We start from the raw sequence: 56,936 nt of genomic DNA, 5'->3' as shown, positions 1-56,936 counted from the left end.
AACGTGGTCATGCTGTCCAACAACGGCGAGGCGCTGATGACCGCGATGCGGCGCGGCGTCGGCCTGGTCGTCGCGCCCAGCTTCATGGCGCGCAACGACCTGGAAGCCGGGCAGGTGCAGCCGCTGCTGACCGAGTGGTCACTGCCCGGGTTCTGCGTGTATGCGGTCTATCCGCACCGCCGCTACCTGCTGCCCAAGGTGCGCGTGTTCCTGGATGCGCTGGCAGCGGCCTTCGGCGACGGCAGCCGCGATCCGTGGTGGCCGGAGCCAGGCGCCGATGCACCCGTTGCCCGGCGGCGGCCGGCGCAGCATCCGCGGCCCGGCACGCGACGTGCCCGGACCGCCTGAGCCGACCTTGCCCGACGCGCCTTCAGGCCGCCTTGCGGGCCGCAGCCTTCTTCCTTTGCGCCCCCGTCTCGCGCTCGCGCGCGAACTTCATCAGGTCGCTCTCGTGCGTGCAGGCGCCCAGCACGCGAGCCAGCTGCCGGCTGGTGCTGGTGTAGGTGTGGCCCATGCGGCTGTCGAAGTAGAGCGAGTCGCCCTTGGCCAGCTTCACGGAGCGGCCGTTCTCGAAGTGCACCTCGACCGAGCCACTGAGCACGTAGACGAATTCCTCGCCTTCGTGCCGGTCGAAGTCCTGCGGCCCCTGCACCGTGCGCGCATGTACCGTGCCCAGGATGGGGCTCATCTGCTTGCCGGCCGCCTGCGTCGCCAGGAACTCGTAGCTGAAAGCCAGCCCGCGGTAGGTGACGCCCTCGCCGGCCCGCGTGACCACCGGGCCCTGCAGCTGCCCCACCTCGCCGCCGGCTTCGGAGAACAGCGTGCCGATGTCGATGCGGAGCGCCTTGGCCAGCGCCGAGAAGTTCTCGTAGCCCAGGGCGAGCTGGCCGCGCTCGGCACGCGAGATGGTGGGGATGGACACGCCCGAGCGTTCGGCCACTTCGGCCAGCGTCCAGCCGAACTTCTTGCGGGCGCTGCGCAGGCGCCGGCCGAAGGTCTCCCGGTCCAGCGTGTGGTGCTGGGCGGCAGCTGCGGGCGCTTTCCTGGCGACAGGCATGGGATCCTTCCGTGGAGGTGCCGCATTTTGCGTCCATGCAAACGAATGCGCCAGCGTTCCACTGGGAAATTGCGGCAGCGGTGCGACACGGTTTGCATATACGCAAATTCCTGATTACCATCGCCGGCCATGTCGAACCAGGCCGATTTCCTCGTCGTCGGAGCCGGCATCGCCGCCGCTTCCGTGGGCTACTTCCTGGCCCCGCACGGCCGGGTCGTCCTGCTGGAGCGCGAGGCGCAGCCCGGCTACCACTCCACCGGCCGCTCGGCCGCGCTGTTCATGGAGAGCTACGGCACGCCGCAGGTGCGCGCCCTCACCATGGCCAGCCGCGCCTTCCTCGAAAACCCTCCGGACGGGTTCACCGAGCATCCCGTGCTCGGCGCGCGCGGCGCCATGATGGTCGCCACCCACGGCGAGGAGGCGGAGCTGCAGGCGCACTGGGACGTGCTGCGCGCGCTGTCGCCCAACGGTCGCTTGCTCGACGCAGGCGGAGCTTGCGAGCTGACACCGGTGCTGCGGCGCGACAAGCTGGTCGGCGCGGTGTACGAACCCGACGCCGTCGACATGGATGTGCACGCCATCCACCAGGGCTTCCTGCGCGGGATCCGCCGCGCCGGCGGGCGCATCGTCACCGACGCCGAGGTCACCGCCCTGCAGCGCGTCGGCGGGCAGTGGCAGGTCACGGCCGGCGGCCAGCTCTGGCAGGCACCGGTGGTGCTGAACGCGGCCGGCGCCTGGGCCGACGAAGTCGGCCGCCTGGCCGGCGCCCGCGCCATCGGCCTGCAGCCGCGCCGCCGCTCCGCTTTCATCTTCGCGCCGCCGCCGGACACCCACGCGGCCGGCTGGCCGATGACGGCGGGCGTGAGCGAGGACTGGTACATCAAGCCCGACGCCGGCATGCTGCTCGGCTCCCCGGCCAACGTCGACCCGGTGCCGCCGCACGACGTGCAACCCGAGGAGCTGGATATCGCGATCGCGATCGACCGCATCCAGCAGATGACCACGCTCACCATCCGCCGCCCCACCCGCACCTGGGCCGGCCTGCGCTCCTTCGTGCCCGACGGCGACCTGGTCGGCGGCTGGGACGCGCAGGCGCCCGGCTTCTTCTGGGTGGCGGCCCAGGGCGGCTACGGCATCCAGACCTCGCCCGCCATGGGCGAAGCCTGCGCGGCTTTGGCACGGGGCCTGCCGCTGCCCGGGCGAATCGCCGGCTTCGGCCTGACGCAGGCCATGCTGTCCCCGGCCCGCCTGCACGCCACCGCCAACCCCTAGCCCGGAGCACCAGCCCATGCGCGTCTTCAGCGGCGGCCTCGCCACCGAAACCAACACCTTCGGCCCCATGCCCACCGGCATGGCCTCGTTCAAGGACCGCGGCTACTTCGCCGCCGGCCAGCACCCGGACCACATGTTCTTCTTCGCCGGCCCGCTGTGGGCGGCGCGCCTGCGCGGCAAGGAAAACGGCTGGGACCTGGTCGAGGGCATGGTGGCCGGCGCACAGCCGAGCGGCACCACCACCCGCGCCACCTACGAGGCGCTGCGCGACGAGCTGCTGGACGACCTGCGCAAGGCGCTGCCGGTCGACATGGTGCTGCTGGGCCTTCACGGCGCCATGGTGGCCGACGGCTACGATGACTGCGAAGGCGACCTGCTCCGTCGCGTGCGCGAGATCGTCGGCCCCGGCGTCGTGGTCGGCGCCGAGCTGGACCCGCACAACCACCTCAGCGCCGCCATGGTCGGGAACGCCGACGTGCTGGTCGCCTTCAAGGAGTACCCGCACACCGACGTGCTGGAGCGCGCGCTCGAGCTGGTGGACCTGTGCGCCGCCAAGGTGCGCGGCGAGATCGCGCCGGTGGCCGCGATGGTCGACTGCGACATGATCGTCACCATGCACACCTCGCGCGACCCGGCGCGGGCCTTCGTCGACCGAATCCAGTCGCTGGAGGGCCAGGACCGCGTGCTGTCGATCTCCGTCACCCACGGCTTCGCCTGGGGCGACGTGCCGGACATGGGCACCAAGGTGCTGGTCTATGCCGACGGCAACGCGGCCAAGGCGCAGCAGCTGGCGCGGCAACTCGCCGACGAGCTGATCGGCCTGCGCGAAGCGCTGACGGTGCGCTATCCCGGGATCGACGAGGCGCTGGACGAGGCGCTCGCCTTCGACGGCGCCCCGGTGGTGATCTCCGACGGCGCAGACAACCCCGGTGGCGGCGCGGCCAGCGACGCCACCTTCATCCTGCAGCGCCTGGTCGAGCGTGGCATCCGCAACGCCGCCATCGGCCCGTTCTGGGACCCGGTCGCGGCCCGCATCGCCATCGAGGCAGGCGAAGGCGCGCGCCTGGACCTGCGCATCGGCGGCAAGGTCAGCCCGATGTCGGGCCCTCCGCTGGATCTGGCCTGCACGGTCAAGGCGGTGCGCCACGAACACATGCAGACCGGCCTGTCGAACACGCCGACCGCCATGGGCGACTGCGCGCTGGTGGAGCACGAGGGCATCGAGATCCTGCTGTGCTCGATCCGCAACCAGGCCATGGGCAGCGACCTGTTCACCGGCATCGGCTGCGACCTCGCCGCGAAGAAGCTCATCGTGGTGAAGTCCTCGCAGCACTTCCACGCCTCGTACTCGAAGATCGGGCGGCACGTGATCTACGCCGCCGCACCGGGCTCGGTGACGCTGGACCTGAGCACCCTGCCCTACCGCAAGGTCCGCCGCCCCAAGTGGCCGCTGGACGCCTGAACCAACCCCTTTCCTTCCACCCACGACCGGAGACACGCTGATGCAACGACGAACCCTGGCCGCCCTTGCCGCGCTGCTGCTCGGCACCACGCTGGCCGCCACCAGCCCCGCCGCGCTGGCGCAGAACAAGACGCTGAAGGTGGTGGCGCACGCCGACGTGAAGATCCTCGACCCGAGCTTCACCACGGCCTACATCTCGCGCAACTTCGGCTACATGGTCTACGACATGCCCTTCGGCCTGGACGCCAAGGGCCAGCCCCGGCCGCAGATGGTGGACAAGTACACCACCTCCAAGGACGGCAAGACCTGGACCTTCACCCTGCGGCCCAACCTGAAGTTCTCCGACGGCTCGCCGGTGACCTCGGCCGACGTCGTGGCCTCGATGCAGCGCTGGACGGCCAAGGACAGCATGGGCCGCGCCATGACGGCGCTGTCGGCCGCCGAATGGAAGGCGACCGACGACAAGACCTTCACGCTCACGCTGAAGGAGCCCTTCGGCATGGTGCTGGAAGCCATGTCCAAGCCCTCGGGCTTCCCGCCCGTGGTGATGCCCGAGCGGCTGGCCAAGCAGCCCACCACCAAGCCGATCGCCGAGGTGCTGGGTTCCGGCCCCTTCATGTTCAAGCGCGACGAGTGGGTGCCGGGCAACAAGGTGGTGTTCGTGCGCAACCCGCACTACGTGCCCCGCAGCGATGCGCCCAACGGCCTGGCCGGCAGCAAGAAGCCGAACTTCGACCGCGTCGAGTGGCTGTACATCCCCGACGCCAACAGCGCGATCGCCGCACTGCGCAAGGGCGAGGTCGACCTCGTCGAGCAGGTGCCGCCCGACTACATCAATGCGCTGCGCGGCGACAGCAACGTCAAGCTGATGCCCTCGGGCGCCTGGCAGGGCTTTCTGGTGATGAACCAGCTGCACCCGCCCTTCGACAACCCCAAGGTGCGGCAGGCCGTGCTCAAGGCGGTCGACCAGGACAAGTTCATGGCCGCCATGGGCTACCCCAAGGACCTGCGCGTGACCAACTGCGCCACCTTCTTCATCTGCGGCGGCCGCAACGAGACCTTCGCCGGCGCCGAGCCCTGGCGCACGCCCGACGTGGCCAAGGCCAGGCAGCTGCTGGCCGAGGCGGGCTACAAGGGCGAGAAGGTGGTGCTGCTGGTGCCCAGCGACATCACCTACCTGAATGCCGAGGCGCTGATGGCCGCGCAGACCCTGCGCAGCATCGGCATGAACGTGGACATGCAGACCTCCGACTGGGCCACCATCGGTGCCCGGCGCGCCAAGCGCGACGCGCCGGACAAGGGCGGCTGGAACATGTACGTGACGGTGGCCGGCAGCTTCGACGCCGACTCGCCGGTGACCAACGCCTACCTCAGCGCCAACTGCGGCACCAGCCTGCCCGGCTGGCCCTGCGACAAGCCGCTGGACGAGCTGCGCACCGCCTGGCTGAAGGAAACCGATGCGGCCAAGCGCAAGCAGCTGCTGGACCGCTTCCACGCCCGCGCCTTCGAGGCCCTGCCGTACATCAGCGCCGGCCAGTACTCGCCGGCGATGGCGGTGCGCGCCGACATCAAGGGCGTGGACAAGCTCTGGGGCGGCCTGCCGCTGGTCTGGAACCTGGACCGGTAAGCCGCAAGCGCAATGGGCTATCTCCTGCGGCGCCTGGCCGCCACGCTGCCGGTAATGGGCGTGGTGGCCGTGGTGGTCTTCCTGCTGATCCACCTGTCGCCCGGCGATCCGGCCGCGCTGATCGCCGGCGACTTCGCCACCGAGGAGGACATCGCCCAGCTGCGCACCGCCCTCGGCCTGGACCAGCCGCTGTGGCAGCAGTTCGCCGGCTGGCTGGGCCGCATCCTCACCGGCGACCTGGGCACCTCGATCTTCACCCAGGTGCCCGTGACCACCCTGCTCGGCCAGCGTCTGGAGCCCACGCTCTCGATCGCGGTGCTGACCATGGCCGTCGCCGTGCTCGTGTCGGTGCCGCTGGGCACGCTGGCGGCGCACCGCGCCGGCACCTGGATCGACCGGCTGGTGATGGTGTTCGCCGTGCTGGCGTTCTCGGTGCCGGTGTTCCTGATCGGCTACCTGCTGATCTACGGCTTCGCCATCGAGCTCGGCTGGTTCCCGGTGCAGGGCTACACGCCGCTGGCCGACGGCGTCGGTCCCTGGCTGCGCAGCCTGGTGCTGCCCTGCCTGAACCTGGCGCTGCTGTACATGGCGCTGCTCACGCGGATGACCCGCGCCACCGTGCTGGAGGTGCTGCAGGAGGACTACATCCGCACCGCCCGCGCCAAGGGGCTGGGCGTGATGCCGGTGCTGGTGCACGCGCTGCGCAATGCGGCGATCCCGATCGCCACCACGGTGGGCGTCGGCATCGCGCTGCTGATCGGCGGCGTGGTGGTGACCGAGACCGTGTTCGCCATCCCCGGCGTCGGCCGGCTGGTGATCGATTCCGTGCAGCGCCACGACTACCCGGTGATCCAGAGCGTGCTGCTGCTGTCGGCCGGCGTGTACGTGCTGATCAACCTGCTGATCGACCTGAGCTACCGCCTGTTCGATCCACGCATCCGCTACTGACGAAGCCGCCCGCATGAGCGCCGTCCTGTCCCCCCGAGAAGAAGCCCCGGCCGAGGAAGCACCGTTCGTGCGCCCTCGCTTCCGCTGGCTGCGCAAGAACCCGACGCTGCTGCTGGGCGCGGTGCTGCTGCTGGTGGTGGCGGCGATCGCCTTCGCCGCGCCTTGGCTGGCCACCCACGACCCGCAGGCCATCGATCCGCTGGCGCGCCTGCAGCCGCGCTCGGCCGAGCACTGGTTCGGCACCGACGCGCTGGGTCGCGACGTCTACAGCCGGGCCATGTGGGGCAGCCGCATCTCGATGATCGTCGGCCTGGCAGTGGCGGTGCTCGCCTCCGCCCTGGGCGTGCTGCTGGGCCTGGTGGCCGGCTTCGTGCGCTGGGCCGACGGCCCCATCATGCGGGTGATGGACGGCCTGATGGCCATCCCCGGCATCCTGTTGGCCATCGCCCTGATGGCGGTGACCCGGGCCAGCCTCACCACCGTGATCGTGGCCATCACCGTGCCGGAGATCCCGCGCGTGGTGCGGCTGGTGCGCTCGCTGGCGCTCACGCTGCGCGAGCAGCTGTTCGTGGAGGCGGCGCATGCCGTGGGCACTCGCCTGCCGGTCATCCTGTGGCGCCACGTGCTGCCCAACATGGTGGCGCCGCTGGTTGTGCAGGCCACCTTCGTGGCGGCCTCGGCGGTGCTCATCGAGGCCTCGCTGTCCTTCCTGGGCGTGGGCGTGCCGGCCCAGACGCCGAGCTGGGGCAACATGATGGCCGAGGGGCGCAACACCGTCGCCGTGGCCTTCCACATCATCCTGTACCCCGGCCTGCTGCTGGCTATCACCGTGCTGGCGATCAACATGCTGGGCGACGGCCTGCGCGACGTGCTCGACCCCCGCCTGGCGAGGCAGCTATGACCCCGGATCCGAACGCGCCGCTGCTGCAGGTGGACGGCCTGCGCACCCACTTCGACACCCTGGCCGGCCGCGTGCGCTCGGTCGACGGTGTCTCCTTCACCGTGAACGCCGGCGAGACGCTGGGCATCGTCGGCGAGTCCGGCTGCGGCAAGAGCGTCACCGCGCTGTCCATCCTGCGCCTGGTGCCCACGCCACCCGGCCGCCACGCCGGCGCCGTGCGCTACCGCGGGGTCGACCTGCTGGCCCTGTCGGAGCCGCAGATGCGCCGCATCCGCGGCAACCGTATCTCGATGATCTTCCAGGAGCCCATGACCTCGCTGAACCCGGTCATGACCGTGGGCGCACAGATCGCCGAGAGCGTGCGCCAGCACCAGCGCGTCAGCCGCGCGGAGGCGATGGCGCGTGCGGTGGAGATGATCCGGCTGGTGCAGATCCCCGAGCCGGCGCGGCGCGCCAACGAGTACCCGCACCAGCTGTCCGGCGGCATGCGCCAGCGCGTGATGATCGCGCTGGCCCTGGCCTGCCGGCCCGAACTGCTGATCGCCGACGAGCCCACCACCGCGCTGGACGTGACCATCCAGGCCCAGATCCTGGACCTGGTCAAGCGGCTGCAGCAGGAGCTGGGCATGGGCGTCATCATGATCACGCATGACCTGGGCGTGGTCGCCGAGAGCTGCGACCGGGTGGTCGTGATGTACGCCGGCCGCAAGGTGGAGGAAGCCCCGGTGGTGGAACTGTTCGACCGCCCGCTGCACCCCTACACCCGCGCCCTGATGGCCTCGATGCCGGCGATGAACACCCGCGCCGCGCGCCTGACCGAGATCCCCGGCATGGTGCCCTCGCCGCACGAACTGGGCGCCGGCTGCGCGTTCGCGGCGCGCTGCACCTTCGCGCGCGAGCAGTGCCGCCAGGCCATGCCGGCCCTGGCTGACCAGGGCGGCGGCCACGCAGTCGCCTGCTTCGCCGTGGACGAAACCGCCGCCCACCCGGCGCTGCAGGGAGAGCCCGCATGAGCGCCGTTCCAACGACGACGGCGACGCCGCCGCTGCTGGCGGTGGAGAACCTGCGCAAGCACTACAGCGCGCCGCGGCAATGGCTGCGCAAGGCCCGGCCGCCGGTGCAGGCAGTGGACGACGTGTCCTTCACGGTCGCCAAGGGCGAGACCCTGTCGCTGGTGGGCGAGTCGGGCTGCGGCAAGACGACCACCGCCAAGTCGGTGCTGCGGCTGGTGGAGCCGACCGCCGGCTCGGTCAGGCTGGAAGGCGAGGAACTGCTGGCGCTGTCGCCGGAGCAGATGCGGCAGCGCCGGCGCGACCTGCAGATCATCTTCCAGGACCCCTACGCCTCGCTCAATCCGCGCCTGAAGGCGGGCGACATCGTGGCCGAGCCGCTGCGCAACTTCGGCGGCATGACCGCGGCCGAGCGCGCCGAGCGGGTGCAGTGGCTGTTCGCGCGGGTCGGCCTGCGGCCGGACGCCGCCAGCCGCTTCCCGCACGAATTCTCCGGCGGGCAACGCCAGCGCCTGGGCATCGCCCGCGCGCTGGCGCTCAATCCCAAGCTGATCGTCTGCGACGAGCCGGTATCGGCGCTGGACGTCTCGGTGCAGGCGCAGGTGGTCAACCTGCTGATGGACCTGCAGGCCGAGTTCGGCATCGCCTACCTGTTCGTGGCGCACGACCTGGCGGTGGTGCGCCACATCAGCCATCGCGTCGCCGTGATGTACCTGGGCCACGTGGTGGAGGTGGCCGACCGCGACACGCTGTTCGCCGCACCGCGCCACCCCTACACCGAGATCCTGCTGTCCGCCGCGCCGGTGCCGAACCCGCGCACGCCGGCCAGGCGCATCCTGCTGCAGGGCGATCCACCCAGCCCGGCCAACCCGCCGTCCGGGTGCCGCTTCCATACCCGCTGCCCGCTGGCGCAGGCGGTCTGCCGCGAGCAGCGCCCGGCGCTGACCCCGCGCGACGGCGACGGGACGCACCAAGTGGCCTGCCACCTCCGTTGAAGGAATTCTCATGAGCCAGATCTACGACCTGATCCTGCGCGGCGGCACCGTCATCGACGGCACCAAGGCGCCGCGCTTCGAGGCCGACGTGGCCGTGCAGGACGGCCGCATCGCCGCCGTCGGCGACCTGGCCGGCGCGGGCGCCGCCCGCGAGATCGACGCCCGCGGGCTGGTCGTGGCGCCCGGTTTCATCGACTCGCACACGCACGACGACCAGGCCGTGCTGTCGCAGGCCGACATGAGCTTCAAGGTCTCGCAGGGCGTGACCACGGTGGTCACCGGCAACTGCGGCATCAGCGCCGCGCCGCTGAAAGCGGACATGGAGCTGCCGATGCCGCTCAACCTGCTGGATGCCCCCGCGGCGCAGCGCTTCACCCGCTTCGCCGACTACCTGGACGCGCTGCGGCGCACGCCCTCGACCGTCAACGTCGCGCCGCTGGTGGGCCACTCGACCCTGCGCGCCGTGACCATGGGCTCGCTGGACCGCGCGGCCACGCCCGCGGAGGTGAAGGCCATGCAGGGCCTGCTCGAGGAGGCGCTGGATGCCGGCGCACTGGGCCTGTCCACCGGCACCTTCTATCCGCCGGCGGCCAAGGCGACGACCGAGGAGATCGTCGAGGTCGGGCGCCCGCTCAGCGCACGCAAGGCGCTGTACGTCACCCACATGCGAGACGAGGCCGCCAGGGTGATGGAGGCGCTGGAGGAGACCTTCCGCATCGGCCGCGAGCTCGCGATCCCGGTGGTGGTGTCGCACCACAAGGTGCAGAACCGGCCCAACTTCGGCATGTCGCGCACCACCCTGCCCTTCATCCGCGAGACCATGCAGAAGCAGGCGGTGTGCCTGGACTGCTACCCGTACACCGCCGGCTCCACCATGATCCGCACCGACCGCGGCATGCTCGACGGCCGGGTGCTGATCGCGTCCAGCGAGCCCCACCCCGAGTGCGCCGGCCGCGACCTGGCCGACATCGCGCGCGAGTGGGGCGTGGACGACAGCGAGGCCGCGCGCCGCCTGCAGCCCGGCACCGCGATCTACTTCCTGATGGACGAGGACGACGTGCAGCGCATCCTCGCGTTCGACGAGACCATGGTCGGCTCCGACGGCATCCCGCTGGGCGAGAAGCCGCACCCGCGCTTGTGGGGCACCTTCCCGCGCGTGCTGGGCCACTACAGCCGGGACGTCGCGCTGTTCCCGCTGGAGACCGCGGTGTGGAAGATGACCGGCCTGACCGCCCGCAACTTCGGGCTGGCGGGCCGCGGCCGCATCGCCGTCGGCCAGCACGCCGACCTGGCCGTGTTCGATGCCGCCACCATCCGCGACGCCGCCACCTACGACGAGCCCACCCGGCCGGCCGAAGGCATCCACTGCGTGATCGTCAACGGCGCGGTGGCCTGGGAACAAGGCCGGCACACCGGCGCACGCAGCGGCGCCGTGATCACCCGAGCTTCCCGCTAGAAAGACCCGAGAAACCCATGTCCGCCATCACCCGCTACCCCTCGCCCCTGCCCGTTCCCTTCTCCAAGGCCGTCCGTGCCGGCGGCTTCCTGTTCCTGTCGGGCGTCCTGGCCATGGATGCCAACGCCAACATCGTCGAGGGCGACGTGCAGGTGCAGACCCGCATCGTGCTGGAGCGCATCGCCGCCACCCTGGCCGAAGTCGGCGCCGGCATGGGCCAGGTGGTCAAGGCCACGATCTGGCTGGCCGACCTGGACGACTTCGCCGCCTTCAACCAGGAGTACGCCAAGCACTTCCCCGACGGCCTGCCTAGCCGTTCCTGCGTGCAGGCGACCCTGTACAAGGGCGCGCGGGTCGAGATCGAAGTGCAGGCCTGGGTCGGCTGACCCGCGTCGGGGTCCTTCGCGCCTGCAACCAGCGGTTGCACTTGCCGGCGGCGATCGTCACTAGAGTGGCCGCTGGCATATGACGACGAAGGATTCCGACATGAACCAGGACTTCCAGGGCAAGGTCGCGCTGGTCACGGGCGCCGGCTCCGGCATCGGCCGGGCCGCCGCGCTGGCGTTGGCCGCACGGGGCGCGCAGGTGGTGGTCAACGACCTGAAGGCCGAGCCGGCGCAGCAGGTCGTGGACGAGATCGCCCAGGCCGGCGGCCGAGCGATCGCGTTCGCGGGCAACGTCGGCAAGCCCGAGGACGTCGAGGCCTCCGTGGGCGTCGCCGTGAAGCACTTCGGTGCGCTGCACCTGGCCTTCAACAACGCGGGCATCGGCGGCCCGCTGGGCCTGCTGGCCGACATCGACATCCAGGCCTACCGCCAGCTCATGGACGTGAACCTGCATTCCGTGTTCTACGGGATGCGCTACGAGATCCCGGCGATGCTGAAGGCGGGCGGGGGCGCCATCGTCAACATGTCGTCCATCCTGGGCGTGGTGGGCGATGCCAGCGCCGGGCCCTACGTGGCGGCCAAGCACGGCGTGGCGGGCATGACCAAGGCGGCCGCGCTCGGCTATGCCGACAAGGGCATCCGCATCAATTCCATCCACCCGGGCTACGTCGACACGCCGTTGCTGCAGGACCTGCCCAAGGAAGCCTACGATGGGCTGGTCGGCCTGCACCCGATGGGGCGCCTGGGCCGGCCGGAGGAAGTGACGGGGCTGGTGCTGTTCCTGCTGTCCGACGAGGCGAGCTTCATCACCGGCTCGCAGCACCTGGTGGACGGCGGCTACACGGCCCGCTGATCGGGCTCCGGCGGCCACTCGCAGGCGCCGGCGTGCGTCACCGCCCCCAGGTGCGCCGGACCGACCAGCCGCGCGTATTTCTGCAGAACGCCGGCCAGGCGGGCCGGCTCGCGCGCCTGCCACGCCGCGCGGCGAGCCGCCAGTTCGGCCTGGTCCAGCGCCACCGCCAGCGTGCCGGCCTCGGCGTCGATCTCGATGCGGTCGCCGTCGCGCAATAGTGCAATCGGCCCGCCCAGTGCCGCTTCAGGACCGGCGTAACCGATGCACATCCCGCGGGTCGCACCGGAGAAGCGGCCGTCGGTCAGCAGCGCCACCTGCTCGCCCATGCCCTGCCCGTACACGGCGGCCGTCACCGACAGCATCTCGCGCATGCCGGGGCCGCCGCGCGGGCCTTCGTTGCGGATCACCAGCACCTCGCCGGCGCGGTAAGCGCGGGCGCTGACGGCCCGCATCGCGTCCTCTTCGCTCTCGAACACGCGCGCCGGGCCGGCGAAGCGCAGGGACTTCAAGCCGGCGATCTTCAGCAGCGCACCGTCGGGCGCCAGGTTGCCCTTGAGCACCACCACGCCGCCGCTTGGGTGCAGGGCCTGGTCGCAGCCGTGCACGACCTCGCCGTCGACGGCGACGCCGGCCAGCGCTTCGCGCAGCGTGCCGCCGTCCATCGTCAGGACCTCGCCGTGCACGAAGCCGCCGTCCAGCAGCGACTTGAGCACTGCCGGCACGCCACCCGCCTCGTGCAGGTCGCGCGCCAGGTAGGGGCCGCCCGGGCTCATGGCGGCGATCAGCGGCGTGCGCCGGAACACCTCGCCCACGTCCTCGAGCGTGAAGCGCAGGCCGGCCTCGTGCGCGATCGCCGGCAGGTGCAGGGCCGCATTGGTCGACCCGCCCGTGGCCGCCACCGCCGCGCAGGCGTTCTCCAGGCTCTGGCGCGTGACCAGGTCGCGCGGGCGCGGGCCGCCCTCGGCCAGCAGGCGCACCACGCGCTCGCCGGTGCGCTGCGCCAGCGCGAGCCGTTCGCTGTACACCGCCGGCAGCATGGCCGAGCCCAGTGGCGACAGGCCGAGCGCCTCGCCCACCATGGCCATGGTGTTGGCGGTGAACTGGCCGGCGCAGGATCCGACCGTCGGCAGGCAGCTGCGCTCGACCTGGACCAGCCGCGCTTCGTCCATGGCGCCGGTCTGCACCCGGCCCACGCCCTCGATCGCGTCGAGGACGGTCAGATCGCGGCCGCCCAGCCGCCCGGGCAGGGCGGCGCCGCCGTAGAGGAAGGCGCCGGGCACGTTCAGCCGCACCAGCGCCATCATCAGCGCGGGCAGCGTCTTGTCGCAGCCGCCGAAGGCGACCAGCGCGTCGTAGGCATGGGCGCGCACCACCAGCTCGACGCTGTCGGCGATCCATTCGCGCGAGACCAGGCTCATGCGCATGCCGGCGTGGTTCATCGAAGTGCCGTCCGACACCGACACGGTGGTGAACGGCACCGGCACGCCGCCGCCGGCCGCGACGCCCAGGCGCGCGCGGTCGGCCTGCGGCGCCAGGCTCATGGAACAGGGCGTGTTCTCGCCGTGGGTGCTGACGATGCCGACGAAGGGCCGCGCCAGCGTGCGGTCGTCGAGCCCGGTCGCGCGCAGGAAGGCACGGTGCGGCGTGCGGGTGAGGCCGGTGACGACGGCGCTGGATCGGGGTTTGGGCAGGCTCATGGCAGTTCGCGCAAGACAGGAGGAAAGGATGCGCCGCTAGGGGCGCTGGTAGGACTGCACCGCCAGCGACAGCGCCAGGCGGGCCGGATCGTTGCGGAAGAACAGGCCGGCTTCGCGCGAGGAATGGCCCGCGAGGTGCTCGAACTCGGTCTCCGCCTCCTCGACCAGCCGGTCGCCGTCGCGCAGCTGCGCCACCACCCGCAGCGCGGCCGCGGGCGCGCCGCCCTGGTTGTGCACCTGAAGCTGCACGTGGAAGCGTTCGCCGCGGCGCTCGACCGAGGCCACGCGCGCCACCGGGTCGACGAGCTGGTGGCCGTCCGCGAGCGCGGTCCAGACCAGGCCGGCGATGCTGGCCAGCAGGATGAGCCCGCCGATCGCGGCGGCGATCCATTCGGACAGCGGTTCGTTGTCGCCCGTGCCGGCCGGCGGGGCATGGGGATGCCGCTGGCGTTCGGCCATGCCGGGCCTCACAGGATCAGCCTCGCTGCCGCGGCGCCGATGGCGGCCGGCAAGGCCAGCACCACCGACTGCTTGAGCGAGCCTATGGCCGACAGGCCTTCCAGCCGGCCGAAGGACCACAGCAGGTAGGCCGACAGCAGCAGCGCGATCGCGTAGCCCGTCACCGTGAAGCGGCCGAACAGGCTCCACCAGCGCGCCTGCGGGTGCTTGCGCGGGCGACCGCGGAAGGCGGCGCCATAGACGAAGGCATGCATGATCGCCAGCGTGGCGGCCAGCAGCAGCAAAACCTGCCACTCGTCCAGCCGCAGCGAGATGACCAGCACCTCGCCGGTGGGAGCGACGTTGAACGCCAGGAACAGCGCGCCCACGGCCATGATGAACAGCTCGCTGGCATGGCTGCTCTTGCCGCCGCGGGTATCGCCGCCGGCATTGGCTTCACCGAGCTGGCTCTGGGCCAGCAGCGCGCCGATGCTCGCCGGCACCGCCTGCAGGCAGATCTTGCCGAGCGCCTCGCGCAAGCCATCGCCGGGGCCCAGTGCGCCCAGCATGGCCAGCAGCAGCGCCGACGCGATGAAGGCGACGCCATAGGCCACCAGCGCGTCGAGCACGTCGTCCTTCCAGCTGAAGGTCGGCTCGAAGCCGGCGTGCCAGGACAGCGCGACGAGGAAGGGAAAGAACAGCGTGGTGAGCAGCGCCAGCCGCCAGGGGCTCATCTGGAAGCCCAGCCACCACATCTCCATCGTCATCAGCAGTGGCAGGCCGAACAGCACGGCGCCGGCGAAGGCCCGCGCAAGCCCTTGCGCGAACTGGAGGTCGGGGTTGCGGTCGACCGTGGGCATCGGGCCGCGATGGTAAGGCGCTGCTCACCTGCGCGGTAGCGGGATTCCACGTGGCGCCGTGGCCGTCGTGGGCGCGGCGCGCGCATGCCCCGCAGGTCGCAGGGCATGGAGAGGGGGTGCTCAGCGGCGGCGGAAGGGCGGCCGGGGCGCGCCGCTGCGCTCGGGCAGGTGGCGGAACATGATGCGGCCCTTGGTGAGGTCGTAGGGCGACATCTCCAGCGTCACGTCGTCGCCGGCGATGATGCGGATGCGGTGCTTCTTCATCTTGCCGCCGGTGTAGGCGACGAGTTCGTGCCCGTTGTTGAGGATCACGCGGCAGCGCGAGTCCGGCAGGATTTCCTCCACGCGTCCTCGCATTTCGATCAGGTCTTCCTTGGCCATGTCATCTCCCTTGCCGCAACCGCGGCCGAAGTTGAAGAAAGGGGAAGCGGCTGTGGGCGCACGAGTGGCGCAGCCGCGCAGCGCGGGCCGGTGGGTCGGCCCGCCCTGCCGCGCAAGCCCCGTCGAAGGGGCTGCGCAAGAGGTGCAGATCAGTAGCCGCGGCCGCCGCCGTAGCCGCCGGCACGCGGGGCGCGGGGTTCCATCGGACGCGCTTCGTTCACCACCAGGCCGCGACCGCCGACGGATTGGCCGTTCATGCCCTGGATGGCGGATTGCGCCTCGGCGTCGCTGGACATCTCGACGAAACCGAAACCCTTGGAGCGGCCGGTGTCGCGCTCCATCATGACCTTGGCGCTCTGGACGGCGCCGTACTGGCCGAACGCCTGCTCGAGGTCGCTGTCGCGGAAGGTGTAGGGCAGGTTGCCCACGTAAAGTTTGTTGCCCATGAGGACTCCATGTTGAGAGGGGAAAGCGCGATGGAGCCCGGATGCAATCACAAACTCATGATCGGTTCGAAAGGCGAAGCTGACTGATCACCGCAAAAAAAGCGCCCCCTCGGAAAGGGGACGCAGGACGGATTATCCGCGATGCAGCGGGGTTGCGCCCGCGGCTGCGACGAATTCCCTGTGATTTACACGGGCGGCTTCGCGTCCATCACCTGTGACCAGCGGCCCCAGGCGGCGTCGGTGTCGGCCCGCGCGGCCATCCAGGAGGCGAATTCGGGCGTGTCCAGCGCCGTCTCGACGGCGCCCCTGGCTTCCGCGGCGGCATGGACCTCGTCGAACTTGCGCTCGGCCGCCTGCTCCAGGGATTCGGCCTTCAGCGCGGCCTTTTCCACCATCGCGATTTCTTCAGCCCAGTAGTTCATGACGGCCTCCCATGCAAACGGACGAGTATGCCCGCCATGGCATGTCCGCGTGGGATACCGGGCGTTACACCAGCGCTCAGGGCAGGTGCAGCTTCGCCGAACTCTTGACTTCCTCCATCACCGCATACGTGCGCGTCTCGCGCACGCCGGGCAGTTGCCACAGCACGGTGCCGGCGAAGCGGCGGTAGGCCTCCATGTCGGCCACGCGCGTCTTGAGCAGGTAGTCGAAGCCGCCGGCCACCATGTGGCACTCCAGCACTTCGGGATGGACCTGCACCGCGGCCTTGAACGCCTCGAATACGTTGGGCGTCGTTCGGTCCAGCAGCACCTCGACGAAGACCAGCAGGCCGGCGCCCAGCAGTTGCGGATTCAGGCGCGCCTCGTAGCCCAGGATGTAGCCGCAGCGGGTCAGCCGCTGCACCCGCGCCAGCACGGCCGTGGGCGACAGCGACACTACTTCGGCCAGCTTCTGGTTGGTCATGCGGCCATCGTCCTGCAGGGCCTGCAGGATGCGGCGGTCGATGCGGTCCAGTTCGTCGGGCGTGGCCATGCGGAGCTAGTGATTCATTCGGCCGAAAGCCATCGATACGAAAGAAAATCCTAGCGAAAAACCGCAACCATGGCGATTCCGAACAACCAAGGCCCGTTTGCGTGACCGCCCCCTTCCAGCACTTCCTGATCCCCGCGTCGGCCGCGACGCCCTTGCGCGAGGCCATCACCGCGGCCTGGCGCACGCCGGAACCGCAGGCGGTCGCCGCCCACTTGACCGAGGCACGCCTGCCTGCGCCGGACGCAGCCGCTGCCAGCCAGCTGGCCGCGCGGCTCGCCCAGGGACTGCGCGCACGCAAGGCCGGCATCGGCCGCGCCGGGCTGGTGCAGCAGTTGCTGCAGGAGTACGCGCTGTCCTCGCAGGAGGGCATCGCCCTGATGTGCCTGGCCGAGGCGCTGCTGCGCATACCCGATGCGGCCACGCGCGACGCGCTCATTCGCGACAAGATCGCCCAGGGCCAGTGGCACTCGCACCTGGGCCGCAGTCCCTCGCTGTTCGTCAACGCCGCCACCTGGGGCCTGCTGATCACGGGCCGGCTGGTGGCCACGCACAGCGAATCCGGGCTGTCCTCGGCCGTCGCCCGCCTGGTGGGCCTGGGCGGCGAGCCGCTGATCCGCAAGGGCGTGGACCTCGCCATGCGCATGATGGGCGAGCAGTTCGTCACCGGCGAGACCATCGAGGAGGCACTGCAAAACGCGCACCCGCGCGAGCAGCAGGGCTTCCGCTATTCCTTCGACATGCTGGGCGAGGCGGCCCTGACCGCCGACGACGCCACCCGCTACCGGCACGCGTACGAGCAGGCGATCCACGCCATCGGACAGGCGGCGCGGGGGCGTGGCGTGTACGAGGGCAACGGCATCTCGATCAAGCTCTCGGCCCTGCATCCGCGCTACAGCCGCGCGCAACTCGATCGGGTGATGGCGGAGCTGTATCCGGTGCTGGCCGGCCTGTGCGAGCTGGCCAAGCGCTACGACATCGGGCTGAACATCGACGCCGAGGAGGCCGACCGGCTGGAGCCTTCGCTGGACCTGCTGGAGCGGCTGGCCTTCGATCCGCAGCTGCAGGGCTGGGAAGGCCTGGGCTTCGTGGTGCAGGCCTACCAGAAGCGCGGGCCCTTCGTGATCGACCACCTCGTGGACCTGGCACGGCGCAGCGGCCGGCGCCTGATGGTGCGGCTGGTCAAGGGCGCCTACTGGGATTCGGAGATCAAGCGCGCGCAGGTCGAAGGCCAGGCCGACTACCCGGTCTACACGCGCAAGGCGCACACCGACCTCGCCTACCTGGCATGCGCCCGCCGCCTGCTGGCGGCGCCCGATGCGGTCTATCCGCAGTTCGCCACCCACAACGCACACACCCTGGCCGCCGTGTTCCGGATGGCCGACCCGGCACGCTGGACGTCGCGGCAGTACGAGTTCCAGTGCCTGCACGGCATGGGCGAGCCGCTGTACGAGCAGGTGGTGGGTTCGCCCGACGCCGGCGGCCTCGGCCGGCCCTGCCGCATCTACGCGCCGGTGGGCACGCACGAGACCCTGCTGGCCTACCTGGTGCGGCGGCTGCTGGAGAACGGCGCCAACACCTCCTTCGTGCACCGCATCGCGGACCCGGCGGTGCCGATCGCCGAGCTGGTCGAGGATCCGGTCGAGCAGGTCCAACGGCTGGCGCGCGATCACGGCACGGTGGGCCTGCCGCACCCCGCCATCCCGCTGCCACGCGACATCTACGGCGAAGGCCGGCGCAACTCCGAGGGACTGGATCTCGCCAACGAGCACGAGCTGGCGCGCCTGGCTGCGACCCTGAAGGCGTCGGCCGATGCGGATTGGCAGTCGGCGCCGATGCTGGCCATCGACGCGCCCGCGGGCGGCCAACCGCAGCCGGTGCGCAATCCGGCCGATCACGACGACGTCGTCGGCCAGGTGCGCGAAGCCACGGCCGCGGATGTCGATGGGGCCCTCGAGCACGCCACGCAGGGCGCGAACGACTGGTCCGCCGTGCTGCCAAAGGAACGCGCCCGCATCCTGCTGGCCGCCGCCGATCGTCTGCAAGCCGAACTGCCGCGACTGGTCGGCCTGCTGGTGCGCGAAGCCGGCAAGACGACGGCCAATGCCGTCGCCGAAGTGCGCGAAGCGGTCGACTTCCTGCGCTACTACGCGGCCCAGGTGCGCGACCACTTCGACAACGCCACCCATCGGCCACTGGGGCCGGTTGCCTGCATCAGCCCCTGGAACTTCCCGCTGGCCATCTTCACCGGCCAGGTGTCGGCGGCGCTGGCCGCCGGCAACGCGGTGCTGGCCAAGCCGGCTGAGCAGACGCCGCTGGTCGCGGCGGAAGCGGTGCGCGCGCTGTGGGCGGCCGGCGTGCCGCGCAGCGCGCTGCAATTGCTGCCCGGCCGCGGCGAAACGGTGGGGGCACGGCTGGTCGGCGATGCGCGCATCCAGGGCGTGCTGTTCACCGGCTCGACCGAGGTCGCGCGCATCCTGCAGCGGACGCTGGTCGGCCGCACCGGTTCGCAGGGCCAGCCGGTTCCGCTGGTCGCCGAGACCGGCGGGCAGAACGCGATGATCGTGGACTCCTCGGCGCTGCCGGAGCAGGTCGTCGCCGACATCCTCGGCTCGGCCTTCGACAGCGCCGGCCAGCGCTGCTCCGCGCTGCGCGTGCTGTGCGTGCAGGAGGACGCCGCGGACCGCGTGCTCGCGATGCTGCTGGGCGCGATGGCGCAGCTGCGCGTGGGCAACCCGGACCGGTTCGCGACCGACGTCGGGCCCGTCATCGACGAGGACGCGCGCGCGGCCATCGAGCGGCACGTCGAAGCCCTGCGTGCGCGCGGGCGCCGGGTGCACCGGTTCGAAGGCCACGATCCGCAGCCGCTGGACCGCGGCACCTTCGTGCCTCCCACGGTGATCGAGCTGGACTCGCTCGCCGAGCTGGAGCGCGAGGTGTTCGGCCCGGTGCTGCACGTGGTGCGCTACCGGCGCGAGGACCTGGAAGGGCTGGTTGCGCAGGTCAACGCCACCGGCTATGGCCTGACGCTGGGCCTGCACACCCGCATCGACGAAACCATCGCGCGCGTGCTCGCGTCGGCGCACGCCGGCAACGTCTACGTGAACCGCAACATGGTGGGCGCGGTGGTCGGCGTGCAGCCCTTCGGCGGCGAAGGGCTGTCGGGCACGGGGCCCAAGGCCGGCGGGCCGCTGTACCTGTATCGCCTGCTGGCACAGCGGCCGGCCGACGTGCTGCCCCGCGTGCTGGCGCAGCCGGGCGCATCGGCCTCGGTGGCACCGGCCACTCCGTCCCCGCTGGCTGCACTGCAGGCCTGGGCGCGCCAGCGCGGCAAGTCCGCGGTCGAGCAGGCCTGCAGAGCCTTTGCAGTCGGCTCACGCAGCGGCGCGTCGGTCACCCTGCCCGGGCCGACCGGCGAGCGCAACGTCTATTCGCTGGTGCCGCGCCGCGCCGTGCTGTGCCTGGCGGACGACGAGGACGATCGGCTGGTCCAGCTCGCGGCCGTGCTGGCGGTCGGCAGCCGGGCCGTGTGGCCGCTGGCGGCCCAGCCGTTGCTGCAGGGCCTGCCCGAAGCCGTGCAGGGGGCGGTGTCGCTGGCCCAGCGGTGGGAAGCGCCCGGGACGGGCTACGAACTGGTGCTGCTGCACGGCGGCACGGACGCGCTGGCCGAGGTGCAGCGGCGGCTGGCCGAGCGGCCCGGCCCGGTGATCGCCGTGGAACGGCTGCAGCCCGGCCGTGCCGACATCGCGCTGGAACGGCTGCTGCTCGAGCGCTCGGTCAGCATCAACACCGCGGCGGCGGGCGGCAATGCCTCGCTGATGGCCATCGGCTGAGTCAGAGGGCCTGCAATCCGGCAGGCGATGCGGGGTCTTTCCACTCGCGCTGCGGCAGCGATTAGACTTGGCCTCGTGAACGCCTTCGTCCGCACCCTGCCCCTTGCCGCGCCGGCCGTCCTGGCCGCGCGCGCGCGCGTGGGCGGACGGGCCCTGGAAACTGCAGCGGGTGCGGCCCCCATGCCGCGACTGCAAGCACTCTCCTGAGCCCGGCGATTCACCCTTCTTCCTCCCCCGCGCACCCTCGAATCACCGGGCACCCCCAGCGCCCCACCGGGGCCGCCTGACCGGCGGCCGCCCAGCCGCCCAGCCGGCGGCCGCTTTTTCTTCAACGAGGACCGACCATGACGCCTGAAGTCCAGACCGAGCGCACGATCACCGAACTCGATCACGCGCGACTGACCAAGCTGCTGGCCCAGACCCAGCGCATCGCTTCGCCCGCCACCCAGGCCATGCAGGACGTGCTGGAGAACAGCGACATCGTCGAAGCGCCGACCGTGCCCGCCACGGTGGTCACCATGTACACGCAGGTGATGCTGCGCGACACCGCCGGGGGCGAGCCGCACAAGGTCACCCTCTGCTATCCAGAGGACGCGGAGCCGGCCAACGGCTTCATCTCGGTGCTGTCGCCGCTGGGCACCAGCCTGCTGGGCCTGGAGGTCGGCGAAACCGCCCGCTGGCGCCTGCCCGGCGGCGAGGAGCGAAGCGCGGTGATCGAATCCGTGCTGTTCCAGCCGGAGGCGTCGGGGGACTACACGACCTGAGGGCCGTCGTCGGCCATCCCCGCGAAGGCGGGAATCCACCAGCGCGCGCCGAGGCGGCGCGATCAGGCCGCTTCGGCCTGCAAGCGATGCGCGACTTCCTCGAGATGCCGCGCCGTCGCGTCGCGCGCGACCGCGATCACGCCCAGCACCTGGCCGCGGGGGTCCTTCAGCAGGCTGAAGGAGAAGTCGACGTAGAGCCGGCAGCCGTTCTTGTGGTTGGAGCGCGTGGTCATCACGCGGCCTTCGGTGCGCAGGTGGCCGGCGGCGATCGCCTGCCGGAAGCCCTGGTCGTGCGCCTGCCGGAACCGCGGCGGGACCAGCAGGTCCAGCCCCGAGCCGATGGCCTCCGACGCCGCGAAGCCGAACAGCACTTCGCTGCCCCGGTTCCACAGCCGGATCGTGCCTTCGGCGTCGGCGACGATCACCGCGTCCTGCATCTGCTCCAGGATCATCTGGTGCAGGCCGCTGGCCGCGAGGGTTTGTCCAGGCCAGATGTTCATTCGATTGCCTCCGCGTCCGGTTGAAGGTCGCCCAGGCCGCGCAGCATCGCGGCCATTTGCCTGAGTTCATCGCTGTGCACGCAGGCCAGCCGGCCGATGCTGCGCTCGCCGGCGGCGGTGAGGTGGACTTCGACCTGCCGCAGGTCCTGCTGGCTCGGCTTGCGCCGGACCAGCCCCAGTTCCTCGCAGCGGGTGACCAGCGCCACCACGCCGTGGTGCTTGGATTGCAGGCGCTCGGCCAACTCGGCGATCGACGCATGCGCGCGCCCCGGATAGCCCTTGATCTGCAGCAGCAGCTGGTACTGCAGCGGCGTGATGCCGTGCCGCTGCGTCGCCTCCTCGCTGAAGCGGAGGAACTTGCGCAGCCGGTACCGGAACTCGGCCAGCGTCTCGAAATCCTGCTTGACCACCGTCGTCCTGCTCGCCTGGGAGGCGAAGTGCCCCGGCTTCAGCCCCCCGCCAGAGGGGTCATTCGAAAGCCGGAGGGCCACTATATCATGCCGTGATACATATGCCATCCCGAAAGGGTGATGCCATGAAGCTGCACGTGCTGTCCGACCTGCACCTCTCCCGTGGCGGGCTGGAACTGCCGCCGACGGATGCCGACGTGGTGGTGCTCGCGGGCGACATCGCGCGGCCGGAAGCGGCCATGGCGTGGGCCCGGCGGATCGACCGGCCGGTGCTCTACGTCGCCGGCAACCACGAGTTCTATGGCGGCACGCTGGCCGGCACCCGTGCCCAGCTGGTGGCCCAGGCCGCGGACAGCCCCATCCACGTGCTGGACGATTCCGCCGTGGAGCTCGGCGGCGTGCGCTTCCTCGGCTCCACGCTGTGGAGCGACTTCCGCTTGTTCGGCGACGGCCAGGCGCGCGACGACGCCGTGGCCCAGGCGCTGCGCTTCATGCGCGACTTCCAGCGCATCCACCTCGACGAGGACCGGCAGCAGGTCTTCACGCCGCTCGACTCCGCCGCGCTGTTCGAGCGCCACGCCGCCTGGCTCGACCATGCGCTCGCGCAGCCCTTCGACGGCCCGACCGTGGTGATCACCCACCACGCGCCGAGCGCGGCCAGCGTGGAGCCGCGCTTCGCCGACTCGGCGCTGAGCGCCTGCTTCGCCTCCAACGCCGACCACCTGCTGCGCGGCGGCCGGGCGGCCCTGTGGATCCACGGCCACATGCACCACAGCGTCGATTACCAGCTGGAGGGCACCCGCGTGATCTGCAACCCGCGCGGCTACGCCAATGCGGAAGGGGTTCCGGAAAACCCCCACTTCGATCCCGGGCTGGTTGTCGAAGTCCCCCACCACGCCCGTGGCGCCTAGTCGCCGGCCCCGGGCTTGTCACCTTTCCGGCGCTCACGCGTCCAAGTCGGGTAAGGGCCAGTGCGGCCAGATCCCGCGCCCCCACGGTGCCACCCCGGCATCCACGAAAGGAAGTTGCGATGGACATCGCCCAGACCGAGCAAAAGACCGACGACAGCGGCCTGCTGGCCGAGCTGCGCCAGGGCCAGGCCCGGGCTTTCGAGCAGCTGATGCGGCGCTACAACCGGCGCCTGTTCCGCGCCGCCCGCGGCATCGTCCGCGACGACGCCGAGGCCCAGGACGCGGTGCAGGAGGGCTACCTGCATGCCTTTCAGTCCCTCCACAGCTTCCGCGGGGATTCGTCGATCGGCACCTGGCTGACCCGCATCGTCATCAACCAAGCCCTCACGCAGCAGCGCCGGTACGGCCGGATCGTCCTGTGGAGCGAGGACGCCGACGAGGAGGGTGAGATGCCCCACCAGCAAGATCAACCCGCCCGTTCGGCGGAAGAGGAGTTTGCGCGGCGCGAGCTGCGCGAGCGCCTGCAGCAGGCCGTGGACCTGCTGCCACCGATCTACCGCAGCGTGTTCATCCTGCGCAGCGTCGAAGGCATGAGCGTGGAGGAGACCGCGCAGGCCCTGCGCGTCTCCAACGACGTCGTCAAGACCCGCCTGCTGCGCGCGCGCGCCATGCTGCGCGACACCCTGAGCCCCTCCGGCGAAGCCGAGGCCCAGCGCCTGTACGACTTCCAGGGCCGCCGCTGCGACGAAGCCGTCTCCGTCGTGCTGGCCCGCCTGCGTTCGATGGGCGTGATCCGCGACCACTGACTCCCGAATCCTTTTCTTCCACTGCAAGGAACTGCCATGAAGCTGCTGATGCCCACCGACTCTCCCTCCTTCTTCGACCGCGGACGCCGCGAATCGATCTTCGGCGCCGCCGCCGTGATGTCGGCCACCGCGGTCGCCGTGCTGGCCGGGCGCGACGCGCTGGCCAAGGACGCCAAGCCGACCGCGGCCCAGCTCGAGGCCGACACCCGCATCCTCAACACCGCGCTGGGCGCCGAGCTGGAAGCGGTCGCCGCCTACCAGGTGGGCGCCGAGAGCGGCCTGCTGACCCCGGCCACCAAGACGGTCGCGCTGCAGTTCCAGGGCCACCACAAGTCGCACGCCGACACGCTGGCCGGCGCCATCCGCAAGCTGGGTGGCAAGCCGGTGGACGCCAAGGGCAGGTACGACTTCCCGACCGACAAGCTCAAGGCCGAGGCCGACGTGCTGCGCTTCGCGGCCGGGCTGGAGCGCGGCGCCGTGTCGGCCTACCTGAACGCGGTCCCGCTGTTCAACGACCGCGGCCTGTCGCAGGCGGCGGCCAGCATCCTGGGCGACGAAGCCATGCACTGGGCCGTGTTCCGCCAGGTGCTGGGCGAAACGCCGGTGGTGCCCAGCGCGTTCATGTCGTGACCGCTGCGCGTTTCGTGCAGGGCGGGGTGGCCGCCCTGCTGGCCTGCGGCGGGCTCGCATTCGCCGCTGCCCCCGATCCGGCCGCGGTCAAGCACGGTGAAGAGGTGTACGGCCGCTGCATCGCCTGCCACGCCATCGAACAGAACCGGACCGGCCCGGCGCACTGCGGCCTCTTCGGCCGCAAGGCCGGCACCGCGCCCGGCTACACCAGCTATTCGACGGCGATGAAGAACTCGGGGATCGTGTGGAACGAGGCGACGCTGTCGAAGTTCCTGGCCGACCCGATGAACACGGTGCAGGGTACGACCATGACCTACCTGGGGGTCACCGACCCGAAGGAACGGGCCGACCTGGTCGCGTACCTGAAGCAGGCGACGCAGGCGGGGAAGACCTGCCAGCTGGCGAAGTAGGAAGCCAGCCGCGCACCGGTGACCAATAGGTGGTCATTCCCGCGGAGGCGGGAATCCAGTGCGTCCGCTTTCGCGGCCTGCTTGAAAGCCCTGGATCCCCGCCTTCGCGGGGATGACGAATGGGGGCAGGGAATGACGGATGAGGGCGCTTCGGCGCCCTCTTTTTTCAGTTGGGCACCGCGCCCCGCCCTGCCCTTGACCGCGCGATCACCGTCTTCATGATCTGCGCCGTCCCGTCCCCGATCTGGAACCCCAGCACGTCGCGCAGCCGCTGCTCCATCGGCCCGCGGTCGTAGCCGCCGTGGCCGAACGACAGCAGGCACTGGTGCACGGTGTCGTAGGCCAGCTGCGGTGCCCACCACTTGCACATGGCCGCCTCGGCGCTGTGCGGCAGGCCCTGGTCCTTCAGCCACAGCGCCTGCAGGCATAGCAGCCGCGCCGCCTCGACCTTGGTCTGCAGGTCGGCCAGTGGATGCGACACGCCCTGGAACGCCGACAGGGGCTTGCCGAACGCCTCGCGCTGCGACACGTAGGCCCAGGTCTCCTCCAGCGCCACCCGCGCCACCGCCAGCACCTGCAGCCCGATCAGCGCGCGCGAGAAGTCGAAGCCCTGCATCACCTGCACGAAACCCTTGTTCTCCTGCCCGAGGCGATGGTCCAGCGGCACCCGCACGTTGTCGAAGAACAGCGAACCGCGGCCAATGGCGCGCTGGCCATGGCAGTCGAAGCGGCTGCGCGTCAGGCCCTTGGCATCGCCCGGCACCAGCAGCGCCGTGACGCCGTGCGCGCCCGATTCGGCGCTGCCGGTGCGGCCGAACACGATGATGGCGTCGGCCTGGTCGGCGGCCGAGATCGAGGTCTTCTCGCCGTCGATCACGTACTCGTCGCCGCTGCGCTCCACCCGCAGGCGCAGGTTGGCGGCGTCGGAGCCGCCGCGCGGCTCGGTGAGCGCGATCGCGACCAGCGCCTCGCCGCGCGTGAGCCGCTGCAGCCAGGGACCGGCCACCGCCGCGTCACCGTGCTCGGCCAGGATCTGGCCGTTCAGGGACGCGAGCAGGTTCACGTACGACAGGCTCAGGTCGGCCGCGGCGATCTCTTCGTGGATCACGCCGGCCGCCAGGCAACCGGCGCCCTGCCCGCCCCAGCGCTCCGGCAGTTCCGGCGCGATGAAGCCCATGCCGCCCATCTCCCGCATCAGCGTGCGATCCAGCACGCGGGTGCGGTCGCGCTCCTGGTAGCCGGGCGCGACCCGCTCGCGCGCGTAGCGCCGCGCCTGCTCGGCCAGCGCCTGCAGCGACTCGTCGAGATAGGGATTGCGCATGGCGGGCCCGCCTACTTGTGGAACTTGCGGAACTCGGGCTTGCGCTTTTCCTGCAGCGCCTTGACGCCCTCGCGCGACTCCTCGGTGTCGTAGAAGAGCTTGAGCGCGTACATGCCCATGCCGGCGATACCGGCCTGGTGTGCCGTGTCCATGTTGAAGCTGCGCTTGGCGATGGCGATCGCCGTGGGGCTGCGCTCGCAGATCGTCTCGGCCCATTCCTGCACCGTGGCGTCGAGCTGCTCGTGCGGCACGCAGACGTTGGCCAGGCCCATCGCGACCGCTTCCTCGCCGGAGTAGCGCTTGTTGAGGTACCAGATCTCGCGCGCCTTCTTCTCGCCCACCACGCGCGCCAGGAAGGCCGTGCCGTAGCCGGGATCGACCGAGCCCATCTTGGGGCCGACCTGGCCGAAGATGGCCTTGTCGGAGCAGATGGTCAGGTCGCAGATGGTGCACAGCACGTTGCCGCCGCCGATGGCATAGCCCTGCACTCGGGCGATGACCGGCTTGGGCACGTCGCGGATGGCGGTGTGCAGCTCCTCCATCGGCAGGCCGATGGTGCCGCGGCCGTCGTAGTTGCCGTCGTGCGCCGACTGGTCGCCGCCGGTGCAGAAGGCCCGGTCGCCGGCGCCCGCCAGCACGATGCAGCCGATCTCGCGGTCGTAGCCCGCCTTGTGCAGCGCGCGGATCAGCTCGTCGCAGGTGGTGCCGCGGAACGCGTTCATCTTGTCCGGGCGGTTGATGGTGATCCACGCGACGCGGTTGCGCACTTCGTAGAGGATGTCCTGCAAGTCCATGGTGAAGCCTTTCGGGTTGGAGGGGTCAGCCGGCCATGGTCAGGCCGCCGGAAACGGACAGGACCTGGCCGGTGACGAACGCCGCGTCGTCGCTGGCGAAGAACAGGATGGCGCCCGGCAGGTCCTGGGGCTGGCCGATGCGGCCGAGGGGGATGGAGCGGCGGAACGCCTCGCGCAGCTTGTCGGGGTTGCCCGCTCCCTGCAGGTAGCCGGCGAACAGCGGGGTCTCGGTAACGCCGGGGCACACCACGTTGACGGTGATGTTGTGCCGCGCGTGCTCGCGGGCCAGCGTCTTGGACAGCGCGACCAGGCCGCCCTTGCAGGCGGCGTACACGGCCTCGCCGGAAGATCCGACGCGGGCGGCGTCGGAGGCGATGTTGACGATGCGCCCCGCGTTGCGTTCCACCATGCCGGGCAGCACCGCGTGGTGCATGTGCAGCGCGCCCACCAGGTTGATCGCGATGAGGCGCTCCCACTCCTCGGGCACGGTGGTCGTGAAGGGCTTGAACACGTCCCAGCCCGCGTTGTTGACCAGGATGTCGATCGGGCCGAAGTGGTCGCCCACGGCTTGCACGGCCGCGTCGACGCTGGCGCGATCGGTGATGTCGCAGCCGATCGCCAGCGCCTGGCCGCCCGACGCCGCGATGCGTTGCACCACGGCCTCCGCGGCTTGCGGATCGCGGTCCAGCACCGCGACGCGGGCCCCCTCCCCGGCGAAGCGCTCGCAGGTGGCGCCGCCGATGCCGCCGCCGCCGCCGGTCACGATGGCGGTCTTGCCTTGCAGTCTGCTCATGGTTTCCTTTCTTGCGGCGCCCGCGCCCTTATGACAACATACGTCGCATCTTAGGGGGCGACGGGGAATCCCGCAAGGGCCGCGCGAGGTCGGCGGCGAAAGGAATATGTCAATGGAAAACCCGAATGCCGAGACGCGGGCGGCGCTGGCCAACCGGCTCTTCTTCCGGCTCTACCAATGCGCCAACATGCTGCATAAAACCGGCAGCCGCGCCCTGGAGGCGGAAGGCATGACCACCCAGCAGTGGGCGGTGCTGGGCGCGCTGTCGCGGCAGCAGCCCGGTACCGGGATGAAGCTGGGCGAACTGGCGCGCTACCTGATGGTCAGCCGCCAGAACCTGGCCGGCGTGGTCGGCCGGCTGGAGCGCGACGGCCGCGTCGAGAGCGCCGCCGATCCCGCCGACCGCCGCTCACGCCTGATCCGCATGACACCGGCCGGACGGCAGGTGTGGCAGCGCAAGGCGCTGCCCAAGATCCACGCCTACTACGAACAGGCGCTCGACGGCTTCTCCAGCAACGACATGGTGCACGCCGTCCACTACCTGCTGAGGATGCTGGAGAACATGGAGAGGATCGACGCGGCGGACGGGGAGGAGGAGTAGGTCTTCATTCCCGCTTTCGCGGGAATGAAGCTGGCGCAGTGCGAGACGGGGCACTGGATCCCCGCCTTGGCGCGCTGCGCGCGCGTGCGGGGATGACGTTCACTGGCCGCCCTGCGGGCGGCTGTGAACGTCACTTGCCGGTCTTGGCGAACTCCGACGACTGCTCCTTCACCACCTTGTCCACCTCGTCGGTGTAGGCGTTGAACCAGTCGGACTGCGGCACCCACTTGCTGCCGTCCCACATGTCGATGCGGGTCTTGCCGCCGCCGCCGTGGTCCTTGGCCGTGACGGTCACCGGGGCGATGAAGCCGTTGGCGTCGAAGTCCTTCAGGCTCTCCAGCCCGGCCTTGATCTTGGCCGGGGTCAGCGGCCAGCCGCCCTTCTTCATCGCCGCCTTCACGCCCTCGAACATCACCGAGTACATCGCCAGCCCGGTGTTGTAGTAGATGTCGTCCAGGTGCTTGATGTCGCCCGCGCCCTTGTTGGCGCCGTAGACCTCCTTGACGATCTGCTGCATCAGCGGGTGGTCCTTGCCGCCCACCACGTTGGTGCCGCGCTTGAGGCCCTTGGCGTCTTCGAGGCCGATGTTGCGCAGGTCGACCTCGTTGAGCCAGTTGACCGTGATCAGCTTGCTCATCGGGATGCCGTTGCGCTTCATCTCCTTGGCCGCCACCACGTGCATGGCCGACAGGTTCCAGCTGATCACCCAGTCGGGGTCGAAGCGGCGGATCTGCGTCCACACCGCCGCCTGGTCACGCCCGGGCATGGGGTTGGGGAACAGCTGCAGGTCGAAGCCTTCCTTGGCCGCCAGCGTCTTGAGCACCGGGATCGGCTCCTGGCCGAACGCGTAGTCCGGGTAGATGAAGCCGATCTTCACGCCCTTGAGGTTGCCCTTGTGCTGGGTCTTGATCCAGGCGACGTCGTTGGCCATCTGGCCCCAGTAGGTCGGGCCGATCGGGAAGATCCACTTGAACACCTCGCCGTCCACCGCGTCGCCGCGGCCGACGAAGGACTGCAGCATGATGTTGCCGTCCTGCATGTGGCGCGGCAGCACCGCCCGCGACACCGGCGTGGACAGGTAGTCGAACATCATCACGCCTTCGCGCTTGAGCTTCTCGTAGCACTCGATGCCGCGCTGCGGTTCGTTGCCGTGGTCCTGCACCACGATCTCGATCTGCTTGCCCTCGATGCCGCCCTTGGCGTTGAGCAGCGTCGCGTAGTCCTTGGCGGCCTGCGCGATCTGCGGCGTGACGAAGGTGTAGGCCTTGCTCAGGTCGTAGCACAGGCCGAACTTGATCGTGTCCTGCGCCTGCGCGGCCCCGCTTCCCGCCAGCAGGGCCAGGCCTGCCAGGATGGATAGCGCTCGTTGCTTCATGGCTTGTCTCCTGCGTACGTTGGTGGATGGCCGCTGCGGATGCCCAGTACGCTCGCCTTCCGCACGGTCGGGAACTCGATGGACCGCGTCTTCAGCTCAGCCAGCGCTTGCGCCGGCTGTAGTGCTTGACCTCGTGGAAATCCTTGCCCTCGCGCCCGCCCAGGTAGAACTCCTGGATGTCGGGGTTGCGCTTCATCGCCTCGGCGCTGTCGTGCATCACGATGCGCCCGTTCTCCATCAGGTAGCCGCGCGACACCACCTCCAGCGCCGCCATCGCGTTCTGCTCGACCAGCAGCACCGACAGGCCTTCCTCGCGGTTGATCCGCTGCACGATCTGGAAGATCTCCGCCACCAGGAAGGGCGCCAGCCCCAGGCTGGGTTCGTCCAGCATCAGCAGGCGCGGGTCGGTCATCAGCGCGCGGCCGATCGCCAGCATCTGCTGCTCGCCGCCCGACAGAAAGCCGGCCTGCGCCGAGCGCCGCTCGTGCAGCCGCGGGAAGTAGCCGTACACGCGGTCGCGCCGGCGCTGGGTCTCGGCGCGGCTGCAGCCGGTGACGGCGGACGCCGCCACCAGGTTCTCGTCCGGCGTGAGATGCTCGAACACGCGCCGGCCCTCCAGCACCTGCACGATGCCGCGGCGCACGCGCTGCTGCGGCATCAGGCGCTCGATGTCCTCGCCCTGGAAGTGCAGCTCGCCGCGCGTGACCTCGCCGCGCTCGGGCTTGAGCAGCCCGCTGATCGCTTTGAGCGTGGTGCTCTTGCCGGCGCCGTTGGCGCCCAGCAGCGCCACCATGCCGCCCTGCGGCACCGTCACCGACACGCCCTTGATCGCCAGCGCCACCTGGTCGTAGATGACCTCGACGTTGTTCAGGGCCAGCAGGTCGGGGGCTTGCGTCGCTGCGTCCATGCCTACTTCCTCACGTAGCCGAAGGGCCAGACCATCAGGTAGTTGCGGATGTTGCCGTACAGCTTGCCCAGGCCCATGGGCTCGACCAGCAGCACCGCGATGATGCTGGCACCGTAGACCATGTAGGGGATGTGCGCCAGCGTCTCGACGCCGATGTCCAGCCCGAGCGCTCGCGCGATGCCGGAGATCAGTTCGTTCATCTGGCCGGGCAGCAGCAGGATGAAGGCCGTGCCGAAGTAGCTGCCGATGATGCTGCCCAGCCCGCCGACGATCACCATGGCCAGCACCTCGATCGACACGTTGACCGCGAACTGCTCGGGCGTGACCGCGTGGTAGAAGCCGAAGATCAGCATCGCGCCGCTCACCCCGCCGATGAAGGCGGAGGCCGCGAATGCCACCAGCTTGTAGCGGAAGGCCTGCACCCCGATCACCGCCGCCGCGTAGTCCTTCTCGCGCACCGCCACCAGCGCCCGGCCGAGCGCGCTGCGCCTCAGGTTCAGCATGAAGACGGTCACCATCACCGTCCAGCCCAGCACCACGTAGTAGGTGCCGACCTCGGAGGTGATCGCCTGCCCCAGCAGCTTCATGGGCGGCGCCTGCAGGGTGGCCGACACGCCGCCGCTGATGGCCGGCACGTGCGAGATCACCCAGTCCATCACGAACTGCATGGCCAGCGTGGACAGCGCCAGGTACAGCCCCTTGACGCGCAGCGCCGCGAACGCGAACACCACGCCGACCACGGTGGCCGTCAGCCCGCCCATGACGACCGCGATCTCCCACGGGATGCCGCCGCGCGCCGCATGCACCGACGCATAGGCGCCCATGCCCATGATGGCGGCGTAGCCGAAGTGGAACTGCCCGGCCCAGCCCAGCACCAGGTTCAGGCCCAGCACGGCCGAGGTCCAGATCAGCCAGGGCCGGATGTAGCTGGTGAGCGCCAGCGAGCTGAACAGCAGCGGCGCGGCCAGCGCCACCGCCAGCAGGGCCCACATGGCCCAGCGTTCGAAGGGAATGGGGAACAGCGCGCGGTCGTGCGCATAGCTGGTGTGGAAGATGCCGGCGCGGCGGTAGAGCATCGCGTCAGATCCTTTCGATGTCGTGGCGGCCGAACAGCCCGTGCGGCCGGATCATGATGGTCAGGATCAGCACCGCGGCCACCACCAGCTCGCGGGTGCCGCCGCCCAGCAGCGGGTCCAGGTAGCCGGACGCGACGTTCTCCAGGATGCCCAGCAGCAGTCCGGCCAGCAGTGCGCCGCCGATGCTGTCGAGTCCGCCCAGCACGCCGACCGTGATGCCCTTGAGCAGCAGCAGCGACAGCGATTGGTCCACCGTCTGCACCGATCCCCACAGCACGCCGGCGGCGGTGGCGGCCACGGCCGACAGCGCCCACGACAGCGCCACGCCGCGCTCGACCGAGATGCCCACCGACCAGGAGGCGGTGTAGTCGTCGGCGATGGCGCGCAGTACCACGCCCATGCGGGTGCGGAAGAAGAACACGGAGATCGCGAACAGGATCAGCGTCACCGCGGCGCCGATGGCATAGGCGCGATTGACCAGCAGCGGCCCGACGAACAAGGGCGCGTCGCTGATGCCGATCGGCATGTTGCGGCCGCTGCCGCCCCAGATGGTGAGCGCCGTGGCCCGCAGGAAGATGTCCAGGCCCAGCGTCATCATCAGGATCATCACGATCGGCTGGCCGGCCAGCCGGCGCAGCGCCACCCGCTCGATCACCACCCCCAGCACGAACATGGACAGCATGGCCAGCGGGATCGCGAGCCACATCGACAGGCCCACCTGGCCCGCGAACGCCAGCACCAGGTAGGGGCCGACCATCGTCAGCGCGCCCTGCGCCAGGTTGGGCACCGAGGACGACTTGTAGATCAGCACGATGCCGATGGCCACCAGCGCGTACATCAGTCCCGCGAGGGCGCCGTTGACCGCCAGTTCCAGGAAGTACATCCAGTCCATGCGTCAGACCCCCGCTACGGCCAGTTCGCGCTCGGTCGTGCCGACCTCGCCGGTTTCGTACACCACCTGCAGCTTCACCGCGACCTTGTCGGCGCCGGCGTAGACGGCCTCGATGATGGGCGCGTAGCGCTCCTCCACCACGTTGCGCCGCAGCTTGCGCGTGCGCGTGATCTCGCCGTCGTCGGCGTCGAATTCCTTGTGCAGGCTGACGAACTGACGCAGCCGAAGGGGTTCGGGCAGGCTGGCGTTGACGCGCCGGATCGCCTCGGCGACCAGCTCGCGCACCTGGGGCTTCTGCGACAGGTCGGCGTAGGAGATGTAGGAGATGCCGCGCAGCTCGGCCCAGTGGCCCACCGTCTCCGCGTCGATGCACACCATCGCGGCCAGCCAGTCGCGGCCCTTGCCCAGCACCGCCACGTCCTTGATGAAGGGGCTGAACTTGAGGCGGTTCTCGATGTAGTTGGGGATGTAGCGCTCGCCCTGGGCGGTGTGCACCACCTCGGACACGCGGCCGAGCACCACCAGGTGGCCGTCCGGCTCCAGGTAGCCGGCGTCGCCCGTGCGCAGCCAGCCGTCCTCCAGCGACTCGCGGGTCGCGGCCTCGTTCTGGAAATAGCCGCTGAACACGCTGCCCGAGCGCACCAGGATCTCGCCGGCGTCGCTGATCTTCACCTCTACCCCCGGCAGCGGCCGGCCGACGGTGTGCAGGCGCACTTCCTCCGGCGACTGCATGGCGTTGTAGGCGCTGGTCTCGGTCTGGCCGTACAGCTGGCGCAGCTTGACGCCCAGCGCGCGGTAGAAGACGAAGGTGTCCTCGCCGATCGCCTCGCCGCCGGTGTAGGCGTGGCGCAGCTGGGTCAGGCCGAGCTGGTCCTTGATCGGGCCCATCACCAGCGCGTCGCCCAGCGGGCGCAGCATGCGCTGCAGCGCGGTGGGCGGCTTGCCATCGAGCTTGCGGCGCTCGGCGGCCAGGGCCGAATCCATGAACAGGCTGTACAGCGCCTTCTTCAGTCGCGTCGAGTCCTCCATGCGCACCTGCACGGCGGTGAGCATGTTGTCCCAGCTGCGCGGCGCGGCCAGGTAGAAGGTGGGCGCGATCTCGCGCAGGTCGTGCAGCACCGTCTCCTGCCGCTCCGGCACGTTGATCTCGAAGCGCAGCGCGACGCCGGCGCCTATGGTGAAGGCGAAGTCGCCGATCCAGGCCATGGGCAGGTAGGCCAGCACGCTCTCGCCGAAGCCGAAGGCGCCACAGCGGTAGGCGTTGGCCACGCCGGACAGGATGTTGAAGTGCGACAGCACCACGCCTTTGGGCTTGCCCGTGGTGCCCGAGGAGTGGATGAAGACGGCGCAGTCCTCGGGGCGGGCGATGGCCAGCAGTGCCTGCTCCAGCCCTTGCTCCCTGGCCAGCCGCTCGCGACCCTTCGCCGCCAGCTCGTCCCAGGACAGCAGCCCCGGCGCCCGGTAGCGCGCCAGCCCGCGCGGGTTGTCGTAGACGATGTGGCCGATGTGGGCGCCGCGCTCGCGCAGGTCCAGCGCCTTGTCGACCTGCTCCTGGTCCTCGCAGAAGGCGAAGGCGACCTCCACCTCGCTGGCCACGTGCATTGCCTCCTCCGGGGTGGCGTCGGGGAACACCGGCATCGGATAGGCGCCCAGCATGCCCGTGCACAGCATGCTTTGATACAGGCGCGGGCGGTTGTCGCCCAGCACCAGCACGCCCTTCTCGCGCGCCAGCCCGAGCGCCTGCAGCCCGGCGGTCACGGCCAGCACGGTCTGCCACAGCTGCGCCCAGGTGGTCTCCTGCCAGATGCCACGGTCCTTCTCGCGCATGGCGACCCGCTGCGGCACCGCCTGTGCGTTGGCCGCCAGCAAGCGCGGCAGCGTGGTGCGCGGGTCCAGGTCCCAGCGGCCGGCTTCAGGCTGCTGCTTCATGGCTGCCTCCGATGTAGGCCTTGACCACGCGCGGGTCGGCGATCACCTCGCGCGGGATGCCGGTGCCGATCACCTCGCCGTAGCTGAGCACCAGCATGCGGTCGCAGATGCCGGTGATGATGTCCATGTGGTGCTCGATGATCAGCACCGTGACCCCCCGCTCGTCGCGCGCATCCAGCACGAAGCGCGCCATGTAGTCCTTCTCTTCCTGGTTCATGCCGGCCATGGGCTCGTCCAGGATCAGGAACGTCGGTTCGGCGGCCAGCGCGCGGGCCAGTTCGACCCGCTTCTTGAGGCCCAGCGGCAGCGAGTCGACGTGCTCGCCGCGCACGCTCTCGAGCTGCATGAAGTCGATGATCTCCTCCACCACCTCGCGGTTGGCCACCTCCTCCGGTTGCGCCGCCCAGGGGTACAGCGCCGTGCGCCAGACGCTGGGGTGCATGTGCACGTGCCGGCCGAGCAGGATGTTGTCCAGCACGCTCATGCCGTTGAAGAGGGCCAGGTTCTGGAAGGTGCGCGCCACGCCGCGGCGCGCCACCTTGTGCGGCGCCAGCCCGGTGATGTCCTGCCCGTGCAGCAGGATCCTGCCCTTCTGCGGCGGGAAGAACCCGGTGATGGCGTTGGTCATGGTGGTCTTGCCACTGCCGTTGGGCCCGACCAGGCCGAAGATCTCGCCCTTGGCGATGTGCAGGCTGACGCCGGTGACGGCCACCAGCCCGCCGAAGCGGCGCTCGACGTCGCGGCATTCCAGCACCGGCGGCTCGGCCGTGGCGGTGGCCGCGACGGACGGTGCGAGGTGGGGGGTCGTGGTCATCGCGTCCATGGGCGCAACAGTTCCCGGCCGATCAGCATGCGTCGGATCTCCGATGTCCCCGCGCCGATCTCATACAGCTTGGCGTCGCGCAGCAGGCGGCCCGCGGGATAGTCGTGGGTGTAGCCGTTGCCGCCCAGGCACTGGATGGCGTCCAGCGCCGACTGGGTGGCGGCCTCGGCCGCGAACAGGATCACGCTGGCGGCCTCCTTGCGCAGCGCCTCGCCGGCATCGGCGCGGGCCGTCATGGCCTCCAGGTAGGCACGGCTGGCGCCCAGCCGGGTGAACATGTCGGCCACCTTGGCCTGCACCAGTTGGAACTCGCCGATGGGCCGGCCGAACTGCTTGCGCTCGGCCACGTAGGGCAGCACCGTGTCCAGCGCCGCCTGCTGCAGGCCGACGCAGGCGGCCGCCGCGATCAGCCGCTCGTAGTCGAGCCCGCTCATCAGCACGCGCACGCCGCCGTCGAGCTGGCCCAGCACGTTGGCGGCCGGCACGCGGCAGCCGTCGAACACCAGCTCGCAGGTGCCGGAGCCGCGCATGCCCAGCTTGTCGATGCGCTGGCGGCTCTCGAAGCCGGGCATGCCGCGCTCGACGATGAAGGTGGTGATGCCGGCCTTGCCCGCGTCGGGCGAGGTCTTGGCATAGACCACGAAGGTGTCGGCGTACCAGCCGTTGGTGGTCCACAGCTTGCTGCCGTCGAGGCGCCAGCCGTCGCCGTCGGGCGTGGCGCGCAGCTGCATGGAGACCACGTCGGAGCCGGCACCGGCCTCGCTCATGGCCAGCGCGCCCACGGTTTGGCCGCTGAGCAGGCCGGGCAGGTAGCGCTGCTTCTGCTCCGGCGTGCCGTGCAGGCGGATCTGGTTGACGCAGAGGTTGGAATGCGCGACATAGGCGATGCCGACCGAGCCCGAGGCGCGCGAGATCTCGTCGGCGATCACGGCGTGCGCCTGGTAGCCCAGGCCGGGGCCGCCGTCGGCCTCCGCGACCGTGGGGCCGAGCACGCCCAGCTCGCCCAGCCGCGGCCAGAGCTCGCGCGGGAACCAGTCCTCCTGGTCGATGCGGCGCGCCAGCGGGGCGATCTCCGACCGCGCGAACCGGCGCACCGCTTCACGCAGCTCGGCCAGGTCCACACGGTCGGGATATGACAACATGCGAAGCGATGCTAGGGGGGTCCGGCGGGCGAGGCAATGCCGGAGGACTAGTGGTTTTCGCTAGTCCGGCCGGGTGCGAATTAGGCAATGTGATGCCTAACTCGAAAGCCGGCCGATACGGACGGCTGTCCGTGGACGGCGCACCCGTGCTAGGATGAAAACGGACGGCTGACCGCTTTCTTCCGCGGCCCGAGGAGCACGCATGAACGCACCCCCGCAGGCGCCCTTCCACCCGAACGAGGCGCGCCCCTGGCCCGAACTGCAGGCCCTGCAGCTGCAGCTCCTGCACGGGCAACTGCGCTACCTGGCGCAGCGCTCAACCTTCTACCAGCGCAAGCTGGCCGCCGCCGGCATCGCGCCCGAGGCCATCCGCTCGCTGGCGGACCTGCGCCGCATCCCGTTCACCACCAAGCAGGAGCTGCGCGAGAGCCTGCAGGCCGAGCCGCTGCTGGGCCTGCACCGGGCGGCCGATCCGGCCGACATCGTGCAGGTGCAGGCCTCCTCCGGCACCACCGGCAGCCCGGCCTACGTGGGCCTGACGGCGGCCGACCGCGAGCACTGGGCCGAGATGACGGCGCGCGGCCTGTACGCCTGCGGCATCCGGCGCGGCGACACCGTGCTGCACGCCTTCTCCATGAGCAAGGGCTTCGTCGGCGGCATCCCGATCTGGCAGGGCATCACCCGCATCGGCGCGGTCGACTTGCCGATCGGCGCCGACGGCGGCGTCGACCGCCTGCTGATCGCGGCGCGCGACGCCCGGCCGCGATGCATCGTCGGCACGCCCAACTTCCTGCTCTACCTGGCGACGGTGGCGCCCGACCTGGTCGGCCGCCGGGCGACCGAGCTGGGCGTGCAGCGGCTGGTGGTCGGCGGCGAGCCGGGCGGCGGCATCCCGGCCATCCGCCAGGGCCTGCAGGAGCACTGGGGCGCGCTGTGCTGCGAGGTGATGGGCGGCACCGACCTGGGCTGCGTCTACTGGGCCGAGGCCGAGGACCAGCGCGGCATGTACTTCGTGGCGCCCGAGTTCATCCTGGCCGAGCTGGTCGACCCGGGCACGGGCGATCCCGTCGAGTGGAAGGAAGGCGCCACCGGCGAGCTGGTCTACACCTCGCTGCAGCGCCAGGCCTCGCCGGTGCTGCGCTTCCGCTCGGGCGACCACGTGGTGGTCACGGCGATGGGCGGCCCGGGCGGGCGCACCACGCCGGCCATCCGCTGCTTCGGCCGCACCGACGACATGCTGATCGTGCGCGGCGTCAACCTGTTCCCCTCGGCGGTGCAGGACATCGTGTCGGCCATGAAGCCGCTGGTGGGCGGGGTGGTGCGCGTGCTGGCCGACTTCGAGGGCCACACGACGCAGGACAACCTCAAGCTGCTGGTGGAGCGAGCGCCCGGGGCCGATGCGTCCACGGATGCGCAAGTAGCTGCCCAAGTGGAGGCCCGGGTGCGCAACGCGCTGGCCGTCAAGGCCGACGTGCGCATGGTGCGCCACGGCTTCTTCGATGCGCCCGGCGCACAGAAGGTCGCGCTCACCCTGCGCAAGGCGCCGGAGTTCGATCGATGAACGCCGCCGCCAGCGAATTCGAGGCCAACGCCGGGGCCTACCGGACGCTGCTGGACTCGCTGCAGCAGGCCCGGCAGCAGGCCTGGCTGGGCGGCCCGGCAGCCGCGCGCGACAAGCACCGCCAGCGCGGCCGCGTGCTGGTGCGCGACCGCATCGCCCTGCTGCTGGATCCTGGCTCGCCCTTCCTGGAGCTGGGCGAGCTGGCCGGCGAGGGGATGTACGAGGGCGTGGCGCCGGGCGCCGGCATCGTCACCGGCGTCGGGCTGGTGCAGGACCGCGCCTGCATGGTGATCGCCAACGACGCCACGGTGAAGGGCGGCACCTACTTCGGCATGACCTGCCGCAAGCACGTGCGGGCCCAGCGCTTCGCGCGCCAGCACCGCCTGCCCTGCATCACGCTGGTGGACAGCGGCGGCGCCTTCCTGCCCGACCAGGCCAACATCTTTCCCGACGAAGGCCTGTTCGGTTCCATCTTCCACAACCAGGTCGGCATGTCGGCCGAGGGCATCGCGCAGATCGCCGTGGTGCTGGGCGCCTGCACCGCCGGCGGCGCCTACATCCCGGCGCTGTGCGACGAGGTGGTGATCGTGCGCGGCAAGGGCTTCCTGTTCCTGGGCGGCCCGCAGCTGGTGCAGGCCGCCACCGGCGAGGTGGTGGACGCCGAGGCGCTGGGCGGCGCCGACATGCACACCCGCATCAGCGGCGTGACGGACCACATCGCCGAGGACGACGGCCAGGCCATCGCCATCGCGCGCCGGCTGGTGGGCGAGCTGCCGCCCATGCCACCGCCGCTGCGCGACCGCGTGCCGGTGCGCGAGCCGGCGCGGCCGCCGACCGACGTCTACGGCCTGGTGCCGCGCGACCCGCGCCAGCCGGCCCCCACGCGCGATCTGCTGCGCTGCCTGCTGGACGGCGGCGAGCTGTCGGAATTCAAGGCCGGCTACGGCGACACGCTGGTCACGGGCTTCGCCCGGATCGGCGGCTGGCAGGTCGGCGTGCTGGCCAACGAGGGCGTGCTGTTCGTCGACAGCGCCGTCAAGGCCACCCACTTCATCGACCTGTGCTGCAAGCGCAACGTGCCGCTGCTGTTCCTGGCCGACGTGTCGGGCTTCATGGTCGGACGCGAGGCGGAGCAGGCCGGCATCGCCAAGGCGGGCGCGAAGTTCATCACCGCCATGAGTTCGGCGTCGGTGCCCAAGTTCACCCTCATCACCGGCGGCGCCTACGGGGCCGGCTACCTGGCCATGTGCGGGCGCGCCTTCCAGCCCAACGCCATGTTCATGTGGCCGAACGGGCGCGCGGCCATCATGGGGCCGGAGCAGGCCGCCACCACGCTGGCGCTGGTCAAGCGGCAGAACCTGGCGGCCGGCGAGACCTGGTCCGGCGCCGACGAGGAAGCCTTCAAGGCACCCATCCGCCGGCAGTACGAGGATTTCGCCGCCGCCCGCAACTTCGCCCGCCACCTGTGGGTGGACGGCATCCTGGACCCGGCGGAAACGCGGCCGACGCTGTCGCTGCTGCTGGACCTGGCCGCGCGCGTGCCGACACCGGCCACCCGCTTCGGCGTGTTCCGCATGTGAGGCCGCGATGTTCCGCAAAGTCCTGATTGCCAATCGCGGGGAGATCGCGATCCGCATAGCCGGCACGCTGCGCCGCATGGGCATCGCCTGCGCCACCGTCCACTCCGCCGCGGACACCGGCGCCCTGCACGTGCGCGCCATCGGCGAGTCGGTGCTGCTGGGTAATGCGCCGGCGCGCGAGAGCTACCTGGACATCGAGGCGGTGCTGCGCGCCGCCCGCCAGGTCGGTGCCGACGCCATCCATCCCGGCTTCGGCTTCCTGTCGGAGAACGCTGCCTTCGCCCGCGCCTGCGCCGCCGCCGGCATCGCCTTCATCGGCCCCTCGCCCGAGGCGCTGGAGCTGTTCGGCGACAAGGCCGCGGCCAAGCGGCTGGCGCACTCGCTCGACATCCCCACCGCCGTCGGCCTCGACGAGCCGACCGACGACGTGGAGGTCCTGCTGGCCGCCACCGCCGGGCTGCCCCTGCCCTTCATCCTGAAAGCCGCGGCCGGCGGCGGCGGCAAGGGCATGCGGGTGGTGCGCGAACGCGAGCAGGCGCGCGCCGCTGCCGAAGCGGCCATCCGCGAGGGCCGCTCGGCCTTCGGCGACGGGCGCCTGATCGCCGAGCGCTACCTGCCACAGGCGCGCCACGTCGAAGTGCAGGTCCTGGGCGACGGCGAAGGCGGCGTGCTGCACCTGTACGACCGCGAGTGCAGCCTGCAGCGACGCCACCAGAAGGTGGTGGAGGAAGCGCCGGTGCTGAGCCTGCCGCAGGCGCAGCGCGAAATTCTTTGGCGCCATGCGCTGGCGATCGCCAGCGAAGCGCGCTACCTGGGGCTGGGCACGGTGGAGTTCGCCGCCACGCCCGAGGGCGCGGTGTTCCTGGAAGTGAACCCGCGCCTGCAAGTCGAGCACCCGGTCACCGAGGCGGTGCTGGGGCTGGACCTGGTGCAGCTGCAGGTCGAGGCCGTGGCGCAGCGCCGCCTGCCGCTGGCGCAGGCCCAGGTGCCGGCGCCGCGGGGCGTGGCCGTGCAGGCGCGCCTGTACGCCGAGGATCCGCAGCGCGGCTTCCTGCCGGCCACCGGCACGGTGCGGTCGTTCCTGGCACCCGCCGGGCTGCGGGTGGATGCGGGCGTGGCAGCGGGCAGCGAGGTCACGCCGCACTACGACCCCATGCTGGCCAAGCTGATCGCGCACGGCGCCACGCGCGGCGAAGCCCTCGATCGCCTGCGAAACGGCCTGGGCGCGACCACGCTGCTGGGCGTGCAGAGCAACCGCAGCTTCCTGCTCGACCTGCTGGCCGAGCCGCGCGTGCGCAGCAACGCGATCAGCACCGAGTTCATCGACCGCTGGCTGGCGGCCCAGCCCGCCGAGACCACCGATGCGCGCCACGTGGCGGCACTGGCCGCGCTCTGGTTGCTCGCGCAGCGACGGCAGCAGGCAGCAGCCACCGGCGGCGCCTGGGCCGATGCGGCCTTGACCGGCTGGCAGCTGCGCCGCGCCGGCGAGGCGGCGATCACGTCGACGCACCGGTTCCGCTCGGCATCGTCCGAATGGCGTGTGGGCTTCGGCGCCCATGCCGGGTCGCTCGCCGTCCGGGTGGACGAGCAGGTGTTCGCGGTCGCCACCGGCCCAGGCGACAGCGTCACGGTCGAGGGGGTGACCTGGCCGGTGGACGCCGCCTGCGACGCCGGTTCTGCCCACGCCCGCATCGCCGGTCGCGAGCTCACGCTCGAGGTCGAGCCGTTGCACCTGCCGCAGCGCGGCGCGTCGGCGGCTGCACAAGGGGTGGTGCGAGCGCCCATGATGGGCATCCTCACGGGCGTGGAAGCCCGACAGGGAGAGCCCGTCGCGGCCGGCGACCGCCTGGCCACGCTGGAATCGATGAAGATGGAGATGGCGATCACGGCGCCGGTGGCCGGCGTGCTCGCCTGGGTGGGCTGCGAGGCCGGGGCCAAGGTCGAGCGCCACCAGGACCTGTTCCGCATCGAAGCCGCCAGCTAAGGAGCGTTGCCATGGCCGAGCTGCCCGACCGCGTCGAGATCCACGAGGAAGGCCCGCGCGAAGGTTTCCAGATCGAGCCGCCCGGCTTTTCCATCGCCGACCGCGCCGCGCTGGTCGAAGCGCTGGCCGACACCGGCCTGCGGCAGATCCAGGTCGCCTCCTTCGTCAACCCGGCGCGCGTGCCGCAGATGGCCGACGCCGCCGAGCTGTTCGCCGCCATCCGCAAGCGCCCCGGCGTGCGCTACACAGCCCTGTGGCTGAACGAACGCGGCTTCGATAGTGCCTGCGCGACGCCGGCCGTGGACCTCACCGGCAACCTGTACTTCTACGCCTCGGATGCGTTCAGCCGCCAGAACAACGGGCGTGGCATGCAGGCCCATGCCGAGTCGCAGCGCCGCTGGGTGCAGCTCTATCGCGATCGGGGCCTCGCCATCGAGTCGGCCTACGTGATGACGGCCTTCGGCTGCAACCTGGAGGGCGAGATCCGCGAAGAGCGGCTGGCGCAGTCGCTGCGCTTCATCGCGCAGCTGGAGCGTGATGAAGGCTTCCGCCTGCCGGTGCTGTACCTCGCCGACACGGTCGGCTGGGCCTACCCGCTGTCGATCCGGCGCCGGATCGCGCTGGCGCGCGAGCTGCTGCCGCACGCCCGCATCGGCCTGCACCTGCACGACACCCGGGGGTTGGGCATGGCCAACGCGCTGGCAGCCCTGGAACAGGGCGTGGACCTGTTCGACGCCTCCATCGCCGGCCTGGGCGGCTGTCCCTTCTGCGGCCACGCGCACGGCGGCGCGGCGGGCAACATCTGCACCGAGGACCTGGCCTTCCTGTGCGAGCAGATGGGGATCCCCACCGGGCTGGACCTGCCGAAGCTGCTGGAGGCCGCGCGGCTGGCAGAGCGCATCATCGGCCGGCGGCTGGAAGGCAAGCTGATGCACAGCGGCCTGCCGTCGGCCGCAGGCCTGGAGGAGCCCGCATGAACGTCGACACCCGCCTGACCGTCGCCGGCCTGTTCGCCCAGCGCGTGCGCAGCCAGCCCGATGCACCGGCGCTGCAATCGGCGGACCGCACGCTGAGCTATGCGCAGCTCGCCGACCGTGTCGCGCGGCTGGCCGGCGCGCTGCGTGCCCGCGGCCTGCAGCGCGGCGACCGCCTGGCGCTGTGGTCGGAGAACCGGCCCGAGTACATCGAGATCGAACTCGCGGCGGCGCAGCTGGGCCTGGTCGTCGCCTGCCTCAACTGGCGCCTGTCGCCCGAGGAGCAGCGCCATTGCATCGCGCTGGTGGAGCCGGCCGCCTGCATCGTGTCGCCGCGCTACGCCCCGGCGCTGGCCGCGCTGGAGCTGGGGCTGCCGCAGGTGCTGGAGCTCGGCCCGGCCTTCGAGGCGCTGTGCGAGTCGGCGGCTCCGGTGCCGCCCGATCCGGCGCTGGACGCCGAGGACGGGCTGGTGATCCTCTACACCAGCGGCACCACCGGCCTGCCCAAGGGCGCGCTGGTCAGCCAGCGCGCGATGGTGGCGCGCGCCATGGTGTTCGCGGCCGACTACGGCATCCGCGGCCAGGATGCCTTCATCGCCTGGTCGCCGCTGTTCCACATGGCCGCCACCGACCATTCGCTGGCCACGCTGATGCTGGGCGGCCCGGTGGTGGTGTGCGACGGGCTGGACCTGCCGCGCATCTGCGCCACGCTGCGCGAGCGGCCGGTCGGCTGGCTGCTGGCCATGCCGGGCATGATCGACAACATGGCCGATGCGCTGGAACGCGACGGCGGGCCGTTCCAGCCGGTTCGCCTGGTCGGCGCCATGGCCGACCTGGTGCCGCACCAGCAGATCGCGCGGCTGTCGGGCCTGGTGCACGCGCCCTACTTCAACACCTTCGGTTCCACCGAGACCGGGCTGCCGCCCGCCTCGGGCAGCCTGCTGGCCGCGGGCGAGCTGCCGGCCTCGATGGCCAAGCGCCAATCGTCCTTCTGCATGACCAGGCTGGTGGACGCCGAAGGCCGCGAGGTGCCGGACGGCACGCCGGGCGAGATGGCGGTGCGCGGCCCCACCCTGTTCTCCGGCTACTGGGGCAACGACCAGGCGAACGCGCAGTCCTTCCGCGACGGCTGGTTCCACATGGGCGACGTGTTCGTGCGCCACGCCGACGGCACGCTGGACTTCGTCGACCGCGTGAAGTACCTGATCAAGTCCGGCGGCGAGAACATCTACCCGGCCGAGATCGAGCGCGTGCTGCTGGCCCATCCCGACGTCGCCGACGCCGCGGTGGTGCGCAAGGCCGACGCGCGCTGGGGCGAGGTGCCGGTGGCCTTCATCGCCACCCGCAGCGGCACCCTGGACGAGGCCGCCCTGCTCGCCTTCTGCCGCGAGCGCCTGGCCGGCTACAAGCTGCCCAAGGTGCTGCAGCCCATCGCCCTGGCCGATTTCCCGCGCAGCAGCACGGGGAAGATCCAGCGGCACGAGCTGGAGAAGCGGGTGTAGGAGGTCCACCCCAACACGCCATTCCCGCCTCTCCGTCATCCCCGCGAAGGCGGGGATCCAGGGCTTCCGCAATCGGCAGCGCGCATCGCGCGCGCATCAAGTCGTCGAATTGAGGTCGGGGCGCGCGGCGGGCGGCGCCGGACGGTGCTTCATGGTGGGTCGACCCCTGCTCGCTGGCGCTCGCAGGGGCTTCCCGCGAAATTTCTCCGGCCTGGGGCGGGCGGCATAACTCGCTGCGCTCCTTCGTCGCGCTGCTCAAACAGATGCCGCCAGTCAGTGCACGGTCGCGCGCCTGCGGCGCGCTGCCCCAGTCCGGAGAAATTTCGCGGCGCCCCACAAATCAGCCCCGCCCGACGCCGCCCGCCGCGGGAACCGCTGTGCGGGTGCGAGCACGAGTGAGCACTTGGTCGGATGCGAACGGTCGCGGACCGCAGTGCGCCTTACGGGAATGACGGCAACGCGGGACGGTCGCCTACTTCGCCCCCAGCACCCGCAACGCCAGCCGCTGGTAGATCCGGATCAGCTTCTCCTGCGACAGCCGCCCGTCCTCGCGGTACCAGGTGCTGATGCCGGTCAGCAGCGACAGCAGGGCCAGGGTGGTGATGCGCACGTCGTCCACGTCCCATTGCCCCGCCTTGCGGCCATCGGTGACGATGGCGCGGACCTGGGCCTCGTAGTCCTTGCGCAGGCCGATGACGCGGTCGTACTGCTCGGGCGTGAGGCTGCGCAGCTCCATGTTGCCGATGAAGGTCTCCTGCCGGCGCGCGGTGTGCCACTCGATGTGGAAGCGCACGAAGGCCAGCAGCCGCTCGCGCGGGTCGTCCAGGCCTTCCATGCGCTGCGCGAAGTCCTGCAGCAGCTCCAGCATGATCTCCTCGATCAGCTCGGCCAGGAACTCCTGCTTCTGCGGCACGTGGTTGTAGAGCGAGCCCAGGCGCAGGCCGACGTCGGCCGCCAGGTCGCGCAGGTTCATGGCCTCGTAGCCGTGGCGCCAGATGCGCTCGATGGCGGCCTTGCGCACGGCGCGCCGGGTGTCGGCGCCGTTCACGCCTGCGGGTCGTCCCATCATGGTCCCAATGCTGGAGGAGTGCCGATGATAGGCAGGCCAAGCGGCGGCCAGCGCGTTCGCAGCGGCTTCGACCGGCGGAACGGGCGGGGCAATACGGTTCGGCGGTCAGATCCGACCGAATGGCGTCCGGTCAGCTGGCGATGTATTCGACAACTGGATGGATGAACAGACTCACGAAGTCGCCATACAAGTTAAACTTGTGGCCTAAGTGGATTGGGGGTTCCCGGTCGGCGCTACAGCCTCGGTGGGTTCACCGGGGCTTTTCGCTTTCTGAGGTGGGTAAACCATCAGTCCCACGCCGTGATAGCCGTGGCCGACGTGGGCACGGCCGCCATCACAGTAGAACTTGCACTTGAGTATCTCGAAGGCCTTGTTGCTTTGACCCGGACGGAGGTAGTTCAGGCCGACGGGCCGGGCCACCAGATCGGCCAGCTGCAATCCGTCGAGGTTCGTCTTCTTGTCGGCGAACACGATGTTGAATGGAAGCGGGCGCGTGCTCCCTGCGTCGCCGTCGCAGATTCGCCGGAATTCCAACTCCAGCTCGCGGTCTTCCTTCTTGCCCCGGCACTCCACAACCACGTGCGTTTGCAGGTTCTCCTGCTCCTTCTCGGCCAGGAACTCCTGCAAACCCTTCAGGCAGATGTCCAGCGCGATGTGATAGGGATTTGAAGCCGTGCCCTCCCCCCGCCCAACGCGGGCCTTGTCCACCACGCAGGCAATCAGAATGAAGTTGCTCTGCTCCATGATGTCGGACAAGCGGTCCATGAACTCACTCCGCGTGGGCAGGTGACTGAGGAATGCGAAATCCCCCTTCTGCTTGCGGATGTCAGTCTCGTGCAGGACCACGCTATCGTGACCGAAGTAGTTGAACTTCAGCTTCTCCAGCGCAGGGATGATCTTTTCGCTGTAGTGCCGCTTGTGGAAGATGCAGAACGCGAGCACGAAGACAGGGTAGTCAGGGTCGATGCTCGACAGCGAATGGTCGCCGCTTTCGTCCACGTACACCACGTAGTCGCTGTAGCGCCGGCTCTCGATCGGTGGCGCCGCTGTCCGGTCGACCGGGAGGGCTTCGATCGATTCGAACAGCGCGTACTGCGTGCCAGGAGTGGTGCTCATGCCCGCCTGAAATCCGATCAGTCGTTGATAGGCTGAAGCTTACCTCCGGAGGTTCGTGGCATCTCGTCCAGGCTCTCGGGTTCTCATGAAGACACGTCAGTCCGCGCATTCCCGCAACCGCGCCAGCAGGCCGGTGTGCCGCTCGGTGCCCCGGCCGATGGCGGCGCGCAGGGCGTCCTCGCCGGCGAACAGGTCCACCCGCGACCTGGCGCGCGTCACGCCGGTGTAGAGCAGTTCGCGCGTGAGCACCGGCGACTGCGCCGCCGGCAGCACCAGCAGCACGGCATCGAATTCCGAGCCCTGCGCCTTGTGCACGGTCATGGCGAACGCCGTCTCGTGCGCCGGCAGCCGCACCGGCGCCACCGCGCGCCAGCCGCCGCCAGCCTTGGGGAACCAGACCTGCAGATCGCCCTGCGAATCGGGCAGCGCGAGGCCGATGTCGCCGTTGAACAGCTGCAGCGCGTAGTCGTTGGCCAGCACCATCACGGGCCGCCCGGCGAACCAGGGCGAGGCACCGCCCGATCGCCGCAGCGCCTCGGGCAGTCCGGCCAGCGCCGCGCGCGCCTGCTGCGTGAGCGACTGGTTCAAGGTTTCGACGCCCTGCGGCCCCTCGCGCACCGCGCACAGCACGCGGAACGACGCGAACGCCTCGCTGGCCGCGTCGACGTCGTGCGGCGCAGCCAGCACCGCATCGAAGTAGCGCTGCAGGCCCGCGCGTGCGAGGGTGACCGCCTGGGCCCCGCTGCCGGGCTCGTGCCAGGCGACACCGGCATCGGCGCCGGCGCGCAGCCAGGCCACGGCCGGGTCGGCATGGCCGGCGTTGATGAAGGCAGACAGCTGCCCTATGCCCGAGCCGGCGTCGAAGCGGTAGCTGCGCTGCAGCCAGACCACGCTGTCGCGCAGGCCGGTGTCGCCCGTGTCGCCTGTGTCCGCGCGCGGCGCCGGCGGCTGGATCGCGCCGGGCGGCAGGCCACAGGCGACTTCCAGCTCGCTTCGGCAGGCCTCGCCCAGCGAAGGATCGGTGCACAGCTCGGAGAAGACGGCGCCGCTCTCCACCGCGGCGAGCTGGTCCTTGTCGCCCAGCAGGATCACGCGGGCTCCCGCGGGCACCGCTTCCAGCAGCCGGGTGGCCAGCGCCAGGTCCAGCATCGAGGCTTCGTCCACCACCAGCACGTCCAGCAGCAGCGGGTTGGCGGCGTCGTGGCGGAAGCTGCCGCGGCCGGGGTGGTAGCCGAGCAGGCGGTGCACGGTGAAGGCTTCCGCGGGCAGCCGCTCGCGCACGTGCGCCGGGAAGCCGGCGGCACGCTCGCGCAGCGCCTCGCCCATGCGGGCCGCGGCCTTGCCGGTGGGCGCCGCCAGCACGATGCGCGCGTCGGGCTGCTGCTCCAGCAGGCAGGCGAGCAGGCGCGCCACGGTGCTGGTCTTGCCGGTGCCCGGACCGCCGCTGACGATGGCCAGGCCATTGCGCAGGGCCAGCGCCGCGGCGACCTGCTGCCAATCGGTATCGTCGGTGGCCGCGGCCGCCGCGCGCGGGAACAGCATCGCCAATCGCTCGCGCAGCTCCGCGGTGATCGGCTGCGGCGCACGGCCGGCCAGTTGCAGCAGGCGCCGCGCCAGCCGGTGCTCGTAGTCGTAATAGCGGTGCAGGTACAGCCGGTCGCCGGCATCCAGCACCAGCGGCTGCACGCCCGACACGGGCGGCTGCGCGACCATGCCGGAAGCGAGCAGCAGCGTGCGTAGGCCCGCGGCATCGGCGCCCTCGCCCGCCACCTGGGCCAGCGGCACGCAGGCATCGCCCGAGCTGGTGGCCAGGCTGGCGACGGCCGCCGCGCGCGCCGCGGCCGCTGCCGCTTCGGCCGATGCGCCGGCCTGCAGCGACCAGCGCTGCACGTGTTCCCCGAAAGCGCTTGCGAGCCGGCGTGCGGGCGCGCTGCCGGGCCGGTCGTCGTCGTCGCGGATCATGCCGCTTCCCTCCGGGGCTGCCCCAGCATGGTTTCGAACGCCTGCACCAGCGCCAGGGGCGGACGGTCGAAGTGCACGCCCAGCGGGTGGCCCTCGGCGGTGCGCCAGTCGGGCCGCACTCCGCGCACGAACAGGTAGTGCACGCCGCCGAAGTGCCGCTCGTAGTCGTAGCCGGGCAGCCGCCGTTGCAGCCAGCGGTGCAGCGCCACCGTGTACAGCAGCAGCTGCAGGTGATAGCCGTTGTCGTCCATGGCCCGGCGCAGGGCCGCCGGCTCGTAGTCGCGCGCGTCCCAGCCGAGGTGGTTGGACTTCCAGTCGAGGATCCACCAGCGCCCGCCGTGCTCGTAGACGAGGTCGATGGCGCCGTGCAGGTAGCCCTCCAGCACCTGCCACGGCAGTTCCGGGCCGCCGTAGCCGTGCTCGCGCAGCAGCGCATCCAGCCGCCGGCTGTCCAGGCCGTGCGAGGCCAGGTTGAACGCGAACTCGGCGCGCGTGCGCGCCCGCGCCACCTGCGCCAGCGCGAAGCCCTGCCCCAGCGGCGTGTCCAGCACGTCGCCCATCATGCGCAACACCATCGCGGCGTAGGGCGGCGCCTCCCGGCTGCTGCCGGCGCGACCCGGCGGGTGTCGCCGCAGGGCGGCCTCGATCGCGTCCGGCCAGCCCTGCGGGTCGCCGAAGTCGGCGTGCTCGAACACCGCGTGCAGGCAAGTGCCTTCACGCGCGCCGCTGGGAAAGCGCAGGATGTCGTCGTCCGGCAGGCGCTCACGCGCGACGCGGCCGGCTTCGCGGCGCGCGGCCAGCAGGTCGTGGTCGACCGCCGCGCGGTCGTGTTCGGCGCCGCGCACCAGCCCGCTGTAGCTGCCCAGGCGCCAGCCGCCGGGCAGGGCCGGCGCCGGCAGCGCCGCGATGCGAGCCGGCTCCAGCACGGGCGGCGGCAGCGGCACGCCGGTGCCGGCCGGCAGCGGTTCGATCGCGACGTCGCCGGCGTGGTCGGCAGCGAGCCGTTCCCAGGCCTGCACGATGTCCGGGAGCGCCGTGTTCCGTTCGCGCCAGTCCTGCGGCCCCACGCCGGCACCGGCCACCAGCCAGTTGAGCGGGTTGCCGCTGCACTCCCTGGGCGAGGTGCCGCGCCCGGCCGGGCGCTCGTAGCCGCCCACCACCAGGTAGCAGCGGTGCACCGCCCGCGTCAGCGCCACGTAGACCAGCCGCAGGCGCTCGGCATCCTTCTCGGCCTGGATGCGCGCCTTGACCGCCGCATCGGCCTCGCGGTAGTCGATCACGTGGCCGCCGTCCTCGTCGTGGTACTCGCAGCCGGGCACGCCGCCGTTGCCGCCGCCCGCGCTGCCGTCCCACAGGTAGGGGCAGAACACCACGGTGAACTCCAGCCCCTTGGACTTGTGGATGGTGAGGATCTTGACCAGGTTGCGGTCCGACTCCAGCCGCACCTGCGTCGCCTCGGCCTCGCCGCCTTCGCGCCGCTGCTGCTGCAGCCAGCGCAGCAGCGCCTCGGGCGAGGCGTGCTCGCGCGCGGCCTCGTGCAGGCATTCGGCCAGGTGGCGCAGGTTGGTCAGGCGCCGCTCGCCGTCGGCGCGCGCCAGCATGCGCGGCTCCACGCCCTCCCGCACCATCAGCTCGCGCAGCATGGGCGCGATGCCGCGCCGCAGCCAGGCCGTGCGGTAGTCGGCGAAGCGTGCGGCCCATTCGGGCAGGCGCGAGCCCTCGTCCGCCAGCGCCTGCAGCTCGGGCGCCGGCACGCCCAGCAGGCCGGTGGCCAGCGCGTTGAGCAGCAGCCCCTGGCGATTCGGCCGCAGCACCGCGCGCAGCACGTCCTCCAGTTCCTGCGCATCGACGCTGCCGAACACGCTCGTCTGCGCCAGTTCCACGCTGCCCACGTTCAGTTGCGCCAGTTCGGCGCGGATGCGGCTGCCCTCGGCATGGCTGCGCACCAGCACGGCGATGTCGCCGGCCTCCAGCGGCCGGTCGCCGTGCCGCACTCGCTCGCGCGCCGCCAGCAGGCGCGCGATCTCGGCGGCGCAGGCCTGCGCCACCGCCAGCTGCGCCGGCCCCTTCAGCATCGGCTCGCCGTCCTCCATCGGCAGCGACCACAGCTGCAGCGGCGCGCGCGCGACGCCCGAGTCGTCGGCGAACGGCTTGCGCGGCTTGTCGCCGGCGCTCACCGGGTGGTAGTGCAGGTCGTCCAGCATGAAGGCGCGCGGGTTGCGACCGAACAGCCCGTTGAGCCCGCGGATCAGCGCCGCGCTGGAGCGCTGGTTCTGCGCCAGCGTGTACTCGGCCTGCGCCACGCCGCGCGCCTGCAGGTAGGTGTGCAGGTCGGCATTGCGGAAGCTGTAGATCGCCTGCTTGGGGTCGCCCACCAGGAACAGCGTGGCCTGCGGCTGGCCGCCGTACACGGCGCGGAAGATGCCGAACTGCAGCGGGTCGGTGTCCTGGAATTCGTCGATCAGCGCGGCCGGGTAGCGCTGGCGCAGCTGCCCCGCCAGGCCGGCGGCCGCATCGTGCTCGCCGGGGTCGGCCGGCACCAGCTTGCGATGCAGGTTGGACAGCATGTCGTCGAAGGCGAGCACCCGGCGCTGGCGCTTGAGCTCGCGCAGTGCCTGCCCGCCGTCCCGCAGCAGGCGTTGCAGCAGCTCGACGCGCGCCGCCTCCAGGCTCCCCCGGAATCGCTCCCACAGCCGCAGGAAGGCATCGGCCTGGTCGAAGAAGGCATGCTGCTGGCAGGGCGCGTGGTTCTTCTTGGGCTGGAACTTCGTCGCGGTCAGCAGCTTCGCCTTCTCGTCCAGTTGCACGCAGGCCATCACGCGATCCGCGGCGAACACCGCGTCCCAGCACGCGGCGGCCTGGGCGACGGCCTCGGGGTTGTAGTGGGCCTTGTGCAGGCTCTCACGGCTGGCTTCCACGCAATCGAGCACGGCGTCGCGCTCGGCGCCCCACAGCGCGCGCAGTTCGTCATAGGCCTGCTGCACCTCGGCGAGGTCGACGGCCGGTCCCTCGGCCGGCTGCGGCCACAGCACCCGCGACAGCGGCTTGGCGGCATGGCGCTCCAGCAGTTCGGCGAAACGCTCGGGCGAGTCCTTGCAGGCGAGCAGCCAGGCCGCCAGCCCCGGCGCCAGCCCGGGTTGCGCCACGTGGCGGCGCCAGAAATCGCGCGCCGCCTGCTCGCGCAGTTCGCGGTCGTCCTCCAGCAGGTCCTGGCGCAGCGGCAGGCCGGCGCTGAAGGGCGTGTCCTCCAGCGCGCGCTGGCAGAAGCCGTGGATGGTGTGGATCGCCGCCTCGTCGAAGGTTCGCAGGGCCTGGGCCAGCCGCTGCGCCGCTTCGGCTTCATCGATCTCCAGGCTGGCGCGCAGTCGCACCACGAAAGGATCGTCCGGGTCGGCGGCGCGGCCTTCCAGCGCGGCCAGCACGTCGGCGAGGCGCTGACGGATGCGGTCGCGCAGTTCGGCGGTGGCGGCCTTGGTGAAGGTGACGACCAGGACCTGCTGCACCGCCAGCGGGCGCTCACGCCGCAGCAGCAGGCGCAGGTACAGCCCGCAGATGTTCCAGGTCTTGCCGGTCCCGGCCGAGGCCTCGATCAGGCGAACGCCGTCGAGCGGGCAGGCGAACACGTCCAAGGCTTCGGGGGTGCCGGGCGTCGCATTCAGGCTCATGCCGCCGCCTCCGTCGTCCACTCGCGCCACTCGCTGCCGCCCAGCAGAGGCTCGAACACCGCCCGGGCGAGCTGCTCGAACTCCTCGTCCAGCGGATCGGGTTCGCCGCGGAACGCCAGCCGGTACGAGGGCTTGTCCTTGTCGCCCGGCCCTGCATGGCCGCGCCACGCACCCCGCGCCGCCGACATCGACTTCGCCACCAGCGCGCCGGCCGGCCGGGGAAAGAAGCGCAGCGGCAGCGACAACCCTTCGCGATAGCCCTCGACCAGCGCGCCCAGCTGCAGCCGCGCCTCCTCGCTCGACAGGGCATGGAACACCCGCACGCCATTGCGCGCCACCCAGCACGTGACCGGCTCAACGCCGGTAGGCGCCAGCGCGCACAGGAACAGGTGCTCGACCCAGGCCTGCACCTGGTCGCTGGCGCGCTCGTCGTCGTAGCGCCAGGCCACCCGCCCGCCCGCCCGCAGGTCGGCGAAACCACCTTCGATCGCCCACTCCTCCTCGGCCAGCCGCAGTTCGACCCGACCGCCGTGCGCCGGCAGCGGGGCGTCCTGGGTCCAGCGGCGCACGGCGGCGCAGAAGCCCTGCAGGCGCTGCAGCTCCGCTTCCAGCTGCTCCGCCCCCAGCAGGCCTTGCGGCAGCTCGATGCCGGCCCGTGCCAGCTGCCGCGCCCGGTCCAGGTCCAGCTCGCCGGCCAGCAGGGCCGGCAGCAGGCGCCGGGCCAGCGCATCACGCCCGTTGAAGGTGACGAGCAGCGGCTCGTCGTCGACCAGCTGCTGCTCGTCGCGCGGCAGCTCCAGCCGCAGCCGGCGCTCCAGCAGGAAGCGGCTGGGGTCGCGCCAGAAGGCCACCAGCTCGCGCAGCGGCACCTCGCGCCAGTGCGCGTCGGGCGGCGACAGCGGGCCGGTGAAGAACGGCGGCACGGTCTCCTCGACGGCCTCCTCGTCGGCGTCGCCGCTGGTGACCGGATCGACCGGCTGCGGGCGGTCGGCCGCGCTGGCCCGCAGCGCGCCGGCCAGCTCCTCGTCGAAGCTGCGCAGCCGAAGGTCCGGCGTGTCCTCGCTGAAGGCTTCCGGCGCGAAGGGCTGCAGCGGGTGCTCGACCACGATGCGCCGGCGCGCCGCGCCCAGCGCCTGCGCATCGGGGCCGTCGGCGAGGCCGGGCAGCACCACGTCCAGCAGTTCCGACACCAGCACCGAGGGCGGCAGCACGGCGTTGTCGCGGATGCTGCGGCCGGTGTAGCTGACATAGAAGGACGAGCGCGCCGCCAGCAGCAGGTCGAGGAAGGTGTTGCGCTGGTCGGCCCCGCGCTGGCGGTCGCCGGGGCGCGGGTGGCGCGCCATTAAGTCGAACTCCGCCGGCCGGTCGGCGCGCGGAAAGGCGCCGTCGTCCATGCCGATGGCGCACACCACCGGGAACGCCAGCCCGCGCAGCGTGCTCATGCCGGTGAAGGTGACGCGGCCGGTGGGTACGCCGCCGCGCGCCGGATCCTCCAGCGCGGCCTGCAGCGCCTGCCGCAGCACCACCGACGGCACCGGCTCCGCCACGCCGGCGCCTTCCATCGCCTGCACCACTTCGTCGATCGCGCCGTGCAGTTCGATCACGTCCTCGGCATCGCGCCCCGGCGCATCGACGAAGCGCTCGACCACTTCGTGCAGCAGCGTGCGCCAGGCCCTCGGCGCACGGGCCTGCGCCAGCTGCCGGCGCAGCGCGCACAGTTCGTCGGCGAAGGCCTGCAGCGCGCCCAGCGGCAGCGCCGCCGAGCCCTCGGCCCGGCCCGCCGGCAGCACCTCGCCCAGCACGCCGGCGGCGCCATCGGGCAGCGCATAGCCGAGGAACAGGCGCTCCATCCCGGCGGCCAGCGTGTGCCGCGCCGCGGGCAGGTCTTCGCTGCGCAGGTGCTCCTCGTCCAGCGCCCAGTGCACGCCCGCGGCCTGCAGCCACTCGTGCACCTGCTGCAGGCCGGTTTCGTCCAGCCCGAAGCGGCGCGCCACCACCGGCTGCTGCAGCAGGCCGTGCAGCTCGGTGGCGGTGCAGCGCGAAGCGGCCAGGGCCAGCACGTCCAGGAAGGCGCGCACCGGCTGGCTGGCGCGGGCGCGGCCCAGGCCGGTGATCTCGAAGGGGATGCGGCGCGCGGCCGGCACGCTGCCGAACACCGCGTCGATCAGGGGCGCGGCCGCTTCCAGGTCGGGCGTGACCACCAGCACGTCGCTGGCGCGCAGCTGCGGGTCGGCCCCGAACAGCCCCAGCAGGTGGTCGTGCAGCACTTCCAGTTGTCGGGTCAGCGAGTGGCAGGCGTGGACTTCCAGGCTGCGGTCGCCCTCCCGCCATGCCAAGCTGCCCGGTTCGATCTCGCGCAGGTCCAGCATCGCGTCCTGCAGCTGGCCGAGCAGCGACGGCGTTGCGGCCGGCTGGTAGTGCTCGTGCGGCTCGCTGTCCACCGGCTCGTCCCGCAGCAGCGCATCGAGCTGCGACTGCGCCTGCCGACCCCAGGACACCAGCAGGCGCGGACCTTCCTCGAAGCTGGCTATGCCGCGGGCGCGCAGCAGCGCCTGCCGGCGCGCATCGACCAGGTCGAACCAGTATTCACGGCAGGGGTTGAGCACGTACAGCCGCACGTCCATCCAGCGGCTGAGCTGCTGCAGCGCCCGCAGGTACAGCGGCGGGATGGACGACAGGCCGAACACGTGCACGCGCTCCGGTAGGCCCTGCGCCGAGCCCGCACCGGCGCCGCCCGAGGCAAGCTGCCGCACCAGGAGCTCGAACGGATGTTCGCCGGCCACCTGCATGTCGTCGGCGATGCGCTGCCACAGCGCGGCCTGCCAGTCCTCGTCCTCGCCCAGTTCGCCGGTGGTGCCGCCCTGCTGCCAGCGCAGCAGCCAGCCGTCACGGTAGGTGAGGTACTGGCCGAGCAGCGCCGCCACCCGCGAGGCCAGTTCGTAGCGCATGGCCTCGTCGGCGCCGGCCGCGGCGATCCAGGCCTGCAGCCGGCCGAAGCGGCCCACGAAGGCGGGATCGCGCAGCGCCTGGTACACGCGCCACGTGAGCTGCGCCGGCTCGAACGGCGACTCGGCCTGCACCGGCAGGAAGCGCGCCGCCTGCTGCCACAGCCACTGGGCCAGGAAAGCGAATTCGGCGTTGGCGCAGACGCCCTCGCGATCGGCGATGGCCAGCGTCAGCGCGCGCCGATGCGCGATGCTGGGCACCACGATGGGGTCGCTGCGCAGCGGATCGCCGCCGCCGTCGCCGAGCTGCGCCAGCAGCTGGTCCAGCAGGCACTCGTGGCGGTTGGAGAAGTGCAGGTGCAGCATGGATGGTGCGCAGCCTAGACCACGAACGCGGCTTCGCTGCCGCTGCGCGAGGCCCGCAGTTCCAGCCGGGCATCGATCCAGTCCTTGAGCTCGGCCACGTGCGAGATGATGCCCACCATGCGGCCGGCCTGCTGCAGGTCCTTGAGGGTGCGGATGGCGAAGTCCAGCGCCTCCGGGTCCAGCGTGCCGAAGCCTTCGTCGACGAAGATCGCGTCCAGCCGGATGCCGCCGGCATGCGCCTGCACCACGTCCGACAGGCCCAGCGCCAGCGCCAGCGAGGCGAGGAAGGACTCGCCGCCCGACAGCGTGCCGACGCCGCGCGCGCTGCCGGTGTAGTGGTCGAACACCTCCAGGTCCAGCCCGCCGGCCGAGCGCGCATCCGTCTTGTCCTGCTTGCGCCGCATCTCGTAGCGGCCGCGGCTCATCACGCGCAGCCGCTGCGTGGTGGCGTCCAGCACCTCCTCCAGCAGGGTGGCCAGCACGTAGCGCTGGAAGGACATGCGCTGCGCGTTCTGGCCACCGGCCATGTCGGCCAGCCCACGCAGCACGCCGTGGCGCTGCTCCAGTTCGGCGAAGCTGGTGGCGATGGCGGCCAGCGAATCGAGGAAGCCCGTGGTGACCTGCAGGTCGGCCTGGGCCTGGGTGACGGCCTTGCCGGCCGCCAGGCGTGCGTCCTGCGCCTGCCGGTGCGCCTGTTCGAGCGCGGGCAGGTCGGGCCGCGCCAGGTCCCGGGCCTGCAGGGTGGCCCGCTGCAGGCGCTCGCGGGCCGACTGCAGGCGCTGCTCGTAGCCCTCGATCGCTGCCTGCAACTGCTGCAGCGTCGCTTCGTCCAGGCAGGTCTGCTCCCAGGCCGTCGCATCGGCGAAACCGGCCTCGCGCAGCCGGGCGGCGAAGTCGGCCGATTTCGCTTCGTGCCGGCGCTGCGCCTCGGCGCAGGCCTGCACGCTCTCGCCGGCTTGCGCGGCCAGGCGCGCCACCTGCAGCGCGGCGGCCTGCGCGGCCTGGTTGGCCTGCTCCATGGCCTGCTTCAGCTCGCTGCGCCGGGTGGAGGCGGCCCCCAGCGCCGCCTGCAGCGCACCGGGTTCGGCCAGGTCGGCCGGCACGCCCGCTTCGCGCTCGCGCAAGAGGGTGTGCGCGGCTTCCAGTGCGCGCTCGGCGGCGTGCAGGGCCTGCTGCGCGGACTGGGCTGCTCCGGCCTGCTCGGCGGCGCGCGACTGCGCGGTCGGCAACTGCTGCAGGCCGGCTTCTAGCGCTTCGGCCGCCGCCTTGGCGGACGACAGCGCGGCTTCAGCCCGCTCCGATTGCGCGCGCAGGGCCTCGATGGAAACCTGCGCGCCCAGGGTCTCTTGCAGCGTGCCGGCCTGGCCCTGCCACTGCGCGTGTTCCTGCTGCAGTGTGGCGAGTCGCGCTTGCGCCGCCTGCCAGCCTTGCTGGGCCTGCTCCAGCGCGGTGTCGGCGCGGGCCAGCTCCTCGTCGGCGACCGCGGGTCCTTGCGCACGGGCGGGAGCGGGGTGCTCGTGCGAACCGCACACCGGGC

General features: G+C 71.2%; 49 protein-coding genes (1 of these 49 running past the window's edge). 23 read left to right on the top strand and 26 right to left on the bottom strand.

Annotated features, from left to right (window positions below):
• Positions 1-348, top strand: the 3' portion of a protein-coding gene (locus VEC03_RS11230) for a LysR family transcriptional regulator (protein WP_324915249.1). Its footprint begins 639 nt before the window's first position; 348 of the gene's 987 nt are visible here — the last part of the coding sequence; its start codon lies beyond the left edge, outside the window; the stop codon is at positions 346-348.
• A gap of 22 nt (positions 349-370) precedes the next feature.
• Here the strand turns inward: VEC03_RS11230 and VEC03_RS11225 are convergent, their stop codons facing one another.
• A complete protein-coding gene (locus tag VEC03_RS11225) occupies positions 371-1,057 on the bottom strand; it encodes an XRE family transcriptional regulator (RefSeq protein WP_324915248.1) in 687 nt (228 codons plus the stop codon).
• Positions 1,058-1,186: 129 nt separating this feature from the next.
• Here VEC03_RS11225 and VEC03_RS11220 point away from each other — a divergent pair, with 129 nt between their 5' ends.
• The 10 genes from VEC03_RS11220 to VEC03_RS11175 all read left to right on the top strand — a co-directional run bounded on the left by VEC03_RS11220 (position 1,187) and on the right by VEC03_RS11175 (position 11,967).
• Positions 1,187-2,329, top strand: coding sequence for an FAD-dependent oxidoreductase (locus VEC03_RS11220; protein ID WP_324915246.1), 1,143 nt, complete (start codon positions 1,187-1,189; stop codon positions 2,327-2,329).
• A 16-nt stretch (positions 2,330-2,345) separates the two neighbouring features.
• Positions 2,346-3,791, top strand: a complete 1,446-nt coding sequence (locus VEC03_RS11215; RefSeq protein WP_324915245.1) for a M81 family metallopeptidase — start codon at positions 2,346-2,348, stop codon at positions 3,789-3,791.
• 40 nt (positions 3,792-3,831) lie between these two features.
• A complete protein-coding gene (locus VEC03_RS11210) occupies positions 3,832-5,418 on the top strand; it encodes an ABC transporter substrate-binding protein (RefSeq protein WP_324915244.1) in 1,587 nt (528 codons plus the stop codon).
• A 12-nt stretch (positions 5,419-5,430) separates the two neighbouring features.
• A complete protein-coding gene (locus VEC03_RS11205) occupies positions 5,431-6,366 on the top strand; it encodes an ABC transporter permease (protein ID WP_324915243.1) in 936 nt (311 codons plus the stop codon).
• Between the two features lie 13 nt (positions 6,367-6,379).
• Entirely contained in the window at positions 6,380-7,267 is an 888-nt protein-coding gene (locus VEC03_RS11200; protein ID WP_324915242.1) for an ABC transporter permease, read from the top strand.
• Complete coding sequence (locus VEC03_RS11195; RefSeq protein ID WP_324915240.1) at positions 7,264-8,280, top strand: ABC transporter ATP-binding protein; 1,017 nt, start codon at positions 7,264-7,266, stop codon at positions 8,278-8,280. The genes VEC03_RS11200 and VEC03_RS11195 overlap by 4 nt, the downstream gene beginning before the upstream one ends.
• Entirely contained in the window at positions 8,277-9,272 is a 996-nt protein-coding gene (locus VEC03_RS11190; RefSeq protein ID WP_324915239.1) for a dipeptide ABC transporter ATP-binding protein, read from the top strand. Before VEC03_RS11195 ends, VEC03_RS11190 begins: the two co-directional genes overlap by 4 nt.
• 10 nt (positions 9,273-9,282) lie before the next feature.
• Complete coding sequence (locus VEC03_RS11185; protein WP_324915238.1) at positions 9,283-10,728, top strand: D-aminoacylase; 1,446 nt, start codon at positions 9,283-9,285, stop codon at positions 10,726-10,728.
• A gap of 17 nt (positions 10,729-10,745) precedes the next feature.
• Entirely contained in the window at positions 10,746-11,114 is a 369-nt protein-coding gene (locus tag VEC03_RS11180; RefSeq protein WP_324915237.1) for a RidA family protein, read from the top strand.
• Between the two features lie 100 nt (positions 11,115-11,214).
• Positions 11,215-11,967: a glucose 1-dehydrogenase gene (locus VEC03_RS11175; RefSeq protein WP_324915235.1), complete on the top strand. Its 753-nt coding sequence runs from the start codon at positions 11,215-11,217 to the stop codon at positions 11,965-11,967.
• Here VEC03_RS11175 and ilvD read toward each other — a convergent pair.
• From ilvD to VEC03_RS11140, 7 genes are all read right to left on the bottom strand, one after another.
• Entirely contained in the window at positions 11,952-13,664 is a 1,713-nt protein-coding gene (ilvD, locus tag VEC03_RS11170; protein ID WP_324915233.1) for a dihydroxy-acid dehydratase, read from the bottom strand. The genes VEC03_RS11175 and ilvD overlap by 16 nt on opposite strands.
• Positions 13,665-13,700: 36 nt before the next feature.
• Positions 13,701-14,123: a hypothetical protein gene (locus tag VEC03_RS11165; RefSeq protein ID WP_324915232.1), complete on the bottom strand. Its 423-nt coding sequence runs from the start codon at positions 14,121-14,123 to the stop codon at positions 13,701-13,703.
• Between the two features lie 8 nt (positions 14,124-14,131).
• Complete coding sequence (locus tag VEC03_RS11160; RefSeq protein ID WP_324915230.1) at positions 14,132-14,962, bottom strand: TIGR02587 family membrane protein; 831 nt, start codon at positions 14,960-14,962, stop codon at positions 14,132-14,134.
• A 120-nt stretch (positions 14,963-15,082) separates the two neighbouring features.
• Complete coding sequence (gene infA / locus VEC03_RS11155; RefSeq protein WP_324915229.1) at positions 15,083-15,343, bottom strand: translation initiation factor IF-1; 261 nt, start codon at positions 15,341-15,343, stop codon at positions 15,083-15,085.
• Between the two features lie 149 nt (positions 15,344-15,492).
• On the bottom strand, positions 15,493-15,789 hold the full coding sequence (locus VEC03_RS11150) for an RNA-binding protein (RefSeq protein ID WP_324915227.1): 297 nt from the start codon (positions 15,787-15,789) through the stop codon (positions 15,493-15,495).
• A gap of 185 nt (positions 15,790-15,974) precedes the next feature.
• Positions 15,975-16,211, bottom strand: coding sequence for a hypothetical protein (locus VEC03_RS11145; protein ID WP_324915226.1), 237 nt, complete (start codon positions 16,209-16,211; stop codon positions 15,975-15,977).
• Between the two features lie 76 nt (positions 16,212-16,287).
• The gene (locus tag VEC03_RS11140) at positions 16,288-16,761 is read right to left on the bottom strand and encodes an Lrp/AsnC ligand binding domain-containing protein (RefSeq protein ID WP_324915224.1); all 474 of its coding nucleotides are present in this window, start codon (positions 16,759-16,761) and stop codon (positions 16,288-16,290) included.
• Between the two features lie 47 nt (positions 16,762-16,808).
• Here VEC03_RS11140 and putA point away from each other — a divergent pair, with 47 nt between their 5' ends.
• Together putA and rnk are read left to right on the top strand one after the other, a co-directional pair.
• Positions 16,809-20,591 (top strand): trifunctional transcriptional regulator/proline dehydrogenase/L-glutamate gamma-semialdehyde dehydrogenase, encoded by a 3,783-nt coding sequence (putA, locus tag VEC03_RS11135; RefSeq protein WP_414708483.1) that lies wholly within the window; start codon positions 16,809-16,811, stop codon positions 20,589-20,591.
• Positions 20,592-20,935: 344 nt separating this feature from the next.
• Positions 20,936-21,355 carry a nucleoside diphosphate kinase regulator gene (rnk, locus tag VEC03_RS11130; protein WP_324915222.1) on the top strand — a complete coding sequence of 140 codons (420 nt, stop codon included), beginning with the start codon at positions 20,936-20,938 and terminating at the stop codon, positions 21,353-21,355.
• Positions 21,356-21,417: 62 nt separating this feature from the next.
• Here rnk and VEC03_RS11125 read toward each other — a convergent pair whose 3' ends face one another.
• Both VEC03_RS11125 and VEC03_RS11120 read right to left on the bottom strand, forming a co-directional pair.
• Positions 21,418-21,855, bottom strand: a complete 438-nt coding sequence (locus VEC03_RS11125) for a PAS domain S-box protein (RefSeq protein ID WP_324915221.1) — start codon at positions 21,853-21,855, stop codon at positions 21,418-21,420.
• Positions 21,852-22,265 (bottom strand): MarR family winged helix-turn-helix transcriptional regulator, encoded by a 414-nt coding sequence (locus VEC03_RS11120; protein WP_414708481.1) that lies wholly within the window; start codon positions 22,263-22,265, stop codon positions 21,852-21,854. The genes VEC03_RS11125 and VEC03_RS11120 overlap by 4 nt, the downstream gene beginning before the upstream one ends.
• Before the next feature lie 125 nt (positions 22,266-22,390).
• On the opposite strand from VEC03_RS11120, the gene VEC03_RS11115 reads away from it, so the two are divergent.
• The 4 genes from VEC03_RS11115 (at position 22,391) to VEC03_RS11100 (ending at position 25,022) form a co-directional block, all read left to right on the top strand.
• Positions 22,391-23,176 (top strand): metallophosphoesterase, encoded by a 786-nt coding sequence (locus tag VEC03_RS11115; RefSeq protein WP_324915219.1) that lies wholly within the window; start codon positions 22,391-22,393, stop codon positions 23,174-23,176.
• A 119-nt stretch (positions 23,177-23,295) separates the two neighbouring features.
• Complete coding sequence (locus VEC03_RS11110) at positions 23,296-23,982, top strand: RNA polymerase sigma factor (protein WP_324915217.1); 687 nt, start codon at positions 23,296-23,298, stop codon at positions 23,980-23,982.
• Positions 23,983-24,018: 36 nt separating this feature from the next.
• The gene (locus VEC03_RS11105; protein WP_324915216.1) at positions 24,019-24,612 is read left to right on the top strand and encodes a ferritin-like domain-containing protein; all 594 of its coding nucleotides are present in this window, start codon (positions 24,019-24,021) and stop codon (positions 24,610-24,612) included.
• On the top strand, positions 24,609-25,022 hold the full coding sequence (locus tag VEC03_RS11100) for a c-type cytochrome (RefSeq protein ID WP_414708480.1): 414 nt from the start codon (positions 24,609-24,611) through the stop codon (positions 25,020-25,022). Before VEC03_RS11105 ends, VEC03_RS11100 begins: the two co-directional genes overlap by 4 nt.
• Positions 25,023-25,188: 166 nt before the next feature.
• Here the strand turns inward: VEC03_RS11100 and aliB are convergent, their stop codons facing one another.
• From aliB to badH, 3 genes are read right to left on the bottom strand one after another with little or no spacing between them, the layout of a single operon-like run.
• Complete coding sequence (gene aliB, locus VEC03_RS11095) at positions 25,189-26,343, bottom strand: cyclohexanecarboxyl-CoA dehydrogenase (RefSeq protein ID WP_324915214.1); 1,155 nt, start codon at positions 26,341-26,343, stop codon at positions 25,189-25,191.
• Positions 26,344-26,354: 11 nt separating this feature from the next.
• Complete coding sequence (gene badI / locus VEC03_RS11090) at positions 26,355-27,137, bottom strand: 2-ketocyclohexanecarboxyl-CoA hydrolase (protein ID WP_324915212.1); 783 nt, start codon at positions 27,135-27,137, stop codon at positions 26,355-26,357.
• Between the two features lie 25 nt (positions 27,138-27,162).
• Complete coding sequence (gene badH, locus VEC03_RS11085; protein ID WP_324915211.1) at positions 27,163-27,930, bottom strand: 2-hydroxycyclohexanecarboxyl-CoA dehydrogenase; 768 nt, start codon at positions 27,928-27,930, stop codon at positions 27,163-27,165.
• Between the two features lie 112 nt (positions 27,931-28,042).
• On the opposite strand from badH, the gene VEC03_RS11080 reads away from it, so the two are divergent.
• Positions 28,043-28,531: a MarR family transcriptional regulator gene (locus VEC03_RS11080; RefSeq protein ID WP_324915209.1), complete on the top strand. Its 489-nt coding sequence runs from the start codon at positions 28,043-28,045 to the stop codon at positions 28,529-28,531.
• A 130-nt stretch (positions 28,532-28,661) separates the two neighbouring features.
• Here the strand turns inward: VEC03_RS11080 and VEC03_RS11075 are convergent, their stop codons facing one another.
• The 7 genes from VEC03_RS11075 to VEC03_RS11045 all read right to left on the bottom strand — a co-directional run bounded on the left by VEC03_RS11075 (position 28,662) and on the right by VEC03_RS11045 (position 36,672).
• On the bottom strand, positions 28,662-29,906 hold the full coding sequence (locus tag VEC03_RS11075) for an ABC transporter substrate-binding protein (RefSeq protein ID WP_324915208.1): 1,245 nt from the start codon (positions 29,904-29,906) through the stop codon (positions 28,662-28,664).
• 91 nt (positions 29,907-29,997) lie between these two features.
• Complete coding sequence (locus VEC03_RS11070; RefSeq protein ID WP_324915206.1) at positions 29,998-30,813, bottom strand: ABC transporter ATP-binding protein; 816 nt, start codon at positions 30,811-30,813, stop codon at positions 29,998-30,000.
• 2 nt (positions 30,814-30,815) lie between these two features.
• Entirely contained in the window at positions 30,816-31,889 is a 1,074-nt protein-coding gene (locus VEC03_RS11065; RefSeq protein ID WP_324915205.1) for a branched-chain amino acid ABC transporter permease, read from the bottom strand.
• Between the two features lie 4 nt (positions 31,890-31,893).
• Complete coding sequence (locus VEC03_RS11060; protein ID WP_324915203.1) at positions 31,894-32,781, bottom strand: branched-chain amino acid ABC transporter permease; 888 nt, start codon at positions 32,779-32,781, stop codon at positions 31,894-31,896.
• Between the two features lie 3 nt (positions 32,782-32,784).
• A complete protein-coding gene (locus tag VEC03_RS11055) occupies positions 32,785-34,710 on the bottom strand; it encodes an AMP-dependent synthetase/ligase (protein ID WP_324915202.1) in 1,926 nt (641 codons plus the stop codon).
• Positions 34,694-35,524, bottom strand: coding sequence for an ABC transporter ATP-binding protein (locus VEC03_RS11050; protein WP_324915201.1), 831 nt, complete (start codon positions 35,522-35,524; stop codon positions 34,694-34,696). The genes VEC03_RS11055 and VEC03_RS11050 overlap by 17 nt, the downstream gene beginning before the upstream one ends.
• On the bottom strand, positions 35,521-36,672 hold the full coding sequence (locus tag VEC03_RS11045; RefSeq protein ID WP_414708482.1) for an acyl-CoA dehydrogenase family protein: 1,152 nt from the start codon (positions 36,670-36,672) through the stop codon (positions 35,521-35,523). Before VEC03_RS11045 ends, VEC03_RS11050 begins: the two co-directional genes overlap by 4 nt.
• A 205-nt stretch (positions 36,673-36,877) precedes the next feature.
• On the opposite strand from VEC03_RS11045, the gene VEC03_RS11040 reads away from it, so the two are divergent.
• The 5 genes from VEC03_RS11040 to VEC03_RS11020 are packed head-to-tail and all read left to right on the top strand — an operon-like array spanning position 36,878 to position 44,276.
• Positions 36,878-38,236 carry a phenylacetate--CoA ligase family protein gene (locus VEC03_RS11040; RefSeq protein ID WP_324915198.1) on the top strand — a complete coding sequence of 453 codons (1,359 nt, stop codon included), beginning with the start codon at positions 36,878-36,880 and terminating at the stop codon, positions 38,234-38,236.
• Positions 38,233-39,816 carry an acyl-CoA carboxylase subunit beta gene (locus tag VEC03_RS11035; protein ID WP_324915196.1) on the top strand — a complete coding sequence of 528 codons (1,584 nt, stop codon included), beginning with the start codon at positions 38,233-38,235 and terminating at the stop codon, positions 39,814-39,816. Before VEC03_RS11040 ends, VEC03_RS11035 begins: the two co-directional genes overlap by 4 nt.
• A gap of 7 nt (positions 39,817-39,823) precedes the next feature.
• Positions 39,824-41,800, top strand: a complete 1,977-nt coding sequence (locus tag VEC03_RS11030) for a biotin carboxylase N-terminal domain-containing protein (protein WP_324915195.1) — start codon at positions 39,824-39,826, stop codon at positions 41,798-41,800.
• A gap of 11 nt (positions 41,801-41,811) precedes the next feature.
• Entirely contained in the window at positions 41,812-42,777 is a 966-nt protein-coding gene (locus VEC03_RS11025; RefSeq protein ID WP_324915193.1) for a hydroxymethylglutaryl-CoA lyase, read from the top strand.
• Entirely contained in the window at positions 42,774-44,276 is a 1,503-nt protein-coding gene (locus VEC03_RS11020) for a class I adenylate-forming enzyme family protein (RefSeq protein ID WP_324915192.1), read from the top strand. Before VEC03_RS11025 ends, VEC03_RS11020 begins: the two co-directional genes overlap by 4 nt.
• Before the next feature lie 472 nt (positions 44,277-44,748).
• Here VEC03_RS11020 and VEC03_RS11015 read toward each other — a convergent pair whose 3' ends face one another.
• The 6 genes from VEC03_RS11015 to VEC03_RS10990 form a co-directional block, all read right to left on the bottom strand.
• Complete coding sequence (locus VEC03_RS11015; RefSeq protein WP_324915191.1) at positions 44,749-45,345, bottom strand: TetR/AcrR family transcriptional regulator; 597 nt, start codon at positions 45,343-45,345, stop codon at positions 44,749-44,751.
• A 204-nt stretch (positions 45,346-45,549) separates the two neighbouring features.
• Entirely contained in the window at positions 45,550-46,461 is a 912-nt protein-coding gene (locus VEC03_RS11010; protein ID WP_324915189.1) for a DUF3800 domain-containing protein, read from the bottom strand.
• Positions 46,462-46,557: 96 nt separating this feature from the next.
• Positions 46,558-48,423, bottom strand: a complete 1,866-nt coding sequence (recD, locus tag VEC03_RS11005; protein ID WP_324915187.1) for an exodeoxyribonuclease V subunit alpha — start codon at positions 48,421-48,423, stop codon at positions 46,558-46,560.
• On the bottom strand, positions 48,420-52,088 hold the full coding sequence (gene recB / locus VEC03_RS11000) for an exodeoxyribonuclease V subunit beta (protein WP_324915185.1): 3,669 nt from the start codon (positions 52,086-52,088) through the stop codon (positions 48,420-48,422). Before recB ends, recD begins: the two co-directional genes overlap by 4 nt.
• On the bottom strand, positions 52,085-55,399 hold the full coding sequence (recC, locus tag VEC03_RS10995) for an exodeoxyribonuclease V subunit gamma (protein WP_324915183.1): 3,315 nt from the start codon (positions 55,397-55,399) through the stop codon (positions 52,085-52,087). The genes recB and recC overlap by 4 nt, the downstream gene beginning before the upstream one ends.
• A 14-nt stretch (positions 55,400-55,413) precedes the next feature.
• Positions 55,414-56,936 (bottom strand): SbcC/MukB-like Walker B domain-containing protein (locus VEC03_RS10990; protein WP_324915181.1); only part of this gene is annotated, 1,523 nt, incomplete at its 5' end.

Origin of the sequence: Ramlibacter sp. (genome assembly GCF_035627355.1) — a bacterium.
In the GTDB taxonomy this organism is placed as follows: domain Bacteria; phylum Pseudomonadota; class Gammaproteobacteria; order Burkholderiales; family Burkholderiaceae_C; genus Ramlibacter.
Note: the sequence above shows the minus strand (reverse complement) of the source record. Positions and strands in the feature narration are given on the sequence as shown.

Coding starts and splice junctions, on each gene's coding strand:
- VEC03_RS11225 (WP_324915248.1), bottom strand. CDS start 1,057: ATGCCTGTCGCCAGGAAAGCGCCCGCAGCTGCCGCCCAGCACCACACG.
- VEC03_RS11220 (WP_324915246.1), top strand. CDS start 1,187: ATGTCGAACCAGGCCGATTTCCTCGTCGTCGGAGCCGGCATCGCCGCC.
- VEC03_RS11215 (WP_324915245.1), top strand. CDS start 2,346: ATGCGCGTCTTCAGCGGCGGCCTCGCCACCGAAACCAACACCTTCGGC.
- VEC03_RS11210 (WP_324915244.1), top strand. CDS start 3,832: ATGCAACGACGAACCCTGGCCGCCCTTGCCGCGCTGCTGCTCGGCACC.
- VEC03_RS11205 (WP_324915243.1), top strand. CDS start 5,431: ATGGGCTATCTCCTGCGGCGCCTGGCCGCCACGCTGCCGGTAATGGGC.
- VEC03_RS11200 (WP_324915242.1), top strand. CDS start 6,380: ATGAGCGCCGTCCTGTCCCCCCGAGAAGAAGCCCCGGCCGAGGAAGCA.
- VEC03_RS11195 (WP_324915240.1), top strand. CDS start 7,264: ATGACCCCGGATCCGAACGCGCCGCTGCTGCAGGTGGACGGCCTGCGC.
- VEC03_RS11190 (WP_324915239.1), top strand. CDS start 8,277: ATGAGCGCCGTTCCAACGACGACGGCGACGCCGCCGCTGCTGGCGGTG.
- VEC03_RS11185 (WP_324915238.1), top strand. CDS start 9,283: ATGAGCCAGATCTACGACCTGATCCTGCGCGGCGGCACCGTCATCGAC.
- VEC03_RS11180 (WP_324915237.1), top strand. CDS start 10,746: ATGTCCGCCATCACCCGCTACCCCTCGCCCCTGCCCGTTCCCTTCTCC.
- VEC03_RS11175 (WP_324915235.1), top strand. CDS start 11,215: ATGAACCAGGACTTCCAGGGCAAGGTCGCGCTGGTCACGGGCGCCGGC.
- ilvD (WP_324915233.1), bottom strand. CDS start 13,664: ATGAGCCTGCCCAAACCCCGATCCAGCGCCGTCGTCACCGGCCTCACC.
- VEC03_RS11165 (WP_324915232.1), bottom strand. CDS start 14,123: ATGGCCGAACGCCAGCGGCATCCCCATGCCCCGCCGGCCGGCACGGGC.
- VEC03_RS11160 (WP_324915230.1), bottom strand. CDS start 14,962: ATGCCCACGGTCGACCGCAACCCCGACCTCCAGTTCGCGCAAGGGCTT.
- infA (WP_324915229.1), bottom strand. CDS start 15,343: ATGGCCAAGGAAGACCTGATCGAAATGCGAGGACGCGTGGAGGAAATC.
- VEC03_RS11150 (WP_324915227.1), bottom strand. CDS start 15,789: ATGGGCAACAAACTTTACGTGGGCAACCTGCCCTACACCTTCCGCGAC.
- VEC03_RS11145 (WP_324915226.1), bottom strand. CDS start 16,211: ATGAACTACTGGGCTGAAGAAATCGCGATGGTGGAAAAGGCCGCGCTG.
- VEC03_RS11140 (WP_324915224.1), bottom strand. CDS start 16,761: ATGGCCACGCCCGACGAACTGGACCGCATCGACCGCCGCATCCTGCAG.
- rnk (WP_324915222.1), top strand. CDS start 20,936: ATGACGCCTGAAGTCCAGACCGAGCGCACGATCACCGAACTCGATCAC.
- VEC03_RS11125 (WP_324915221.1), bottom strand. CDS start 21,855: ATGAACATCTGGCCTGGACAAACCCTCGCGGCCAGCGGCCTGCACCAG.
- VEC03_RS11115 (WP_324915219.1), top strand. CDS start 22,391: ATGAAGCTGCACGTGCTGTCCGACCTGCACCTCTCCCGTGGCGGGCTG.
- VEC03_RS11110 (WP_324915217.1), top strand. CDS start 23,296: ATGGACATCGCCCAGACCGAGCAAAAGACCGACGACAGCGGCCTGCTG.
- VEC03_RS11105 (WP_324915216.1), top strand. CDS start 24,019: ATGAAGCTGCTGATGCCCACCGACTCTCCCTCCTTCTTCGACCGCGGA.
- aliB (WP_324915214.1), bottom strand. CDS start 26,343: ATGCGCAATCCCTATCTCGACGAGTCGCTGCAGGCGCTGGCCGAGCAG.
- badI (WP_324915212.1), bottom strand. CDS start 27,137: ATGGACTTGCAGGACATCCTCTACGAAGTGCGCAACCGCGTCGCGTGG.
- badH (WP_324915211.1), bottom strand. CDS start 27,930: ATGAGCAGACTGCAAGGCAAGACCGCCATCGTGACCGGCGGCGGCGGC.
- VEC03_RS11080 (WP_324915209.1), top strand. CDS start 28,043: ATGGAAAACCCGAATGCCGAGACGCGGGCGGCGCTGGCCAACCGGCTC.
- VEC03_RS11075 (WP_324915208.1), bottom strand. CDS start 29,906: ATGAAGCAACGAGCGCTATCCATCCTGGCAGGCCTGGCCCTGCTGGCG.
- VEC03_RS11070 (WP_324915206.1), bottom strand. CDS start 30,813: ATGGACGCAGCGACGCAAGCCCCCGACCTGCTGGCCCTGAACAACGTC.
- VEC03_RS11065 (WP_324915205.1), bottom strand. CDS start 31,889: ATGCTCTACCGCCGCGCCGGCATCTTCCACACCAGCTATGCGCACGAC.
- VEC03_RS11060 (WP_324915203.1), bottom strand. CDS start 32,781: ATGGACTGGATGTACTTCCTGGAACTGGCGGTCAACGGCGCCCTCGCG.
- VEC03_RS11055 (WP_324915202.1), bottom strand. CDS start 34,710: ATGAAGCAGCAGCCTGAAGCCGGCCGCTGGGACCTGGACCCGCGCACC.
- VEC03_RS11050 (WP_324915201.1), bottom strand. CDS start 35,524: ATGACCACGACCCCCCACCTCGCACCGTCCGTCGCGGCCACCGCCACG.
- VEC03_RS11040 (WP_324915198.1), top strand. CDS start 36,878: ATGAACGCACCCCCGCAGGCGCCCTTCCACCCGAACGAGGCGCGCCCC.
- VEC03_RS11035 (WP_324915196.1), top strand. CDS start 38,233: ATGAACGCCGCCGCCAGCGAATTCGAGGCCAACGCCGGGGCCTACCGG.
- VEC03_RS11030 (WP_324915195.1), top strand. CDS start 39,824: ATGTTCCGCAAAGTCCTGATTGCCAATCGCGGGGAGATCGCGATCCGC.
- VEC03_RS11025 (WP_324915193.1), top strand. CDS start 41,812: ATGGCCGAGCTGCCCGACCGCGTCGAGATCCACGAGGAAGGCCCGCGC.
- VEC03_RS11020 (WP_324915192.1), top strand. CDS start 42,774: ATGAACGTCGACACCCGCCTGACCGTCGCCGGCCTGTTCGCCCAGCGC.
- VEC03_RS11015 (WP_324915191.1), bottom strand. CDS start 45,345: ATGATGGGACGACCCGCAGGCGTGAACGGCGCCGACACCCGGCGCGCC.
- VEC03_RS11010 (WP_324915189.1), bottom strand. CDS start 46,461: ATGAGCACCACTCCTGGCACGCAGTACGCGCTGTTCGAATCGATCGAA.
- recD (WP_324915187.1), bottom strand. CDS start 48,423: ATGATCCGCGACGACGACGACCGGCCCGGCAGCGCGCCCGCACGCCGG.
- recB (WP_324915185.1), bottom strand. CDS start 52,088: ATGAGCCTGAATGCGACGCCCGGCACCCCCGAAGCCTTGGACGTGTTC.
- recC (WP_324915183.1), bottom strand. CDS start 55,399: ATGCTGCACCTGCACTTCTCCAACCGCCACGAGTGCCTGCTGGACCAG.